52 protein-coding genes (1 of these 52 running past the window's edge) are annotated in these 57671 nt (G+C 46.8%); 19 read left to right on the plus strand and 33 right to left on the minus strand.

Annotated features, from left to right (window positions below; translation table 11 throughout):
* Positions 1-215 precede the first annotated feature (215 nt).
* The 3 genes from BMX05_RS03900 to BMX05_RS03910 all read right to left on the minus strand — a co-directional run bounded on the left by BMX05_RS03900 (position 216) and on the right by BMX05_RS03910 (position 4547).
* Positions 216-947, minus strand: coding sequence for a 3'-5' exonuclease (locus BMX05_RS03900; protein ID WP_093308667.1), 732 nt, complete (start codon positions 945-947; stop codon positions 216-218).
* A 3-nt stretch (positions 948-950) separates the two neighbouring features.
* The gene (locus BMX05_RS03905) at positions 951-2810 is read right to left on the minus strand and encodes a DUF294 nucleotidyltransferase-like domain-containing protein (RefSeq protein ID WP_093308668.1); all 1860 of its coding nucleotides are present in this window, start codon (positions 2808-2810) and stop codon (positions 951-953) included.
* 108 nt (positions 2811-2918) lie between these two features.
* Positions 2919-4547: a BCCT family transporter gene (locus BMX05_RS03910; protein ID WP_093308669.1), complete on the minus strand. Its 1629-nt coding sequence runs from the start codon at positions 4545-4547 to the stop codon at positions 2919-2921.
* A gap of 218 nt (positions 4548-4765) precedes the next feature.
* On the opposite strand from BMX05_RS03910, the gene hemW reads away from it, so the two are divergent.
* On the plus strand, positions 4766-5917 hold the full coding sequence (gene hemW, locus BMX05_RS03915) for a radical SAM family heme chaperone HemW (RefSeq protein WP_093308670.1): 1152 nt from the start codon (positions 4766-4768) through the stop codon (positions 5915-5917).
* 8 nt (positions 5918-5925) lie between these two features.
* Here the strand turns inward: hemW and BMX05_RS03920 are convergent, their stop codons facing one another.
* From BMX05_RS03920 to BMX05_RS03940, 5 genes are all read right to left on the minus strand, one after another.
* Complete coding sequence (locus BMX05_RS03920) at positions 5926-7425, minus strand: YifB family Mg chelatase-like AAA ATPase (RefSeq protein WP_093308671.1); 1500 nt, start codon at positions 7423-7425, stop codon at positions 5926-5928.
* Positions 7426-7464: 39 nt separating this feature from the next.
* A complete protein-coding gene (locus BMX05_RS03925; RefSeq protein WP_093308672.1) occupies positions 7465-7800 on the minus strand; it encodes a DUF1904 family protein in 336 nt (111 codons plus the stop codon).
* A gap of 12 nt (positions 7801-7812) precedes the next feature.
* A complete protein-coding gene (glmM, locus tag BMX05_RS03930) occupies positions 7813-9171 on the minus strand; it encodes a phosphoglucosamine mutase (RefSeq protein ID WP_093308673.1) in 1359 nt (452 codons plus the stop codon).
* 15 nt (positions 9172-9186) lie between these two features.
* A complete protein-coding gene (folP, locus tag BMX05_RS03935) occupies positions 9187-10074 on the minus strand; it encodes a dihydropteroate synthase (RefSeq protein WP_177166787.1) in 888 nt (295 codons plus the stop codon).
* An 87-nt stretch (positions 10075-10161) separates the two neighbouring features.
* Positions 10162-11025 (minus strand): SDR family oxidoreductase, encoded by an 864-nt coding sequence (locus BMX05_RS03940; protein WP_093308674.1) that lies wholly within the window; start codon positions 11023-11025, stop codon positions 10162-10164.
* A 272-nt stretch (positions 11026-11297) separates the two neighbouring features.
* Here BMX05_RS03940 and BMX05_RS03945 point away from each other — a divergent pair, with 272 nt between their 5' ends.
* Positions 11298-12380: a glycosyltransferase family 9 protein gene (locus BMX05_RS03945; RefSeq protein WP_093308877.1), complete on the plus strand. Its 1083-nt coding sequence runs from the start codon at positions 11298-11300 to the stop codon at positions 12378-12380.
* On the opposite strand, the gene BMX05_RS03950 is transcribed toward BMX05_RS03945, so the two are convergent.
* The 12 genes from BMX05_RS03950 to dnaA form a co-directional block, all read right to left on the minus strand.
* The gene (locus BMX05_RS03950; RefSeq protein WP_245710429.1) at positions 12316-13101 is read right to left on the minus strand and encodes a glycosyltransferase family 2 protein; all 786 of its coding nucleotides are present in this window, start codon (positions 13099-13101) and stop codon (positions 12316-12318) included. The two genes, BMX05_RS03945 and BMX05_RS03950, sit on opposite strands and share 65 nt — an antisense overlap.
* Positions 13102-13132: 31 nt before the next feature.
* Positions 13133-14566, minus strand: a complete 1434-nt coding sequence (locus tag BMX05_RS03955; protein WP_093308675.1) for an aminoacyl-tRNA deacylase and HDOD domain-containing protein — start codon at positions 14564-14566, stop codon at positions 13133-13135.
* 278 nt (positions 14567-14844) lie between these two features.
* Positions 14845-16983, minus strand: coding sequence for an ATP-dependent DNA helicase RecG (recG, locus tag BMX05_RS03960; protein ID WP_093308676.1), 2139 nt, complete (start codon positions 16981-16983; stop codon positions 14845-14847).
* Positions 16971-17873 (minus strand): hydrogen peroxide-inducible genes activator, encoded by a 903-nt coding sequence (locus tag BMX05_RS03965; protein WP_093308677.1) that lies wholly within the window; start codon positions 17871-17873, stop codon positions 16971-16973. The genes recG and BMX05_RS03965 overlap by 13 nt, the downstream gene beginning before the upstream one ends.
* Positions 17874-18091: 218 nt before the next feature.
* Positions 18092-19999: a biosynthetic arginine decarboxylase gene (gene speA / locus BMX05_RS03970; protein ID WP_093308678.1), complete on the minus strand. Its 1908-nt coding sequence runs from the start codon at positions 19997-19999 to the stop codon at positions 18092-18094.
* Positions 20000-20146: 147 nt separating this feature from the next.
* Complete coding sequence (locus tag BMX05_RS03975) at positions 20147-20884, minus strand: glutathione peroxidase (protein ID WP_093308679.1); 738 nt, start codon at positions 20882-20884, stop codon at positions 20147-20149.
* 172 nt (positions 20885-21056) lie between these two features.
* Complete coding sequence (locus BMX05_RS03980) at positions 21057-21740, minus strand: SPOR domain-containing protein (RefSeq protein WP_093308680.1); 684 nt, start codon at positions 21738-21740, stop codon at positions 21057-21059.
* Positions 21741-21744: 4 nt separating this feature from the next.
* Positions 21745-23511 carry an arginine--tRNA ligase gene (argS, locus tag BMX05_RS03985; protein ID WP_093308681.1) on the minus strand — a complete coding sequence of 589 codons (1767 nt, stop codon included), beginning with the start codon at positions 23509-23511 and terminating at the stop codon, positions 21745-21747.
* A 29-nt stretch (positions 23512-23540) separates the two neighbouring features.
* Entirely contained in the window at positions 23541-23900 is a 360-nt protein-coding gene (locus BMX05_RS03990; protein WP_093308682.1) for a hypothetical protein, read from the minus strand.
* Between the two features lie 41 nt (positions 23901-23941).
* Entirely contained in the window at positions 23942-24856 is a 915-nt protein-coding gene (gene lpxL, locus BMX05_RS03995; protein ID WP_093308683.1) for an LpxL/LpxP family Kdo(2)-lipid IV(A) lauroyl/palmitoleoyl acyltransferase, read from the minus strand.
* Positions 24857-24869: 13 nt separating this feature from the next.
* Entirely contained in the window at positions 24870-25979 is a 1110-nt protein-coding gene (gene dnaN / locus BMX05_RS04000; protein WP_093308684.1) for a DNA polymerase III subunit beta, read from the minus strand.
* Positions 25980-25992: 13 nt separating this feature from the next.
* Positions 25993-27948, minus strand: coding sequence for a chromosomal replication initiator protein DnaA (dnaA, locus tag BMX05_RS04005; RefSeq protein ID WP_093308685.1), 1956 nt, complete (start codon positions 27946-27948; stop codon positions 25993-25995).
* Positions 27949-28189: 241 nt separating this feature from the next.
* On the opposite strand from dnaA, the gene BMX05_RS12680 reads away from it, so the two are divergent.
* The gene (locus BMX05_RS12680) at positions 28190-28630 is read left to right on the plus strand and encodes a S16 family serine protease (RefSeq protein ID WP_245710430.1); all 441 of its coding nucleotides are present in this window, start codon (positions 28190-28192) and stop codon (positions 28628-28630) included.
* Positions 28631-28751: 121 nt separating this feature from the next.
* Here BMX05_RS12680 and BMX05_RS04015 read toward each other — a convergent pair whose 3' ends face one another.
* The 4 genes from BMX05_RS04015 to BMX05_RS04030 form a co-directional block, all read right to left on the minus strand.
* Positions 28752-30287 (minus strand): cryptochrome/photolyase family protein, encoded by a 1536-nt coding sequence (locus BMX05_RS04015; protein WP_093308686.1) that lies wholly within the window; start codon positions 30285-30287, stop codon positions 28752-28754.
* 47 nt (positions 30288-30334) lie between these two features.
* Positions 30335-31348: a MerR family transcriptional regulator gene (locus BMX05_RS04020; protein WP_093308687.1), complete on the minus strand. Its 1014-nt coding sequence runs from the start codon at positions 31346-31348 to the stop codon at positions 30335-30337.
* A 102-nt stretch (positions 31349-31450) separates the two neighbouring features.
* The gene (locus tag BMX05_RS04025) at positions 31451-31798 is read right to left on the minus strand and encodes a sirohydrochlorin chelatase (RefSeq protein WP_093308688.1); all 348 of its coding nucleotides are present in this window, start codon (positions 31796-31798) and stop codon (positions 31451-31453) included.
* Between the two features lie 2 nt (positions 31799-31800).
* Positions 31801-32895, minus strand: coding sequence for an NAD(P)/FAD-dependent oxidoreductase (locus BMX05_RS04030; RefSeq protein ID WP_177166788.1), 1095 nt, complete (start codon positions 32893-32895; stop codon positions 31801-31803).
* 185 nt (positions 32896-33080) lie between these two features.
* Between BMX05_RS04030 and BMX05_RS04035 the strand changes: the two genes are divergently transcribed.
* The 7 genes from BMX05_RS04035 to metF all read left to right on the plus strand — a co-directional run bounded on the left by BMX05_RS04035 (position 33081) and on the right by metF (position 39869).
* Positions 33081-34004 carry a TIGR01777 family oxidoreductase gene (locus BMX05_RS04035; protein WP_093308690.1) on the plus strand — a complete coding sequence of 308 codons (924 nt, stop codon included), beginning with the start codon at positions 33081-33083 and terminating at the stop codon, positions 34002-34004.
* Positions 34005-34299: 295 nt separating this feature from the next.
* Complete coding sequence (gene fabA, locus BMX05_RS04040; RefSeq protein ID WP_093308691.1) at positions 34300-34815, plus strand: 3-hydroxyacyl-[acyl-carrier-protein] dehydratase FabA; 516 nt, start codon at positions 34300-34302, stop codon at positions 34813-34815.
* A 15-nt stretch (positions 34816-34830) separates the two neighbouring features.
* On the plus strand, positions 34831-36042 hold the full coding sequence (gene fabB, locus BMX05_RS04045; protein ID WP_093308692.1) for a beta-ketoacyl-ACP synthase I: 1212 nt from the start codon (positions 34831-34833) through the stop codon (positions 36040-36042).
* Positions 36043-36207: 165 nt separating this feature from the next.
* Positions 36208-36684 (plus strand): pantetheine-phosphate adenylyltransferase, encoded by a 477-nt coding sequence (gene coaD / locus BMX05_RS04050; RefSeq protein WP_093308693.1) that lies wholly within the window; start codon positions 36208-36210, stop codon positions 36682-36684.
* An 83-nt stretch (positions 36685-36767) separates the two neighbouring features.
* The gene (locus BMX05_RS04055; RefSeq protein WP_093308694.1) at positions 36768-37019 is read left to right on the plus strand and encodes a YfhL family 4Fe-4S dicluster ferredoxin; all 252 of its coding nucleotides are present in this window, start codon (positions 36768-36770) and stop codon (positions 37017-37019) included.
* A gap of 145 nt (positions 37020-37164) precedes the next feature.
* Positions 37165-38886 carry a GGDEF domain-containing protein gene (locus BMX05_RS04060; protein WP_093308695.1) on the plus strand — a complete coding sequence of 574 codons (1722 nt, stop codon included), beginning with the start codon at positions 37165-37167 and terminating at the stop codon, positions 38884-38886.
* 134 nt (positions 38887-39020) lie between these two features.
* Positions 39021-39869 (plus strand): methylenetetrahydrofolate reductase [NAD(P)H], encoded by an 849-nt coding sequence (gene metF / locus BMX05_RS04065; protein ID WP_093308696.1) that lies wholly within the window; start codon positions 39021-39023, stop codon positions 39867-39869.
* 51 nt (positions 39870-39920) lie between these two features.
* Here metF and trpS read toward each other — a convergent pair whose 3' ends face one another.
* Positions 39921-40919, minus strand: a complete 999-nt coding sequence (gene trpS / locus BMX05_RS04070) for a tryptophan--tRNA ligase (protein ID WP_093308697.1) — start codon at positions 40917-40919, stop codon at positions 39921-39923.
* Between the two features lie 316 nt (positions 40920-41235).
* Here trpS and bamA point away from each other — a divergent pair, with 316 nt between their 5' ends.
* The 6 genes from bamA (at position 41236) to BMX05_RS04100 (ending at position 46269) form a co-directional block, all read left to right on the plus strand.
* Entirely contained in the window at positions 41236-43566 is a 2331-nt protein-coding gene (gene bamA, locus BMX05_RS04075; protein ID WP_093308698.1) for an outer membrane protein assembly factor BamA, read from the plus strand.
* Positions 43567-43575: 9 nt separating this feature from the next.
* Complete coding sequence (locus tag BMX05_RS04080) at positions 43576-44079, plus strand: OmpH/Skp family outer membrane protein (RefSeq protein WP_093308699.1); 504 nt, start codon at positions 43576-43578, stop codon at positions 44077-44079.
* The gene (locus BMX05_RS04085; RefSeq protein ID WP_093308700.1) at positions 44030-44299 is read left to right on the plus strand and encodes a zinc ribbon domain-containing protein; all 270 of its coding nucleotides are present in this window, start codon (positions 44030-44032) and stop codon (positions 44297-44299) included. The genes BMX05_RS04080 and BMX05_RS04085 overlap by 50 nt, the downstream gene beginning before the upstream one ends.
* Positions 44300-44366: 67 nt before the next feature.
* Entirely contained in the window at positions 44367-44993 is a 627-nt protein-coding gene (locus BMX05_RS04090; RefSeq protein ID WP_093308701.1) for a hypothetical protein, read from the plus strand.
* A 17-nt stretch (positions 44994-45010) separates the two neighbouring features.
* Entirely contained in the window at positions 45011-45613 is a 603-nt protein-coding gene (gene rsmD, locus BMX05_RS04095; RefSeq protein WP_093308702.1) for a 16S rRNA (guanine(966)-N(2))-methyltransferase RsmD, read from the plus strand.
* A 152-nt stretch (positions 45614-45765) separates the two neighbouring features.
* Positions 45766-46269, plus strand: a complete 504-nt coding sequence (locus tag BMX05_RS04100) for a tellurite resistance TerB family protein (protein WP_093308703.1) — start codon at positions 45766-45768, stop codon at positions 46267-46269.
* A 77-nt stretch (positions 46270-46346) separates the two neighbouring features.
* Here the strand turns inward: BMX05_RS04100 and BMX05_RS04105 are convergent, their stop codons facing one another.
* The 6 genes from BMX05_RS04105 to BMX05_RS04135 form a co-directional block, all read right to left on the minus strand.
* Entirely contained in the window at positions 46347-47144 is a 798-nt protein-coding gene (locus BMX05_RS04105) for a DUF4198 domain-containing protein (protein ID WP_093308704.1), read from the minus strand.
* Positions 47145-47146: 2 nt separating this feature from the next.
* On the minus strand, positions 47147-47671 hold the full coding sequence (locus tag BMX05_RS04110) for a DUF2271 domain-containing protein (RefSeq protein ID WP_093308878.1): 525 nt from the start codon (positions 47669-47671) through the stop codon (positions 47147-47149).
* 48 nt (positions 47672-47719) lie between these two features.
* Positions 47720-48295, minus strand: a complete 576-nt coding sequence (locus BMX05_RS04115; protein ID WP_093308705.1) for a PepSY-associated TM helix domain-containing protein — start codon at positions 48293-48295, stop codon at positions 47720-47722.
* A 66-nt stretch (positions 48296-48361) separates the two neighbouring features.
* Positions 48362-50473, minus strand: a complete 2112-nt coding sequence (locus tag BMX05_RS04120; RefSeq protein ID WP_093308706.1) for a TonB-dependent receptor domain-containing protein — start codon at positions 50471-50473, stop codon at positions 48362-48364.
* Positions 50474-50727: 254 nt separating this feature from the next.
* The gene (locus BMX05_RS04130) at positions 50728-51063 is read right to left on the minus strand and encodes a hypothetical protein (protein WP_093308708.1); all 336 of its coding nucleotides are present in this window, start codon (positions 51061-51063) and stop codon (positions 50728-50730) included.
* 104 nt (positions 51064-51167) lie between these two features.
* The gene (locus BMX05_RS04135) at positions 51168-52538 is read right to left on the minus strand and encodes an aminotransferase-like domain-containing protein (protein ID WP_093308709.1); all 1371 of its coding nucleotides are present in this window, start codon (positions 52536-52538) and stop codon (positions 51168-51170) included.
* A 284-nt stretch (positions 52539-52822) separates the two neighbouring features.
* Here BMX05_RS04135 and BMX05_RS04140 point away from each other — a divergent pair, with 284 nt between their 5' ends.
* Complete coding sequence (locus tag BMX05_RS04140) at positions 52823-53449, plus strand: LysE family translocator (protein ID WP_245710431.1); 627 nt, start codon at positions 52823-52825, stop codon at positions 53447-53449.
* Here the strand turns inward: BMX05_RS04140 and BMX05_RS04145 are convergent, their stop codons facing one another.
* Entirely contained in the window at positions 53450-54400 is a 951-nt protein-coding gene (locus BMX05_RS04145; RefSeq protein WP_093308710.1) for a LysR family transcriptional regulator, read from the minus strand. It abuts the gene before it with no gap.
* A gap of 134 nt (positions 54401-54534) precedes the next feature.
* Between BMX05_RS04145 and BMX05_RS04150 the strand changes: the two genes are divergently transcribed.
* The gene (locus tag BMX05_RS04150; RefSeq protein WP_093308711.1) at positions 54535-55479 is read left to right on the plus strand and encodes a sodium-dependent bicarbonate transport family permease; all 945 of its coding nucleotides are present in this window, start codon (positions 54535-54537) and stop codon (positions 55477-55479) included.
* Between the two features lie 56 nt (positions 55480-55535).
* On the opposite strand, the gene BMX05_RS04155 is transcribed toward BMX05_RS04150, so the two are convergent.
* Complete coding sequence (locus BMX05_RS04155) at positions 55536-56135, minus strand: CBS domain-containing protein (protein ID WP_093308712.1); 600 nt, start codon at positions 56133-56135, stop codon at positions 55536-55538.
* Between the two features lie 240 nt (positions 56136-56375).
* Between BMX05_RS04155 and BMX05_RS12865 the strand changes: the two genes are divergently transcribed.
* On the plus strand, positions 56376-57671 hold the 5' portion of the coding sequence (locus BMX05_RS12865) for a methyl-accepting chemotaxis protein (RefSeq protein WP_093308713.1). 741 nt of this gene lie beyond the right edge of the window; 1296 of the gene's 2037 nt are visible here — the first part of the coding sequence; it begins with the start codon at positions 56376-56378; its stop codon lies beyond the right edge, outside the window.

Below are 57671 nucleotides of genomic sequence, written 5' to 3' on the forward strand. Positions count from 1 at the left end.
GTTCTGGGGTTGGGTAAATTCTGATTTTCGTGGCTTTTAACATGTAAGCGCTCTCTACTGGAATCTTTTGATGATAACATCACAAGGATTTTGTACAAAATCAGGCTACGCCTGATTAGCCCTTTCATCCCCGCCCGCATTGGGCGAGGGTTTTCGGGCTATTCTGCTAAAAGAACGGGGTTTGCCAAGCTAATGGATCAATCGCAATGACAGCATTAACTCCACAAATCCCCTACAGGCACATCCGCACTAAAACGATGGGCCACTTGTGCTTGCAGCAATTCCGCAGTGGCCAGCGCATCGGTTAAGGCATGGTGTGCCGTGTAAAAGGGTAAATTGTAGCGCTGACGTGCATCCGCAAGCCGGATAGAAACCGGCTTACGTCCTAGCAAGGCATCAATCCAACGCATCCGTTTACGTCGATGAATACGTGCTTCAAGTTGCATCGTATCAATCACAGGAAACTCAATCCCCTCACCAATACGTGCTTTACACGCGGCTTGCAAAAAGGGGCGTTCAATCCCTTGATGATGCACCACCATAATATGGCCGGCCATCTGTGCGAGCACCACATCTAGAATATCTTGTAAATCTGGTGCTTTGGCTACTTCTGAATGCGTAATTTTGTGGATTACAATTGAGGATTCCGGCAAGGGTGCGCGTGGTTTGAGTAACCAATGGCGCGCTTGATGGCAATAAATCCGCTGCAAACGCATGGGCACTAACCCTATGCTTAAGATCCCGCCGGTACGCGCATCCAAGCTAGTTGTTTCGAAATCCATTGCCATTAAAGGCACTTCTGCTAAAGGCGTTTGCGCAGCCACCACCCCTTGCTGATAAAAAGCACGCAGGCTCGGATGCCGTGCTTGTCGTGCTAAGGTAGCAAAATAATGCGGCCAATCAGGGATTTGCTGATCTTGTAATTCATCCTGACTTAAATAAAACATAAGTTAGCCAATACGGTTTGGTTGATAACGATATTTCAGATACTTTTGCGCATGGCTTAAAATCTGGAAAGCATCTTTTAAGTGTTTACGCTCAAAATCAGACAAGTTTTCTGGCTCGATATTATTATCCGGTTCTCGCCCTGCAGCTAAATCTAACGCTTGATGGCGAATACGCACCATAGCAATAAACTCCAAAGCATCGCGTAAATCTTGACCTCGCCCTTTCGGAAGGATGCTCGCTTCGATAATTTCTTGCAAACGTTCAAACGAATTTAACGCTGAGCTACCGATCGCCAAGGCGTGGACTCGAATTAAATCGGCAACTGGAGCCGTGCCTCTGCGCTTCATATTAATGGAATTGGTATGGCGACCATCGGTTTCCATCACAAAATCTTTGAAAAAACCCAGCGGCGGCGTGCGTTGTAAGGCATTACGGACCATACAGGCAAGAAAGCGCGGGCTTTTGCGTGTACGTCGGAGGATGAAAGCTTGTAACTCCTGTGCCCAATGCTCTTGTCCCCAAACACCTTCTAAATCAAAAAAAATCGCGCTATTTAATAAAAATTGTGGCGTCGGCTGATCAATCCATTGGGCAAAATAGTTTTCCCAAACCCGCCTTGGTTGTCGCCATTGTGGATTGGTGGCCATAATTTTGCCGGTACAATAGGTATAACCACAAGCGGCCAGACCATCACTCACAAAAGCGGCAAGCTCAGCAAAATAAGCATCATGCACTTGAGGATCAAAACGGTTATCTAAAATCAAGGCGTTATCTTGGTCGGTGACAATCAATTGCTCATCACGCGCCATCGAGCCTAAAGCCAAGAAACAATAAGGCACAGGTGGCGGCCCTAGTTTATGCTCGGCTAGCTCCAAGAGGCGTTGTTTAAAGCTGCGCCCAATCACGGCCATCGCTTTGCCTATCATATGAGAGTTGGCATCTTCATTGACCATCCGTGTAAAACACGCTTGCACTTCAGGGCGTAACGCTTGTAATTCTTCAATGCTTTGAGCGCGGAAAATACTGGAAACCACAAACAAGCTGTTTTGTGATTCATAACGGATCACATCCGAAAGCGCCACCACGCCGATGGGCTTTTGATGCTTTAAGATGGGTAAATGATGCACATTGTGACGCAACATTAAGAGCATGGCTTCAAAAAGCATTTGGTTGGCTTCAACACAGATTAAATCCGTGGTCATAATGTCCCCGACCGGCAAATCAAAGCTCAATCCAGGAGCAACAACACGACTGCGAATATCTCTATCAGTGACTAAGCCTAACTCGGGTTGCTCGGCAGAAAACACTAACAGGGAAGAGATGCCTTCTTGAGTCATTAAATGTGCCGCTTGGCGTACACTGGCTTGCGGATCTAGGCTGATAGGTGCACGTGGAATCAGCTGGCCCACTTGGGCTGTCATCAACTCATTTGCATCCTCGCGGCGAGCCACAGCTTGACGCAAACGGGTACGATCCTCGACTTCGACAAAATCCGCAAACAATTCATGCTGATCAAACAACTCGGTAAATACAGGTTCAGGAATCAAATAGACCAGGGTATCTTCCAAGGCCACGGTAGGAAAACGTACCCGCCGATGACGCAGCAAACCAAATTCACCAAAAAAACCACCTTCACTTAAGCGGTTATATAAATCCCCATTGCGTCGGTAGACTTCTACCGCCCCACTGCGAATCACATACCAGGCATCAACTTCCTGCCCAAAGGTTAAAATTTGCGCGCCGGCTTTAAAATAGCTGACTTCCACTTGGGTCGAAGTCCACTCTAAAACAGACTCAGGCAATTGGTTAAAGGGCGGATAACGGCGCAGAAAATCAAGAATTTCTAACTGTTCGGCTTGCATAGAGCTGATTTCCTTTCTCAAATGCTATAAGCCTAGCAGTTTCTTTCTAGAAACAAAAAAGGCGCTCTCTTTAAGAGAACGCCTTGTCAGATGACCATCTAGAAATGATTAACTTCTTGGCTCACTTGCCAATCCTTTAATCACAGATACACAGGCCACCAAAAGTACCAGTGTAAAGGGCAAGCCTGTAGAAACTGCCATCGCTTGTAACGCGACAAGGCCGCCGCCCAAAATCAAGGAAATAGCCACTAAGCCTTCGAAAGTACACCAGAATACACGTTGCGCTGTTGGTGCATCGACCTTACCACCGGCAGAAATAACATCGATCACTAAGGAACCAGAATCTGAGGAGGTGACAAAAAACACCACTACCAAAATAATGGCAATAAAGGAAGTGATTTGCGCTAAAGGCAGGGTATCTAACATGGCAAAGAGTTTGAGTGGCAAATCTGCCTCTGCAATGGCTTGGTGACCATAGTCAACCACCTGACTGATAGCCGTCCCACCAAAAACACTCATCCATAACACACACGCGAGTGAAGGTACTAAGAGCACAGAGATCATAAACTCACGTACAGTACGCCCACGAGAGACACGCGCGATAAACATACCAACGAAAGGCGACCAAGAAATCCACCATGCCCAGTAGAAGGCGGTCCAACCTTGGGAGAAGTTCTCATCTTCACGCCCGATCGGGTTGGCTAGCTGGGGTAAGTATTCTAGGTAAGCCCCGAGGTTGCTAAAAAATCCTGTTAATAAGGCAATTGTTGGGCCAACAAGAATCACAAACAGCATCAGCAACACGGCCAAGGCCATATTAATTTCAGAAAGACGCTTCACCCCTGCATCCAAACCTGCCACAACAGATGCTAGTGCGAGCCCAGTGATGCCAATCACCAAGATAATTTGTGTGGTATCTCCTAAAGGGACGCCAAACAAATAGTTCAACCCAGAAGCAGCTTGTGAGGCACCTATCCCCAAGGAACTTGCTAGACCAAATAAGGTAGCTAACACAGCTAAAATATCAATCACATGCCCAGGCCAGCCCCAGACGCGCTCCCCCAGTAAAGGATAAAATACCGAACGCATAGTCAAAGGCAAACCCTTGTTAAAGGAAAACAAGGCCAAACCCAGCGCCAAAATGGCATAAATCGCCCAAGGGTGTAACCCCCAGTGATAAATGGTGGCTGCCATCCCTAAACGCATTGCCTCTGCACTATCCCCTGCGGCAGCCCCTAAAGGTGCCCAGTCGGTGCGCACACCTTCTTCAACACTGATACCGCCCATCGCACTGGTATAGTGAGATAAAGGCTCAGAGACACCAAAAAACATCAAGCCTATACCCATGCCGGCCGCAAAAAGCATCGAGAACCAGCCCGCATAGGTATAGTCTGGAGTCGCTTCCGTACCACCCAAACGCACACGGCCTAAAGGTGAAAAAGCAAGACCTAAGCACACTAAGACAAAAATATTACCTGAACTTAAGAAAAACCAATCAAGGTTAGAGGTTAACCAAGCACGTAAACCTTGAAATAAAGGTTCTGCTTGCGCATGGAAGACCAAAGTCAAGGCCACAAAGACAATCACCGCCAGCCCAGAAATTGCAAACACGCGGTTGTGAATATCCAAACCAAAAGGACCGACCTTAACAATAATATTGTCTTGGCCGACTTGATAGTCTGTATCTATAGGGTTAACCTCACCCTCAGGAATCATAGGATCTTTGGTATCTGCCATCTGCAAATGCCCTCTGTAATCAATCAAAGAGATGCTGCTCTTAGGCCATCTTCACGATGGCAAAAGACTTTAAAGTCTAGCAATTCTCTGCTTATCAAGTACAATAAGGGCTCTTTTTGCTAGCTTCCCCGAGGTGTGTCTACACCATCAACCTAGTCATTGATTGGGATAAAATCCCCTCATTTGCTTGATTCAAGCCGCTCATTTGCATAAAAGAGATGTATCCTTTGCTCAAGTTACCGCCTTTATCCCTATATGTGCATGTGCCTTGGTGTGTACGTAAATGTCCTTACTGTGATTTTAACTCGCACCAGTTGACTGGAGATGCCCCCGAACTCGCTTATTTAGATGCTTTGCTTGCTGATCTCCAGCAAGATTTACCCCAAATCCAAGGACGGCCTCTGACCTCAATTTTTATCGGTGGCGGCACCCCAAGTCTTTTATCTGCCCACTTCTATCAAGCATTATTCACCCGCTTACAAGCAGTGCTCAAACTGAGCCCAGAATGTGAAATCACCTTAGAGGCTAATCCAAGTAGCTTTGAATATGCCCGCTTTGCCGCTTACCGCCAGTTAGGCATCAATCGCTTATCCTTAGGTGTACAAAGCTTTGCCCCCGAGCACCTACACATTTTGGGGCGTGTACATGATAGAGCCCAAGCATTAGCCGCCATTGAACAAGCACAAAAAGCGGGTTTTGATCGTATTAACGTCGATTTAATGCATGGGCTACCCCAACAAACGCCACAACAAGCCTTAGCGGATTTACGCATTCCTTTATCTTTTGGGATTCGCCATATTTCTTGGTATCAGTTGACACTAGAACCTAACACCCATTTTTATCATCAGCCGCCACGCTTACCGGATGAAGATACCTTGGCGGATATTCAAGAGGCGGGACAAGCCTTATTGCAAGAATGCGGCTTGCATCAATATGAGGTATCTGCCTTTGCCTATCCAGGACAAGAAGCACGTCATAATCTGAATTATTGGCAATTTGGCGACTATTTAGGGATAGGTGCTGGCGCACATAGTAAGTGTACTTATCCGGATGGACATATCGTGCGCCGCTGGAAAACGCGCCAACCGCAAGCGTATTTGCAGCATCAAGCAGATGGGCGTTTTTGTGCCGGCGAACAAAGCATTACGACAGAAGAACGGCCTTTTGAGTTCTTGATGAATGCCTTACGTTTAACCCAAGGAGTGCCTAGTCAGTATTTTGCCCAGCGTACCGGCATCCCACTGAGCCAAATACAGCCTGTGCTTGATCAGTTAGCAGGCCAAGGATTGATGCGTACCGATCCTGAGATATTGGCAACCACACCTTTAGGATTAAGGTACCTGAACCAAGTGCTAGAGCATTTTTTATAATCAATTGATTAAGCAGAAAAATACTTATCTAGTTGACGGTATCCCAAAGCTTCTAATAAATGTTTGCGTTCGATGGTGTCACTCGCTTCTAAATCCGCTAAGGTGCGGGCCAGTTTAATTAATCGATGATAAGCCCGCGCAGATAGCCCCAAACGCTGCATCGCACTTTCTAACAGATCCATTAAAGCTGGTGTTAGAGGGGCATGCGTGGATAATGCTTGGATGCCAAGGGCCGCATTTGCACATCCCTGACGCCTTAATTGGCGTTGATAGGCGGCCTGCACACGTGCACTCACTTGTGCACTGCTTTCTGGGGGCTGTGCTTGTGGTCTTAAGGCTTGTGCAGGTAACGCAGGCACCTCAATATGTAAATCAATTCGATCTAATAAAGGTGCCGATAGGCGACTATGATATTGGCGGATTTGTCGCGGACTACAACGGCAGCGCTTTTGTGGATGCCCCAAGTAACCGCAGGGACAAGGATTCATCGCAGCCACCAGTAAAAAATTGGCTGGATAGGACACTTGGCGCGCCGCGCGTGCAATATGCATCACCCCAGATTCTAAGGGCTCTCGTAAAACTTCTAGTGTTTTACGATCAAACTCCGCCAACTCGTCTAAAAATAAGACACCCTGATGCGCCAGAGAAATTTCCCCCGGCCTTGGATTAGAGCCACCACCTGCAAGCGCCGCTGCAGAACTGGTGTGATGCGGTGCGCGGAAAGGTCGTTGTTGCCAAGTCTGCGCATCAAAGCGCCCACTAATCGACGCTAAAGCTGCCACTTCTAAAGCTTGCGCTTGGGTTAACGGTGGCAACAATCCGGGTAAGCGCGCGGCAAGTAAGGTTTTCCCTGTCCCTGGTGGTCCACACAATAACAAGTTGTGCTGACCGGCTGCCGCAACTTCAAGGGCGCGTCTGGCTTGATGTTGCCCGTACACATCCTGTAAATCTGGATAAGCTAGTGTCTCTGGTTGAGGTGCTGGCGGCGCAGGTGGTAAAGCTTGCCCAGAAAAATACGCCGCTAATTGGCTCAGATGTTGTGCTGGTGCCAGTTCGCAGGTGCTTAAATGCGCTTCTGCAAAGTTATCCACAGGCAAACACAGGGTTTTTTGGGCTTGTTGACAGGCCAGGGCTGCAGGCAAAATTCCTAAAACAGGGCGAATTTCTCCGGTGAGGGCTAACTCGCCGAGAATTTCATGCCGATCGAATGCAGTGGCCGGAATTTGTTCAGAAGCGGCTAAAATACCTAGCGCGATAGGGAGATCATAACGCCCCCCTTCTTTAGGCAGATCGGCGGGGGACAAATTGACTGTGATCCGGTAGAGGGGAAACTCAAAACCCGCATTAATCAGGGCGCTGCGCACCCTGTCTTTACTTTCTCGCACCGCAACTGCAGGCATTCCCACCAGAGTTAAACCGGGTAACCCTTTGGAAAGATGAACTTCTACACGCACCAAAGGCGCTTGAATTCCTAAACTTGCACGCGTATGAACCACCGCCAGTGTCATCCTTGACCCTCCCTCAGTTGTTGATGAGGTTGTGCTCAATTAAGTATTTGCAAAATGCTTGCCTTGATAATAATAGGCCGCTTCACTCAGTGGTAGAAAAAAGACCTCAACTTCTGCATAACCCTGTTGTTGCAAGGCGTGGGTAATCACCTGAGCACTCGCATCTTGGATGGCTTGTCCGCGTGCAAACCAACGGACCTCAACAAAAGGGTAAGGTGTGACGAGTTCGCCTGCTTGCACCTGCACACTCGGATTCACCTCCAAGATAAAGTTATCTTCTGTAGTATCCATAGCGTCAGCTAAAGTGGCCACAAGAGCACTACTGATTGCCTGTACATCTTCAAAACGCACCCCATGAAAGCTTAATTGCGGCATCTTTTTATCCTCTTATGATCTTTGACTTTGATGCGTCAGTGTCTCAGCAATTTGCTCTGCCAGCGCTTGCACTTGCTGCGCCTTTTGCCCTTCAACCATTACCCGAATTACAGGCTCAGTACCTGAGGCACGCAAAAGCACGCGCCCTTGGTGGCCAAGTTCTGCTTCCACTTGCGCAACTTGTGCTTGAACTTGTGCATCTTGCAAAATCTGTGCGTGCGCTTTGACATTAATTAAGACTTGCGGCAGCTTGCGCATCGGCTGGAGTAGTTGGCTAATATCTTGTGTTTGCGCCGCCAGCAAAGCCGCCAAGACTTGTAAAGCCGCCACAATGCCATCCCCTGTCGTTTGTACATGGCGACAGACAAGGTGCCCAGAACTTTCCCCTCCTAAACGCCATTGCTGTGCAACCAATTCCGCCATCACATAACGATCCCCGACAGGTGCACGGATAAAGTCAATCCCTTGGGCTTGCAACGCCAATTCTAGTCCTAAATTACTCATCAAAGTACCAACCACGCCCCCTTGCAAGTTATTTTCTTGCTGCATATAGGTCGCCAGAATATATAAGAGGTCATCCCCATCCAGTAAGCGTCCTTGGGCATCCACCATCACCACACGGTCACCATCGCCATCAAAAGCAATGCCTAAATCTGCACTTTCTGCTTGCACCCGAGCTTGCAAAGCTTGTGGGTGCGTGGAGCCAACCTGGGCATTAATATTAAAGCCATCCGGCTGGGCGGCCATCACAGTGACTTGCGCGCCAAGCTCCTTAAGGACTGCAGGTGCAATATGATAGGTGGCACCATGAGCACAATCGACCACTAGATGCAAACCGGCAAGGCTAGTACCGTAAGGCAAGGTACTTTTGCAATATTCGATATAGCGCCCTGCAGCATCATTCACACGCACTGCTTTACCAAGGGCTTCCGGCGCTACGGTTTGCATGGGTTGCTCAAGTTCAGCTTCGATTTCATCTTCCCACGCGTCCGGTAACTTGCTGCCATCAGCATTGAAAAATTTAATGCCGTTATCTGCAAAAGGATTATGGGAGGCACTAATCACGATTCCTGCAGCGGCATGAAAAGTACGTGTCAAATACGCAATCGCTGGGGTTGGCATGGGCCCTAGTAAATAGATATCGACACCAGCGGCAGATAAGCCGGCTTCTAATGCAGACTCAAACATATAGCCAGAAATCCGCGTATCTTTACCTATCAAAATACGGGGTTTACTCGATTTGGCTGCTTGTTGATGACGTGCCAAAACTCGCCCCGCTGCCCAGCCAAGTTTGAGGACAAACTCTGGGGTAATAGGAAATTCTCCTACACGTCCACGAATACCATCAGTACCAAAATAACGCCGTCCCATCTTCTTCATCCTAGCTTATTTATCAGTTGAGGCTGCTAATGTGGCCCAGGCCATCTTGAGTACATCGACCGTAGCAGCCACATCATGCACACGCAGAATATGGCTGCCTTGTAACCCAGCGATTAAAGCAAGGCTTAAACTCCCTGCTAGGCGCTGTTCAACTGGACGGTCCAAAACTTGGCCGATCATACTTTTGCGCGACATGCCCACCAACAAGGGATAACCTAAGGCGTGTAATTGCGTCATTTGCCGTAATAGATAGAGATTATGTTGGCAGGTTTTGCCAAAACCAAACCCGGGATCAAGTATCAGCTGGTGCGCTGGGATCCCTGCAGCCTGTGCCGCTTGGACACGTGCTTGTAAAAAGGCACTCACCTCTTGCACGATATTTTGATATTGGGGTGCAGCCTGCATGGTTTGTGGCTCACCTTGCATATGCATTAAACAAACGGGGAGGCCGGTTGCTGCTGCAGCTTCTAAGGCGCCGGGGCGTTGCAAGGCACGCACGTCATTAATTAAAAAAGCACCCGCTTGTGCGGATGCTTGTATCACTTCCGGCGTACTCGTATCGACAGATACTTTCGCATCTAATTTTTGCACTAAGGCTTCTACAATCGGTACCACCCGATCAACTTCTTCTTGCGTACTCACAGGGGCAGCCCCTGGGCGCGTTGATTCTCCCCCAACATCGATGAGGTCTGCGCCCGCTGCTAACATGGCTTGTGCATGTCGTAGTGCTTGGTCTTGGTGCTGATAACAGCCCCCATCGGAAAACGAATCTGGGGTGACATTTAAAATCCCCATGACCCGTGGACGGTCTAGCACAAGGCTTTTTCCTGCACCCGTTAAGACAGGCGCTTGCGCAAAATGCGCACTAAGATTCGGCAGACATTCGGCCAGCATGGCTTTGGCCACTCCTTCGATCATCGAACAGAAATAAGTTTGCCTAGCTTAACGGAAACCACCACAAAAACCCAAGCTAGCGGTGATTTAGTGTATCTTTTGCGCCTTCCATGCGGCAATCATAGGCGCATAACCTTCGCGATAACTCGGATAGATCAGCTGGTAACCACTGGCGGTTAATGCTTGGTTGCGACAACGCTTACTGGCATTGCGTCGTAAAGGGGCTTGCACTTGGGTGGACGTTGGCACGGCTAATTGTGTTGCGATCCATTGCATGACTTCATATAAAGGGGCTGGATCTTGATCTGTGAGCAAGTACACAGGTTGTAGCGGGAGATTTTGCTGTACTTGCTGCAATAAATGGACACAAGCACCCACGCAATCATCACGATGGATACGGTTAGAATATTGCACCGGATGTGCAGGGGCACTTTTACCCGCAGCAACTTCACGCAACAAACGTTGGCGTCCAGCGCCATAAATCCCTGAACAACGCAGCACAACACTTTGGCTTGGATAAGCCTGCACAAGCGCCTCACCTGCTAGTAGGGTTTCACCGGCAAAACCTGTTGGCTCGGTCGGGCTCGTTTCATCAATCCATTCACCTTGTGTCTGTCCATACACACTGGTACTGGAAATCATAAAAATGGCTTTAGGAGCGACCCTTAAATTCGCCAATAAATGACGCACACTGGCAACATAAGCCGCCTGATAAGCTTCTGGTGTATAGGTATCCGCGGCCACACTGATCAGCACATAATCCACTTGAGGCAAGGGCTGGGGCGCTTGCGCTTCTTGTGCCATATCCCAAGCAATGCCTTGGATAGGCGCGGGTAAGGATTCTGGATGACGGCGGATACCGTATAAAGTCCAAGCGTGTTGCTGAAGTTGTTGCGCAATAGCGGTACCTAAATCCCCGCAACCAGCGATTAGTAAAGAAGGTGAAGGCATCTTGATTACCCTGAGTAAGGATTGATAGTGACAACCCCCCGCCCAAGTGGACAGAGTTTCTCATGACGAATGCGAACAAGTATTGTGCTTGATCCAATTCAAGTTCCTAGCGAATATCAAAGTCACAATACCAGCTTCTTTCAAGTTGATTAGCCTTTCATCCTGATTCGATTTTACGCGACTTTGCTAAAATGAAGACTCACACAAGCCTTTGCGCTTAGCTAAGTGTTTGATATATTGGACGCTTGAGCGATGAAATGGGGGCAAGTGTGATGCCAACGGCCAAGCAAAAAATTCTCGTGGTACGTAATGATAAAATAGGCGATTTTATGCTTGCTTGGCCTGCATTAAAGTTATTGCGCCACCAATTGCCTGAAGCAGAAATCCATGTCCTTGTTCCGACCTACACACATCCGCTAGCACAAGCTTGTCCTTGGGTGGATCAGAGTATTCTCGACCCCGGACCTAAAGCACATAAAAAACAGCAAAAAGCTTTAATCGCAAACTTAAAATCTCAAGGTTATGATGCCGCATTAACCTTGTTTTCTACTTGGCGTACAGGACGTTTGCTCGCGCGTGCCAAAGTTCCTTTGCGGGTGGCCCCTGCAACTAAACTCGCACAGCTATGGTATACCCATACGCTTAAACAAAGACGCTCACGTTCAGAAAAGCCCGAATGGCGTTACAACCTTGAGCTTGCGCATTTTATGTTAGAAGCCATGGGTGAGTTAGTCTTACCTGTGAATCCGCCTTTTTGGCCTTTAAGCCGCGAACAAAGAACCCAACAAAAAGATTGGCTACAACGCCAATATGCCCTGCCTAAAGCCCGTCCTTGGTTTTTCTTACATACTGGATCTGGTGGCTCTGCGGTTAATTTGGATGCCTATCAATATTTAGAGCTCGCCACAGCACTCAGCCAACGTTTGCAAGGCCAACCTTGGTGGATTTTGACCGCAGGCCCAGATGAAGAGGCGCAAGCTTTATGGTTACAAGATCAATTATTAGAACGTGATATAGAAGCGAGTGTTTACCCTTCCAAACATGGGCTTTCCAGCTTCGCCCTGAGTTTAAGTGCGGCAGACTTGTTTATTTCTGGCTCGACAGGCCTTTTGCATATCGCTGGTGCTTTGGATGTGCCAACCGTCGGTTTTTATCCAGGACACAAATCAGCCACGAGTCTCCGTTGGCAAACCTGTAATAGTGAAAGACGCACTTGGGCAATATCACCACCAGAAGGTGGTGATACCAGTGATATGCACCGTATTCGTCCGCAAGATGCTGCTTTAGAGATTACCCGTTATTGGGAAGCTTTGGCTGCTGCAATGCCCAAAGACTGGCATACTTCACAAAAGTAGAATGCGCCGATAATAGGGCTAACAGTAAGCCTTGGCGACCATCTAAAAAACCTGCTTTCACAAGGTACATGCGCATAAAACAAGCCAGCCCATGTAGGATGCCTTGGCTTAAAGAAGCGCTTTTGCCTTGCTGATGTCTTTGCTGTGCCCATGCTTGTGCATAATGCGCGGACTTTTCCAAATAATGGCGTATATCTTGATAAGTAAAGTGCAACAAATCACCGTTTAACGTTGCTACCGGTAATTGCTGGGGGTTCTCTAATTTCTCATGCACCAAGGCCGCATTATAACCTGCGGATTGACGCGGATATAAACGTGCCACCTGATCCGGATACCAACCTGAATGGCGAATAAAACGCCCAAAACACCAGCTCAGGCGTTTTAATTGATAAATTTTTTGTGCCGGTTGTTGGATGATCTGTTGGATCTCCTGCGCTAGTTCTGGTGTGATGCGCTCGTCAGCATCTAGCATGAGCACCCAAGCACCCTGTGCATAAGCTTGCGCTTTTTGTCGCTGTACACCAAAGCCTTGCCAATGCGTATCCACATAAATTTTATCGGTAAATTGAGCGGCAATCTCTAAACTAGCATCCGTGCTCCCACTATCGAGAATAATAATCTCATCTGCCCAAGCAACGCTTGATAAACAGGCGTTGAGATGCTGGGCTTCGTTTTTAATAATCAGGACGACACTTAAACGCACTTGCATCAGGGAATCCATAAAACGCCCCTTATTGGGGGCTTTGCAGCCATTAATGATGTTTTTCCAACATATGCACTAGGGTATCGAGTTCCCCTTCCAAATTCTGTAGGTGGGCAAGCACTTCCTTCGCCTCGACAGCTTGGAGATGCAAACGCTCATACAAGGCCAAAGGTAAACGCTCAAATTGGTGCTCCATATAAGGATGCAGTAATTGATGTGCCAAGTATAAGAGGTTGGCATATTTATGATGTTTACCCACATAGGCAGGGTTGTATTGCTGGCGTACCGCAATACAAACTTCCTCCGGTAACCCCCAAGCTTGGAATAAATGGCTCGCGATTTGCTCACGGGTAATTCCAAACAAAAAGCGCTCCAAATACATAGGAGGCACATGCGGATTGGCTTCTTGATAGCGGCAATATAAAGAGAAATAAGGTGGAAAAACTTCTGCCAAGACTAAATAACCAAAGTTATGCAATAAACCCGCCAAATAACTCAAACCTGTATAAGGGCGATGTACAGGCTGAATTTTTTTCACCAGGGTTTCGACCAATAAGGCACGACGCACCGCATCACGCCAATAACTTTGGTAACCATGAACGCCATCACTGGGCATTTGTAAATGTCGACCCATAGCTAAGCCTAAGGCAAGATTCATGGTCAAATCATAACCAAGCACACGAATCACAGCATCATGGATGGAGCGAATCGAGCCGGGAACGCCATAATAGGGCGAGTTTGCCCAGCTAATCACTTGTGAGGCTAAACTTGGGTCAGACTCAATCACACTAGCTAATTCAGCGTTACTGGCTTCTTCTTGGGTATGTAGCTCTAGAATACTTTGCGCACTCACAGGTAAAGGCGCAATTTCGATACTCTCTTCTAAACGCGCACGGATGCGTCTTGAGGTAATGGTTTCAATCGCTTGGCGGATTTCTTCTTCATCATTATGCGGTGCGTTTAAATTTGGGCGCGTTTCTGCCAAAGGTACTGCAAAAATGGCATGTTCGATTTGTGGACTCGTTTCCAAAAGATGCGCATATTCGCTGGGGCTAAATTCCAGCAGCTGACGCGGATCACCGGATTCAATAAAAATTTTATCTGCCTTAAGTACACGCTCATCAATCCATAAAGGCATCTCCAGCAACTCAGGCAAAGCCGGCAAGGATTGCAGATGATACTTATCTAAAATACTTTGACGCTGCTGCGGACTAATCGCCCGCCACTGGGGGCCATCTTCACGCAGACGCTGCAAATCTAATAATGTATTTGCGGGAAAAACTGCTTGCACACGCAAGCCCTGTTCATCTTCTAATACAGTCGAGCGCATCAATTGATGGGGCTGCGCATAACGTCTTGGTACTTGATGCGCAGCAAGCCCTTGTAGCCGGTCAGAGGTGGCACCCTGCTCAGGGGACGATGGCTGCGCTTGTTGCGTGTCTGCACAAGAAGAAGTTACGAGCGGATCACTGGCATTGGCCATAGAGCACACCTAATCAAAAATGAAATGGTATCGGGCATGACCTTTTACTAAAGATCAACAACTGGCAGGAAGCGAGCAGAAATCGATTCCCGAATACATCTAGAGTACCAGATGCTCAAGCTGCATGGATAGCCTATCAGGCGGTTGCACTTATTTTCTTTCCCCATTATAGCCAGCTTTTTCTGGTAGGTATCCGCGGAAATTTGTGATTTTTACGTCAAACCCTTACGCATTTATCTTACAAAACACAGCTATTTGTATCTTTGTAAGAACTTCTGTTAAACCTCGCCATAGTGAGTCGCCTCTTGTAGCCAAGTTTCTACCACCAGATTCAGCTGGGATTGTGGTAACTGGGAAGCCATTTGATGAATCCAAGGAATCAGATGTGCGTGTTGATTCAGATCCGCAGCACGCATATGAGCTAGCCCCGTTTGCCGTGTTCCCAAAACCTCACCAGGGCCACGTAATTCCAGATCTTTTTGTGCCAACCAAAAACCATCTTGCGAGGTACGCATCGCTTGCAGCCGCGCTTTGCTGGCGTCACTTAAGGGAGTGCCATATAAAAGGACACAAAAGCTTTGCTGCGAACCACGACCTACACGCCCACGCAATTGATGCAGTTGCGCTAGCCCTAAACGTTCTGGATTTTCAATCACCATCACACTGGCATTAGGAACATCAACACCCACTTCAATCACAGTCGTAGCCACCAAAACATCTAAATCCCCCGCTTTAAATGCCTGCATCACCGCCTGTTTTTGCTTAGCTTGTAAACGTCCATGCACTAAACCAACCCGTAAATCCGTTAAGGCTTCAGTCAATTCTAGATACGTTTTCTCTGCAGCCTGCGCACTTAAAACATCAGATTCTTCAATCAGGGTACATACCCAATACACTTGGCGTTGCGCTTGACAAGCCGCCGCTACACGGGCAATCACTTCTTTTCTGCGCGCATCGGCAAGGGTCACTGTTTGGATGCCTTGGCGTCCTGGAGGCAGTTCATCAATAATGGAAACATCCAAATCTGCATAAGCACACATGGCCAAGGTACGTGGAATGGGGGTGGCGGTCATAATCAATTGGTGCGCTGTGTGCTGTCGGGACTTATTACGGAGTGCTAGCCTTTGATGCACACCAAATCTATGCTGTTCGTCAATAATCACCAGGCCTAGGTTGTCAAATTCAACATCCGCTTGAAAAAGTGCATGGGTTCCTATCGCAATTTGAATGTCCCCAACAGCGAGCTTAGCTAAAGTGGCTTGCCGCGCTTTGTTACGGCCTTTTCCTGTGAGCAACTCAACATGGATATTTAAAGGCGTACACCATTGACCAAAATTCTCTGCGTGTTGCTCCGCCAGCAATTCTGTGGGGGCCATGAGAGCCACTTGATAGCCGCTAGCGACGGCCGCTAACGCGGCCATTGCAGCTACCAAGGTTTTCCCCGAACCCACATCCCCTTGTAATAACCGCAACATGGGACGTGCTTGTTGTAGATCTTGGCGGATTTCCGCCACCACTTTTTGTTGCGCCCGAGTCGGTTGGAAATGCAGTTGCGCTAAAAAAGCCGCATCTTGTTGCGGATCTGCATGTAATACGGGCGCACCTAAACTTTGTAAACGACGTCTTAATCCTTGCAAAGCCCCTTGATGCGCTAGCAACTCATCGACAGCTAAACGAATTTGTGCTGGGTGCTGTTGGTTGGCAAGTAATTCTGCTTGATAGTACATAGGTGGCATTTGGTGCAACATACAAAGTGCTTGCCAAGTGCTTAAATCCCGTACGCTTAACCCTGTGTGTGTACAAGGGCTTGCTAGCTCAGCTGGCCAAAGATAGGAAATGCTAGGCCAAGCTTGCGCAGGTACTTGTTGCAACAAAGTGACCAATAAACGCCGTAATCTTCCTTGGTGCAAGCCCTCAGTACTGGCATAAATCGGGGTGAGATAGGTATCTGCCACTAAAGGAGCATCCGCTTCTAAGCACTGATAATCCGGATGTGCCATTTCCCAGCCGATCCCTTGGTAAGCTAAACGTACCTCACCAAAACACAGCACCCTTTGCTGGAGTTTAAAATGATGTTGCAAATAAGCCGCTTGATGAAAAAAGCGTACTTGCAAAGGTGGTGTCTGCGGATCTTGCTGCGAACTGGCATCTTGCAAATACGCAATAAAAGAAGGTCGCCGGCCAGAGATCTTTTGTGTACGTACCACATAAGCATCGACCACCGCTTGTTGGCCAAGGATTAGCGCTTGAATCGGCGTAATTTGGGTACGATCTTGATAACGGTTGGGCAAGTGCAATAAAGCATCTTGTACTGAGATTAAACCAAGGCGTTTAAGTTGGGCTGCAAGGCGTGCGTTGACCCCTGAGCAAGCACTCAGAGGTGTATCCAGGGATAGAGAGTCGCTTACAGCTTGCATTGACCTATCGCCTGCGAAAGCGCATCAATCGCTTTGGGACGCGTAAAACTCGCCCGCCATGCTAAACCGACGGTCCGCATAGGTGCAGGCGCGACAAAAGGGCGCGTACATAATACGGAAGGTGCGTATAAGCTTGCACCTGCCGCAGAGTGCGGTAACACTGTGATTCCTAAACCAGAAGCCACCATATGGCGTAAGGTTTCTAGCGATCCGCCTTCTGCAATTAGGGTATTTTCAGGATTATTTAAATTTGCATTCAGTGCAGGACAAGCTTCTAAAAGTTGATCACGAAAGCAATGCCCTTGCCCCAATAAAAGTAATTTCTCTTTCACTAGCCAATCTTTCGGGATTTTTTGATGTTGCGCCCAAGGATGCTGGCATGGCATCAGAACTTCAAAAGGCTCATCATATAAAGGCAAGGTCACCACATCTGATTCGGTAAAAGGCAAGGCAACAATCACTGCATCCAGCTCCCCTGCACGCAGGCGCTGCCTCAATACAGAGGTGAAATTTTCCTCGATATACAAGGGCATTTGTGGGCTGGTATCTTGTAGTTGGGGCACTAAATGTGGAAATAAATAAGGACCTATAGTGTAAATCGCACCCACACGCAAAGGCACACTCAGTTGATCTTGGCCCTCTTTGGCTAGGTTTTTCAGCACATCGACCTGTTCAAGTACACGTTGGGCTTGCTGCAAAATACGCTCACCCATAGGGGTAATATGCACGGCACTTTTACTGCGCTCAAACAGATTGATACCCAGTTCATCCTCTAGCTTTTTCACTGCAACTGAGAGAGTCGGTTGACTGACAAAACAACGTTGTGCGGCACGGCCAAAGTGGCGTTCACGCGCAAGAGTGACAATGTAGCGGAGTTCCGTTAATGTCATAGGAGCCACCTCGAAGAAGTTGGGCTGTCGTCCGCATCAGCGCTCGAAAACAAACCTTTATACTGGCAAGGCTTGCCATGAGAACTAATAGTTTTATAAAAACTAATAGCTTTCCTTAATCAAAGGAGTGTAGCAGAAATTTTTATCCGTCCGCAGACTTTCAGTTACACCACCTCGCCCTAGGCAGCGAGGCGGCATTTGAAATATCCCTGAAGTTTTCAGGTTTCCAAATAGGTATACCCAGTCAAGCCTTCTGTCAAAGTACGCAAGTACTGGCTTTTTTCTTCCTCTTGTAAATGGCTGGCGGCTAGCTGGCGTTCAAAGGCATTGAGCAAGTCTTGCGCATCAAAATTCACATATTCCAATACCCGCGCGACCGTATCCCCTTTGATAATATGCTCTAAACGGGCTTGTCCGGCCTCATCCAAGGTGACATCAACTGAATCTGTATCTCCAAAGAGATTATGCAAATCACCCAGAATTTCTTGATAAGCCCCGACCATAAAAAAGCCTAACAAAGGCATTTGCTCACTCGGCCATGCAGGCAAAGGCAAGGTGGATTCTAAACCCTGACCATCCACGTATTGGTCTATACGCCCATCACTATCACAGGTGATATCTTGAATCACCCCACGACGTGTTGGCGGTTGATCTAATCCGGATAAAGGCAAAATAGGGAAAATTTGTTCGATCCCCCAAACATCCGGCATGGATTGGAATAAAGAAAAATTCACAAATAATTTGTCAGCAAGCTTTTCGTTCAACTCATCAATAATCTCTCGCTGCGCACGATTGCGCGGGTTGAGTTGACGCCTGAGTTGACTACAAGCCGCGAGATAAATCTGTTCTGCTTGGGCGCGTTGGGTTAATGAGAACAAACCATGCAAGTACATCTCTTGCGCATCGCTAAAGCCTTGCACCAAATCGTGATAATGCTCCACCAATAAGCGCGTATCCGCGCCTTGGGCCACCTCTTGATAGGTTTGCCATAGTTCCTCAAGTACCGTAGGTAAGACTTCCTGTGTCGGTTCTGGCGCATGGGTTGGCGCAGTTTCTATATCTGTGACATTGGTAATCAAAACCGCGTGATGCGCAGTGAGCGCACGTCCTGATTCACTAATAATATGCGGATAAGGTAAGGTATATTGGCGACACACCTCGTTAAAGGCATGCACGACATTATTCGCGTATTCATCCATGGAATAGTTAATCGAGCAAAAACTACGCGAACGTGTCCCTTCATAATCAACGCCTAACCCCCCACCAACATCGACATAAGCCACCTGAGCACCTAGTGCATGTAGCTCGCGGTAGAAACGCCCACATTCACGCAGTCCCCGTTGAATGTCACGAATATTGGCAATTTGCGAACCTAGGTGAAAATGTAATAACTGGAGCGCATTGAGTTGATTAGCTGTGCGCAAACGGGCGACCATGCTGAGAATTTGTGCTGAAGACAGACCAAATTTAGATTTCTCACCCCCGGTATTTTGCCAATTCCCCTTACCAATCGAAGCAAGACGCGCACGCACGCCCAAGCGTGGGGCAACTTGTAGGGCTTTCGCTTCTTCAAGCACTAGGTCTAACTCGGACATTTTCTCGATCACAATAAAGACTTTATGACCGAGCTTTTCCCCCATAAGCGCAAGACGGATATACTCACGATCTTTATAGCCATTGCAAATAATAGTCGAGCGGGTTGGCGTGGAAAGGGCGAGCACTGCCAAAAGTTCTGGCTTGCTACCGGCTTCTAAACCGACACGCGCCCGCGCATGGGCCTCACTGTTAAGCAGCTCCTCCACCACCCGGCGTTGCTGATTCACCTTAATCGGATAAACCGCTGTGTAATGGCCTTGATATCTCAATTCATGCATCGCGCGATCAAAAGCGGCACATAAGCGATTGACTCTATCATGCAAAATATCCGAAAAACGCACCAGCACAGGCAAGGTTAAGCCGGCTTCTTGTAGTGTCTGCGCTAAGTTTTGCATATCCAAATTGAGCTGGGGACGCTGAGAATCAGGATACACGACCACACGCCCTTGTGGATTCACACCAAAATAACCATTCCCCCATTGATCAATGTTATAGGTACGGTAGGCGTCTTCGATACTCCAATCTGTCATCATTTTATCCCCACACAATCAATAAATAATCCCAACTATTTACCATAAGTTGCCTTGCTCTGTATGGCTTTTTGGTGAACACATACAAAAACCCCTGCTTTGATCACCAAGCAGGGGTTGATAAAAGAGCTGCGAGTGCTGCAGCAATTAGCAGTTAGCACACCAAGTAGCTAGCGCTTCAGAGTCACCAATAAATTCACCTTCAATCCAAACCTGTGGCACTTTACCACTTTTGGCCATCGCTCTTAAGGTACGACTAGTGACCCCTTTATTGCTGACTTGGATTTCCTCAAAAGGAATCCCTTTTTCTTGCAACAGCTGCTTGGCTTTCACACAGAAAGGACAACCAGGACGCGTGAGTAAGGTCGCAAATTTAGGTTTTTCTGCTGTTGGGTTGAGGTAATCCAGCATGGTATCTGCATCAGAGACTTTAAAAGGATCGCCTGGTTCTTGCGGTTCGATAAACATCTTTTCCACAATGCCATCGCGCACCAGCATAGAATAACGCCAGCTGCGTTGACCAAAGCCTAGATCACTTTTATCTACCAACATCCCCATGCCTTGGGTAAATTCGCCGTTGCCATCAGCAATAAGCGTTAATTTGTCAGCGTCCTGATCTTTGCCCCAAGCATCCATCACAAAAGGATCATTGACGGACATACAAATAATCTCATCCACACCATGCGTTTTAAATACGGGGGCCAACTCGTTAAAACGTGGTAGATGAGAGGAAGAGCAAGTTGGCGTGTAAGCACCCGGCAAGGAGAATACAATCACAGTACGCCCTTTAAATAAAGCATCACTGCTGATGTCAACCAGCTTGCCACCTTGTAAGCTTTTAAAGATAACACTAGGAACGGCTTGACCTTCGCGCGCTTCCAACATAACAGGCATCCTCTCGTGGTTTAGGTTGTTCGTGGAACTTGGTTTCTAGTATGGCCGATGTTTTTAATAATGCAAAATTTATTTAAATTTTGATAATGATTAATTATTCCTATTAAAAAATTTACCAGCGCACATAAAAAAGGCAGATATTCATATCTGCCTTTGGTTTGTCTCACTGAGGTGTCGCAGCCTCTTTATCTTTATCCGCTGATGCTTTTTCATCATCGGTTTTGGCTTCCGGCTCCTCTTTTAACTTTAACAACAAGCTATCTAAACCAGCGCGTGCTAACAAATCTTGTGCACGGCTGAGTTTACGTCGATCTCGATAAGGGCCAACTTGGACTCGATACCATTGATCCCCATTCGTGGAGGTGACATCCGAGATTTTAACTTCCAGCTTCATTTCCTTTAAACGCGTTTCCAACTGCTTCGCGTCTGCCTGACTACGAAAAGAGGCCACTTGCAGCATGTATTGCGGCAAACTGGCATCATCCCGTGGCGTTGACTTGTACTCAGCGACCTTAGGTGCAATCACCTCGCTTTCCGGCAACAAAGTATAAAAATCAAACTTCGGCAAAGGATGCCCAGGATCTGCATTGGCATTTGGATGTGCAATCACTTCAGCATTTTGTATCGCGTTAGCAACAGCAGGCGTTTGTGGCGGTGGCGTATCAGAGATCAAAAGACTGGCGCTGATTAGGCCAGCAACCCAGCCAAGTACCAGCCACCCCCAAGCAGGGAGCTTATCCCACAAGCTATCCGGCGCAGTACTTTTCTGTGTTCGCTGTGCTCCGCGCGCCCCTGCAGTGAGGGGAGCCGCATGCGGGTCTGCGCGTCGGGCGTAATCGCGCGCCATGAGCTTACATCTCCTCCGGTGCTTCCACACCGATTAAACTTAAGCCATTGGCCAATACTTGACGCACAGCCAAACTTAAACACAAACGTGCATTACGCACTTGCGCATCCTCGTCCAATACCTTGACCGCGTTGTAATAGGTGTGGAAATCACTGGCTAATTCTTGCAAGTAATTGGCAATCTGATGCGGCTCATAAGCAAAGGCGGCGCGCGTTAATACTTCAGGGTAATGATTAAGCGCACTAAAGAGGTTCTTCTCATACTCACTCTCTAAGGCGGTTAAATGCGCTAACCCCTGCTGAGTATCTAAAGCACTCAAGCGCTCGCTCGCTTCTAGTTTACGCAACACACTGCAAACACGCGCATGGGCATATTGAATGTAGTACACAGGGTTGTCTTTTGATTGGCTTTTCGCAAGTTCCAGATCAAAATCCATATGCTGATCTGCTTTACGCATGACATAGTAATAACGCGCGGCATCTGTGCCTACATCGTCACGCAGTTCACGCAAGGTCACAAAGGAGCCAGAACGCGTCGACATCTGCACTCTTTCTTGACCACGATATAAGATCGCAAATTGTACTAAACGGAAGTCTAAACGTGCCAGATCATGCCCTAATGCCTGACAAGCTGCTTGTAAGCGAGGAATGTAACCGTGGTGATCGGCACCAAATACATACAGCACCTTAGCAAAACCCCGCTGTAACTTATGATCTAAATAAGCCACATCCGAGGCAAAATACGTGCTGATGCCATTATCACGTACTAAACATCTGTCTTTATCATCACCAAAGGCCGTCGAGCGGAACCAAAGTGCACCCTCGGCTTGATACGTGTGCCCACCAGAAGTCAACTTATCCAAAGCGGTTTGAATCGCGCCGGAAGTACTCAAACTCAGTTCAGAGAACCAGTTTTCATAAGTCACACGGAATTCGCTGAGATCTTGCTGGATGTCTTGCAAGATGGCGTTTAAACCCAAATTAAAAATTTCTTGATAAGCCTCTGCACCCAAGAGCGTTTGAGCACGTGCGATTAACGCATCAATGTGGGCTTCTTTATCGCCACCTTGCGGCTCATCCGCAGGAATCTCTTTAAAAACAGCAGCACTGGCATGCCGATATTGATCACCCACACGTGCATGCAGAGATTGCGCATAGGTTTGCACGTAATCGCCCTTATAGGCATTGCTAGGAAATACCAGGGTTTCGCCGCACGCCTGCAAATAACGTAGCCATAAGCTCGCCGCTAAAATGTTCATTTGCCGGCCAGCATCGTTGACATAATATTCACGTTCGATATCGAAGCCAACGGCATCTAACAAGGCCGCCACCGAGGCACCATAAGCAGCCCCGCGACCATGACCAACATGCAAAGGCCCAGTAGGATTGGCAGAGACAAATTCCACCTGCATTTTTTGCCCAGCGCCTAGATCACTGCGGCCAAAAGCGGCACCTTGCTGCAAAATACGGCCGACAACTTCTGTCAAAGCACTGTCACTGATAAAAAAGTTAATGAATCCTGGACCAGCGATTTCTACTTTGGTGACTTGTGGATGCGCTGGCAAAGCTTGCACGATAGCTTGTGCGACTTCACGCGGATTGCGTTTTGCCACTTTGGCACTGAGCATGGCTAAATTTGAGGCAAAATCGCCATGTGCAGGATCACGTGTTCGTTCGAGTACCAGCTGAGGCTGAAAATCTTCAGGGAGCATTCCCTCTTGTTGTAACTGGGTCAGTGCTTGCTGTAACAAAGTGAGTAAGGTGTCTTTCATTGAAAAAACTCAGGTCAAATCGTGAAAATTCAAATACGCATATATTTCAATAAGCCTTGCAACCACTGCAAATGCTGCATATCACCTTCAAAGCGAATATCACCAGCTTGCACATGCTGAGCAAAAGCTTGCGGGGCCTTACTGGTCAAAATTTTATAAGCAGCTTTGGCTGATTCAAACCGGATACCAATTTGGCTATCCGGATGTCGCCCGGCACCACTGCGTACTTGTTGTTGCGCAAAAATAAAATGACGTGCAACCGCCTCGTCTTGGGTATAGACCTGAAATATTAAAGATTTCTGCCCGAGATACTCTTTAAACTCAGGGTTTGATTTGGCGTTATGTTTGAGCACCCAGCCCAAGGCCCATAATAGTAATTTAAAGCGCATGGAGGTACATCCTAAAAGGTCATAGATCCCTTACAGGATCATCAATATACAGAGGCTTCCCCAGGTGGTCGTGTTTTAAAACGTCGATGCAACCATAAATACTGCTCAGGATGGCGGCGAATGGCTTGCTCAATAAAGGCATTGACTTGCGTTGCATCTGCCACTTCATCCCCTGTTGGGAAAGGGTCTAAAGGCGGTCGATATTCCAAAGTATAAGTCTCATCATCTGGATTCCGATGAAACATCAAGGGTAACACAGGCGCCCCTGTCATTTTGGCTAAACGTGACGTCATTTTAATACTTGCTGCCGTTTGCCCAAAAAAGGGGGCAAACACACTCACATCCGCACCAAAATCTTGATCTGGCGAATACCAAACCCCGCGCCCACTTTTGATGCGTTTAATCGCCGTACGTAAATCCCGTCGATCTAAAGCAGCACCAAAAATACGTTCGCGGCTACGGGTCATAAAAGCTTCAAATACAGGATTATCATGACGGCGATAGATGACGTCCACATCAAAAAGTAACCCATGTAACGCACCACCTAAATCCAAGGTGGAAAAATGAATCCCGATAATGATGGCGCCTTTCCCTTCCGCTAAAGCTTTTTCTAAATGTTCTGTCCCCGTAAACTGCATACGTTGACGCATAGATTCAACTGAACGGCACCAAGCTGTCGCCGTCTCCAACAAACCAATGCCATTGGCAATAAAAGTACGCTTTACCAAATCGGCCTGTTGGTGTGCATTAAGCTCTGGAAAACACAAGCGGATATTGGTTTCGGTAATATGGCGGCGGCGTTTGGCAAAACGCCATGCTAACAAACCCAAACCACGCCCCAAAGCTAACTTGAAAGACCAAGGTAGCCAAGCGGCTAGATACATCAAAGCAATGGCACCCCAAGTCGGCCAGTAGCTTGGATGCGCCCACGAAGAAGGATAATTTTTTTTGGCCATGCTCTGCCTCTTACTAGCTTAAGCGCATCGGCATCACCACATACTGGGCCGCGCCGCCGCCAGCATCTTGAATTAAGGCGCTACTGTTGGAATCACTAAGAGCGATTTCAACATGCTCACTATCTAGCGCATTGAGAATATCCAGTAGATAACTGACATTAAAACAAATTTCTAAAGCACTGCCGTGATAATCGACACTCACTTGTTCTTCCGCTTCTTCTTGCTCTGGATTATTGGCGAGCACTTGCAAATGATTGCTTGAGAGAATCAAGCGTACGCCACGATATTTTTCATTCGATAAAATGGCTGTGCGGTTAAAAACCTGCTTTAACGCTTGACGCTCACCCTGCATGACATTTTGCCCATTACGTGGAATCACACGCTCGTAGTCTGGGAATTTGCCATCAACTAATTTGGAAGTGAATAAATAGTCATTCAATTGCGCGCGCATATGGGTACGTCCTAACGCGAGGGTGACAGGTGTTTCTGTCTCTTCTAATAAACGCGATAGTTCAATCACGCCTTTACGCGGAATAATGACGCCAGAGCGCTCTTCTTGTACCTGAGTGTCTAAAGGTTGAGCACACAAAGCCAAGCGGTGGCCATCTGTGGTGACCGTACGCAAAGTATTGCCATCGAGCTCTAAAAACATCCCATTGAGATAATAACGCACATCTTGCTGAGCCATCGCAAAGGCGGTGTGCTCAATCAAGTATTTTAAGCGGGCCTGTGGCAAACCGAAGCTGGAGTCAAAATCTGCATCTTTAACCTTGGGGAAGTCTTCTGCCGGCAAGGTCGTTAAAGTAAAGCGGCTGCGTCCTGAGCGAATCAATAAACGTTGCTCTTCTAACTCCAAGGTCAACTCAGCTTGTTCCGGTAAAGATTTACAAATATCCAAAAGTTTTTTTGCTGGCACCGTCACATTGCCGGTCTTGATGACTTGCAAAGGCGTCACTTCGGCTTGTAACTCAACTTCTAGATCACTCCCTGTTAATTTAAGGCTAGTCTCACTGACCTCGAATAAAAGGTTATTCAGCACAGGTAAAGAGCCACGACGCTCCACCACACCCGCCACTAAAGTCAAAGGGCGCAGCAAATGTTCTCTTTGTAAGCTCAGTTTCATAAAATCATTTTCCTTATGCAGTTAATAAACGCAATAAATACTGCCAATCTTCACGAATTTCAGGGAGTTCTTGCTGGAGCGCACGAATTTTACGACATGCATGTAATACGGTCGTGTGATCTCGGCCACCAAAAGCAGTGCCGATTTCTGGTAAGGAATGGCTGGTTAACTCCTTTGCTAGCGCCATAGCCAGTTGACGCGGGCGAGCAATCGCGCGTGTACGACGTTTTGATAATAAATCGGCTACTTTAATCTTGTAATGGTCTGCCACCATACGTTGGATATTATCAATCCCGATTTGTTTTTCTTGTACTGCAAACAGATCCTTGAGCGAATCACGAATCAAATCCGTATCAATGGGATGGCGCTTAAAGTGTGCATCAGCAATCACTCGGTTTAAAGCACCTTCTAAATCACGCACGTGAGAGCGGATTTTTTGCGCAATAAACAACGCAGATTCTGCAGGTAAATGCACCTTGGCGAGGTCTGCTTTTTTCATCAAAATAGCAACCCGAGTTTCTAACTCAGGTGGATCAATCGCAACCGTTAACCCCCAACCAAAACGCGATTTTAAACGCTCATCCACTGCGATTTCTTTTGGATAACGATCCGAAGTGAGAATAATCTGCTTATTTTCTTCCAGTAGGGCATTTAGGGTATAAAAAAATTCTTCCTGCGAACGCTCCTTGCTGACGAAAAACTGGATATCATCCACCAATAAGGCATCTAGGCTGCGATAAAAACGTTTAAACTCATTAATGGTGCCCAGTTGCAAGGCTTTTACCATATCAGCAACAAAACGCTCCGAGTTGACATACATCACACGCGCTTGTGGATTTTGTTGCTGAATAAAGTTTCCCACCGCGTGCATCAGATGCGTTTTACCCAAACCAACACCCCCATGAATAAACAAGGGGTTGTAAATACCACCAGGTTTTTCAGCGACTTGACGTGCATTCGCTCGGGCAAGCTGATTGGACTTTCCCTCCACAAAGGTATCAAAGGTATGCTGCAAGTTCAGCTGAGAGTTTGCCTTAGGTAAGGCTGCTGCCTTCTTTGATGAATTCTTTGTTGATGTATTGGCTTTGCCAGTATAAGGGCTTCTTTGTTGACGTTGGCGCTCCTCATGCTCACGGACTGAGCGCGTATAAGCTTGAATCCGTTCTGCAGCGGTACGTCCTTTATTTGCCTCAGCCGTTTGCGTCTTGGCTTGATGCTTGGGATCAGCTTGCGCTTCCTGAATCACTTCAGGGCAAGGTGCAAGCAGAGGGACTTGATGCTCGGCCTGTGATGCCTTGTCCTGCTTTTTCGTACTCGTTAAAAGATGCGCTTGTGCACTTTTGCTTTTTTTAGTCGTTTTGGTTTTTGTAGGCACCTGATCAAGTGAAGGCGTTGTTGCTGATTTGCTCGTCAAAGAGGTATTCGATTTCTGGGCACGGCTTTTTTTCGCTGTTTTTTTAGGTGCCGCAAGTGGTTTTTCGTCAATAGGCGCATCTTGAGCTTCTTCTATGACTTGCGAAGGCTCAGCAGCTGCTGGTGTACTCGGTTTTGTTTGGCGCGTTTGTACACGTCCAACCGGCGGCTTAGGGTAACGCGCCGCCGCCGCTTGTGCTGAGGTGCTAAACCCTGAGGTTTGTACCAAGTTATCTTGTACTAGGCTGTCAGGGGCAGGTGCACTGGCTTTGCTGCGTGGATTAGAAACCGTGCGACGGCTGCCTATGCCAAGCTTAAGATGTGGTGGCTGCAAATCACATAAATCTGTTAATAACTCACGAATACGATGCTGGTATTTATCGGCAACCCATTGCATCACAAAGCGGTTCGGTGCAAGCAAGCGTAACTCATGCTCGTCACCTTCTGCTTGTAGTGGGCGAATCCAAGTATTGAAATGCTGTGAGGTGAGTTCATCTTGCAAATAACCTAAACATTGCTGCCAAAGTGCTTGTGCTTGCATGCGCATCAGCCCCATCAAGGATCCCTAAATTTAACTTGATTAATCCCCGCAGAGATTAATAAAGGACAGGCATTCTACCTAAGCCGAAACAAGTTATCCACAGCTTTATCCACAGGCACACAATGAAAAATCGTTTTGGGAATGAGCAAACTTATCCACAGGTCATGAATGAATTGATCAGTCAATTATGTTGGATTGCCGTTAGCAACCCAGCCTAGGCTACTGTGAAATACAGCCACAAAACAGGCATAATAATTTGTTTAATCAAGGGTTTCAGACAAGCCTTGCAGGCTTTTCGACAAGAGAGCAAAACGTGCCGCAAACAGCAATCAAAGAGTATTTCGGTGATCTTAACGCCGGAAGTGGTAAACACTCGGTTTCCGGTCTGGGTTCAAACACGGCGGCAAAAGAGTCGATTCGGGTGGGTTTTGATTACTTTAAAGGCAATCTGAACCGTATCAGTGCTTCAGCCAAGTTCTCTGGCCATGAATATCATCTGCACGTTGTTGAGCTGCATAATACCGGGCCCAGCACTAAAGCGTCTCTGGCGGCTTTAATCGCCTTCTGTTCCATTCTGATGGCTCGCCCGACTCAGGAGCAAATGGTGGTTTTGGGGGAGATGACGTTAGGCGGTGTGGTCAGCTCTCCATCTTATTCAAGTGTGAACATACTTTGTCGTTGCTGCCGTCATCGATAAGAGAAGTGGACAGCCTCCAATGCGATGCAGACCATAACTGCAACATCAACCTAGGTAACTCATCTTGGATAAGTCTGTGACTGCTCCCCGCCCGATTGGGCGAGGGTTTACGCGGTTTTTGCTAAGCTGATAAGGCCTTAAAAGCTTCTAAAGCACGTTGGCGCGCTTGCGCATGTTCCACACAGGCGGTGGCATAACCGACACGTGCGCGTGTGGTGTCCTTAGGTTGGTGGATCTCATTTCCTGTCACTTGAGCCAACTCAGGAACCCAAGTACGAATAAAGTGCCCTTGTGCATCAAAGCGCTGACTTTGGGTACTTGGATTGAAAATACGAAAATAAGGCACCGCATCTGTCCCTGTCGAAGCAGCCCACTGCCAACCCCCATTGTTAGATGCCAGATCCGCATCAACCAAATGACGCATAAAAAAAGCCTCCCCTAAACGCCAATCAAGCAACAAATGCTTACTTAAAAACATCGCAGTCAGCATACGTAAGCGATTATGCATCCAGCCAGTGGCGACTAACTGACGCATCCCCGCATCCACCAAGGGATACCCTGTGCGCCCTTGGCACCAAGCAGCAAACGCGGCTTGGTCGTGTCGCCAAGCGAGCTTATGCGTTTCCAGCTTAAAAGCTTGGTTGCGGCTGACTCTTGGGAAGGCATAAAGGATATGGCGGTAAAACTCACGCCATACAAGTTCCGCAACCCAGCGGCTAGCACCTGCATCCTTATGGGCTGCGCTTGGGTTTAACGCCTCGGCATCTACCGCTTGAATCCGAGTTAAGGCTTGGCGTATCGACAAAGCACCCACTGCCAAAGCACCAGAAAGCCCACTGGTTGCTTGCAAACTGGGATAATCACGTGCTTGCGTGTAATCAAGCAAGCCCGCACGATAAGGAGCAACCGCTTGTTGTGCCTCAATAAAAGCCTCGAATTGCTGGCAAGCGGCCTCACTGCCTACCACCCCATGAGCTTGTACACTAGGGTAATAAAGCGCCCGCGTATAGGCACTAAGATCCCAAGGATAATCGGGCCAGATCGCTTGGATTTGCTGAGTATCTTGTGTTTGCCAGTGGAGGCAGATCCGAAAAGGTGTTGCTTGGGGGAATTCAGGTAATTTGGGCCACTTTTGGGCTTGCGGTGGCGGGCAGGTATAAAGACTTTGTTGTGCAAGACTAGCACACCATTTTTTATAAAAAGGGGTAAAGACCGTATAAACCTTGCCTTGTCCTGTCAGTAAGCTACCTGGCGTAAAAATGACCTGATCATCATAACTAACCACCTGGTAGTTGGCAGCTTGCAGCGTTTGAGTCACGTGCTGATCACGTTGGCGCTCGTTCCACTCGTATTCACGATTAAAATACACAGCAGACACTTTCAATTGGCTTGCCAGCCAATGTAAGCCTTGGCTGACTTGGCTAAAATCATTAACCCACAAAAGATAAAGGGGAATCCCTAAAGTCTGTAGCTCTTTTTGTAGTGCTTGCACGTGTGCAAGCCACCAAGTCACTGCTGGTGCGCCCAAGCCATGCATTTGCCATTGTTGAGGCGTCACCACATACACGCCATAAACACAAGTGCTTTGTGCAGCCTGATATAAAGCTGGGTTATCTTGGGTACGTAAATCTCTACGAAACCATACTAAAGCGGACATAACATCAGATTCCTCACACAATACACAGGCACAACTTGCAGTCTTCTTTATGACAAATGGGGAAACCAAGCAGGCAAAGCACCCAAAGAGAACGCTTGCAAAGGCAGATAATGCAGACCCTCTTTCGCGACCCAAGCTTGATTAATTTCAATACCTGAAGTACCACAGAGTGCAAAAGCTAGGGGTGTTTGCTGTTTTAGACGCACCAGTTGGCGTTTGACATGTTGGGTCAAATGGTGATCTGTATGAATCAAGACCAAATGGACGCCCAAAGTTTGTCCAATAAAACCGACTTCATTGATGTCAATTGCTTGATCTAGCCAATGGACCTCACAGCCTAAATGGGCTGCTTGTAAGCAGAAAAAGCCATATTCAAACCAAGCGGTACTCCCAGGTGCACGTACAAGTAACAGCTTGAGACGTTGACTTTCTGTTTGCCAAACACTTGTCTGGCTGGCATACAAGGTTTGATTGATCCGCACCCGCAAAAAGGTCTCTAAGACTTGTAATTGTGCTTGCGCGGTGAATTCTTGTGCGCGTTCTGCTTGTAATTGTTTCAGGCAAGGTTCCCAGATTTGCTGCCAAGCAGATAAAACACCGTATTCAGTTAAGGTTTGCCAATACACGGATTCAAGTTGTGCCAACTTTAAATAACGAATGGCTTGCGTTAAACGCTGCCGCCAAGTTTTTAAACGCTCTTGTGGTGATTCTAAAGTCAGATCTGTCGTACAAGGGACCACTTCTGCGGTGGGGGTTTCTTGTGGATGTTGCAAAAGTTCGCCCACTTGGCTAATGGGCACACCTCGGTTAACCCATTCTAAAATAAGCAAAATTTTATCAATATCCTGTTGGGAATAAAGACGATGTCCTTTGGGAGTACGATGGGGACAAATCAAGCCGTAACGGCGTTCCCATGCGCGCAAGGTGACAGTGTGAATACCTGTCAGCCGAGAAACTTCACGAATGGGAAACAAAGGTTCATCTTCTGCCGGGGTGTTTAAGTGCACCCGTTTGGCGTTAGAGGCTTGATCTTCAGATGACAGGGGCGTCGGCAGACTCATGCAACACAAACTCCTAAGAAGTAAACAGCATCAAATTGAGATCCTTACCATATCGACCCTACAAATCGTGTGACCAGCCCAAAATAGGTGAAGCTCGCAACCTCAAGCGCTAGCAATCACTTGCGCTAATGCGTTTTGCATCACAGGATGCTGGCCGACAGGCGCTAACAATTCTAGCGAAATGTGTGGATACTGGATTTGTAGGCGTTGGATCTCAAGTGGGACATCTTCACGCAAGTGGCGCCCTGCCGCAAAAAATAAGGGTAAAATGCGCAGATGTCGAATATTAAGCGCGACAAGCCTCTCCACCGCTTCACTTAAGGAAGGGCTAGCAAGCTCCATAAAGGCCAAACTGACATCTTCACGCTGCAAATGGGCCACTAAATCAACAAAGGGTTGGCACCATTGCGGATCTCGGCTGCCATGCGCTAATAATAAAGTATGGGACATGTTTAAACGTCTCCTGTGCATACATCAAAGCCACGTGCACGCAGTAAATGCCCTGCTAACTGATACCCACTTTGCCAAGCATCCTCTACTTGGGTACCTAAACACCAATCACCACATAAACTAATCCCTGTAGCGCTACGCAAAAAACCTCGGTTCAGTGGATTTTCGGCCTGTGCATACAGCCAGCGGTGCGCCTCTAATAGTTCAGGTTCAGCTTGTAAGCTGGTATTGGGTAAACAAGTGCGCGCTGCCTCTAATAGCACAGCGGCAACATCCTGCGCTGAGGTTTGTAAATGATGTGCACTCCATTGGGGATCACTGAGCAACACCCAAGCACTCGCTTGCGCTTGCGCCTGTTCGGTGGCACGTTCCGGCTTAGTGCTTTGGCAGCTAATCCAACGCAAAGGCCCGCTATTAACCGCACAGGCGATTTCTTGGGTTTCCCCCTGTGGAAGATACACATAAGCGGCCCAAACCGCTTGCATCTGTACTTGAGCGACTGTTTGTGCAAGCTGGCTATCATGCGCTTGCAATAAAGGCACGGCTTGGGGTGCTGGTGTTGCTAGTACCACTTGTTGAAAGGGACCATATTGGCGGGCCTGTTCATCGGTGAGATACCAAAGATGATCACGACACGCAAGAGATTCAATACGTACTTGGGTTTGTATCTGTAAATCTTGCGCAAGATGCCGACTTAAAGCCGTCATACGTGGTTGAGCCACCCAAGCCGATGGCCAAGTTTCCTCTGCTGTCTCTACCTCAGTGCCTAAACTTGCAAAATGTGCAGGGCTGTTAGCTGGATAAGTCCACATTTGTTGAGGCCAAGGCGCAAGTATTCCTTGTGCATACCAAGTATCAACTTGATGTGCAAAGTCTGCATGTTGTGCACGAAAAAATTGTGCTCCTAGATCAAAAGTGCCCAAGGCGGTGCGTCGGCTTGATAAACGTCCACCAGGTCCACGGCTTTTTTCAAAGAGTACAACAGGCACACCAGCATCCTGTAAACGACGTGCACAAGTCAAACCCGCAATCCCTGCACCAATCACAGCTAAAGGGTATTTCGAGGTATCGGGAGGGGATAAAGAAGAGGAAGTCACCGGGAAACTCCTGTAGCGAATAAGGGTTTGTGAATCAATCAAACAGGCAAATTAGCAAGAGACTCACTAGACTTAGAATGCATAATTTATTATACGGAATACACTAAGCTGGAAAAAATGTATAGTCATTGTATAAATATTTTATTGTCTATCCAAGTTTAGGCATCACTCAAGAGGAAGTCGCTATGCATATTTTAATTACAGGAGGCACAGGGTTTGTCGGTCGTGCCCTTTGCCAAACCCTAGTCAACCAAGGTCATACTCTGTATTTATGGACCCGCAACCCAGCCAAAGCACACCGGCACATCACACACACCTATGATCAGGCACAACAAGCCAATATCCATTTAAGTGATCAATTAGAAACTTGGGCTAAACGTCCTATAGAAGCGGTAATTAATCTGGCGGGTGAACCGATTGCTGATCAGCGCTGGACGCCTGCACGGAAAGCCTTGTTAGTGGAAAGTCGTGTACAAAGCACACAACAGCTTGTCGCCTTTATGCACACGCTCAACCCTGCGCCTAAGGTACTTTTAAGTGCTTCTGCGGTTGGTTTTTATGGCGCACAAGGTGCAACAGAGGTCAAGGAAGAGAGTCCAACACATGCTGGGTTTACCCATGAGCTGTGCGCGCAATGGGAAGAAGCAGCCCAAGCTGCGGAAGCCTTAGGCACGCGTGTGTGTCGAGTTCGTATTGGGTTAGTGCTGGAACAAGAGGGTGGCTCTTTAGCGAAAATGTTACCCGCGTTTAAACTCGGTTTGGGTGGACGCTTGGGATCAGGGGAACAATACATGCCTTGGATTCATCGCCAAGATTTGCTGAATATCTTGTTATTTTTGCTGGAACGCCCGCATTTATCAGGGGCTTTTAATGCCAGTGCGCCTACCCCTGTGACCAATGCAGTTTTTACACGTCAGCTAGGTCAGGCGTTAGGACGTCCGGCATGTTTGCCTATGCCTGCACCTGTGCTGAAGTTAATCTTTGGGGAAATGGCGCAAGATTTGCTCTTAACAGGCACACGCATGCTACCTGCGCGTTTGTTGTCTGAAGGTTTCTCGTTCCAGTATCCTACGTTAGATCAAGCGCTTAGTGCGATTTTTACCAAGTGAATCCAAGCCCAGATTGTTGCAAAAAACTAGGATATGCATCAGCAAAATATGAAAATCCCTTTGGTAAACGTGCATTCGCTCGCCGCTCGAATTAGACTATGGCGGAGTTAAACCAATGCAGAGTCCCTAATGACTCTGTAAAACCTTCTGTCAGGGACTCAATTTCTTGGTCTTTAGACAGCATTCGTAGCGAAAAGCGATGAGTCTGCGCCCTTAAGTTCGTGCTTGAGTACGCCTCAAACGGGCGACTTTCGGGGACGGTCAATCGCACTAACACCATTCAGGATTCGACTCAGTGACCAGACAAAACACCTATACTCGGGATGAACTGCTGGCATGCAGCCGTGGTGAGCTTTTTGGCCCTGGCAATGCGCAACTTCCTGCGCCTAATATGCTGATGCTTGATCGCATCGTTAATATCAGTGAACAAGGCGGTGCTTATAATAAAGGCGAGCTGATTGCCGAGCTAGATATTACCCCTGACCTTTGGTTCTTTGATTGCCATTTTCCAGGTGACCCTGTGATGCCAGGCTGTTTAGGTTTAGATGCCATGTGGCAGCTGGTGGGCTTTTATTTAGGTTGGCTAGGATGCCCTGGCCGTGGGCGTGCGCTTGGGTGCGGTGAGGTGAAATTTACCGGCCAAGTACTCCCAGAAGCACGCAAGCTTACCTATCATATTCACATGAAGCGTACCATTACACGCAAATTAGTTTTAGGCATTGGTGATGGTACTGTGGCGGTGGACGGGCGCGAGATCTATCAGGCTAAAGATCTACGTGTTGGCCTCTTTACCTCCACGACTGGTTTCTAACGTGAGGAGGCAGCCATGAAACGAGTCGTAGTGACCGGAATGGGCATCATTTCTTGTTTAGGCAAGGATGTAGAAGAAGTAACCCAATCTCTGCGTGAAGGACGCTCAGGGATTAGCTTTCAACCCGAATACGAAGCCTTAGGTTTTCGTAGTCAGGTGGCTGGTAGCCCTAAAGTTGACTTAGACGCTATGATCGACCGTAAAGTCAAACGCTTTATGGGCGATGCCGCCGCTTATGCTTACTTATCCATGCAACAAGCGATTGCTGATGCAGGTTTAACCCCCGAGCAGGTTTCACATGTACGTACTGGCTTGATTGCCGGTTCAGGTGGTGCCAGCTCTGCTAACCAGGTTGAAGCCGCTGATGTGATGCGTGATAAGGGCTTACGTCGTGTGGGGCCTTATCGGGTCACCCGTACAATGGGAAGTACCGTCTCTGCTTGTTTAGCCACACCTTTTAAAATTAAAGGGGTGAACTATTCCATTTCTTCTGCTTGTGCAACCTCTGCACACTGTATTGGTAATGCAGTGGAAATGATCCAACTGGGCAAGCAAGATGTGGTCTTTGCTGGCGGTGGCGAGGAAGAACACTGGAGTCTTTCTTGTTTGTTCGATGCTATGGGCGCGCTATCGACTAGCTATAACGATACGCCTGAAAAAGCTTCACGCCCTTACGATCGTACACGTGATGGTTTTGTTATCGCAGGCGGCGGTGGCATGTTAGTGCTAGAGTCCCTCGAGCATGCGCAAGCACGCGGCGCAAAAATCTATGCTGAAGTCGTTGGTTATGGTGCCACTTCTGACGGTTACGATATGGTGGCCCCTTCTGGTGAGGGTGCGGTGCGTTGTATGCAACAAGCCATGGCGCAAGTGGATGGCCCGATTGATTATATCAATACTCATGGTACTTCCACACCTGTGGGTGATGTCGCTGAGTTAAAAGCGATTCGTGAAGTCTTTGCTGAGCAATGCCCTGCAATGAGCTCCACTAAATCCCTCACAGGACACTCGTTAGGGGCTACAGGAGTACAAGAAGCCATTTACTCTTTGCTGATGATGCAACATAACTTTATTGCAGCATCTGCGAATGTCGAACAGCTAGATGATGCTGCTGCAGGCTTGGATATTGTCACTGAACGCCGTGATCAAGTACAGCTACAGCGTGTGCTTTCAAATAGCTTTGGCTTTGGTGGTACCAATGCGTGCTTGGTGTTCCAGCGCTATTAATCTGGCTGGTAAGTCTTGACCGCTTAGTACGTAACACCTCGCCCAATAGGGCGTGGAATCATCAGCAGTCTAGAAATAAATGCGCATGCCGTCTCCTGATGAGGTATTGGAGACGGCTGAGCTTGTTGGTGCATCCAAAGATTATCCCGAGGAGGCCTTGGATTTATGTCCCCGATTGCGGTGTACGCAGGTAGCTTCGATCCTATCACTTATGGACATCTTGATATTGCACAGCGTGCAGCACGCATGTTTAGCAAAGTTTTGATTGTGGTAGCACACAATACCAGCAAGCAACCTAGATTTGATCTGGCAACCCGTATCCAACTTTGCCAACAGGCTTGTGCTCACATTCATAATATCCAAGTGATAGGTTGCGAAGGCTTGTTGATGGATTTGATGCGCGAACAAGGCGCACAAGTGTTGGTACGTGGGGTACGTAATGTGGCCGATTTTGAATATGAAGCCCAAATTGCCCAAGTCAATGCCATGCTCTTGCCTGAGGCCGATACTTTATTTCTCACACCTAAGGCAGAACATGCGTTTATTTCATCCAGCATTGTCCGTGAAGTCGCACGCTTTGGTGGCAACTTACAGCCTTTAGTCCCTGCTTGTGTTATCCAAGCTTTTGCACAAGCCGATTAATCCCTGACCTCAATCTAGAGACCTCTTTTATCTGGATTGAATCCTGTGAAACTCTACCCTTTAGAGTCCTGAGGTGAACCAAAATGGCCTTATATATTACTGATGAATGCATTAACTGTGATGTATGTGAACCTGAGTGCCCGAATGGTGCCATTTCACAAGGTGAAGAAATCTACGAAATCGATCCTAATTTGTGTACTGAGTGCGTAGGCCACTACGACGAACCCCAGTGCCAGCAAGTCTGCCCTGTAGAATGTATTCCACAAGATCCAAATCATGTGGAAAGCAAAGACGAATTAATGGAAAAATACAATATTATTACTGCCGCGATGTAAGCCTTTGTAAGGCATGTTTAGGCCCCTTGCGCAAGCGCAAGCGGGCTTTTTTTGTGAAAGGCTGTTTTTTGCTTTGCAGTATTTCATTGTCAGCTTACACTATCCAAGCTACAAATTGTAACATAAGCAGCTCAAGGAGAAGGGAGTGCAACAACGGCTGTTCAAAATTTTATTGAGCATTGGCTTATTATTAATTACTAGCCTAGGGTTAGGGTTTGGCTATCTTATTCATCTGCATACCCAAGAGTTCTTAGATGCAGAAGTGGCAAGTTTGCATCAAGGCATTCAAGAAAGAGTCACTTTTTTAGATGAGATTACCCAGCGTGAAGATACTTATCTTGATCAAAGATTACAGGTGCTTTTGCCCAATATTTATCGCTTATTAACTGCAGATCAAACACCTTTAGCACAGGTTTCTTTAGATAGACTCTTTTTAATTAAAAATATGTATGCTGAGTATGGCCAACTCGATATTTATATTTTAGATCCTCATTCTAATATTATTCAAACCACTAACCCCAAAGAACTAGGCGTCCATTTAGCAAGTTATGGTACCTTCCGTGAGCGTATTTTTGACCGCTTGCAAACGCAAACTTTATATATTGACCGTTTTAGCACTTCAGCCGTAGAAGGCAGTTTACGCAAGTTTGCTTTTTATCGACCTAAAACCAGTAGTGATTATACACTAGAAATTTCTATTGATTTTTATTCGTATTTGGAAAAAAGATACTCCAAAGAATATACGGAGCTTTTTAAACCCAGTGCTTTTAATACTTTTGTACAAACCAATCCGTTTGCTTATTATATTGATCTTTATTTAGTCAAAGCACACTCTGCTTTTTCTTTAATTCACCAGAATCATCAAATGAGCCAAGAAAATATTCGTAAAGTCCAAGCCTTAGGCTATCTAGAAAAGCAAGAAGGTAATTTTTTAAAGGTTTACCAATTGCTTAAAGAAGCCAATCCAGACGAAATCCTTGGCCATACCTTGATCTTAGAGACAGAATTTAATTTACAAAACTTGAATCGTTTACGCAATGCATTGATCTTAGGAAGTGTTTTATTAAGTCTTGCCTTGCTGGTGATGATGTTATTTATCTTACGTGCGCGCTTGCATAAAGATTTTATTGAACCTCTCACACAATTAAAATCAAACTTAGAGCAGCTTAGCCAAGGCCATTATTTATTAAGCTTGCCTGAATTCAAGTATGAATTTAAAGATATTGCAGCCGCTTTTGTACAAATGAGTCATGCAGTGCAAGCCCGCGAGCTTGCTTTATTGGAAGCACGTCAAGTCTTAGAACAAAGGGTACAAGAACGCACTCTTGCTTTGCAGGAAGCAAAGTCCTATGCGGAAAGCTTAGCGCGTACGGATATGTTAACCCAGTTACCTAATCGTCGTTATTTAGAAGAACATTTTGAATATTTAATCCGTGATCAAAACACCTATCCACTAACGTTAGTTATTTTTGATTTAGACTTTTTCAAAAAAGTTAATGACACTTATGGGCACCATCTAGGCGATCAAGTGTTAATTCATGTTGGCAATTTAGGTTCTTCTTTAATACAAGCGCCGGCTATGTTAGGGCGTTTAGGTGGCGAAGAGTTTGTCATTTTATTACCCAATATGCACAAACAAGCTGCTTGGATATTAATGGATGAATTAAGGATTCATGTTAGCCAAACACCGGTTTATGTGTCAGGCCAGCCCCCAATTTATGTCACCTTAAGTGCTGGTGTGGTCACGGTGACGCAAAAGGAAAAAACGCAAGCAAGCTTCAAGCATTTATTACGTTGTGCAGACGAAGCCCTTTATCAAGCTAAAGCCAGTGGGCGTAACTGTGTACGCTTGTACACCCCCAATTAGAATATGAATTTTATTCATATAAAAGTAGGAAAGATTTCACTGGTCAACCACAAAATAAGTAGGCGACAATGGCGGACAAAGCAGTGTTTTTGTCCAAATAATGAATTTTTTGCAAGTCTCTAGGGTGGCAGCCAATGCAGCAAGTAGCCGTGAGTTTCGAATTTTTCCCTCCTAAAACACCTGCGGGTGAAACCAAATTGATCCAAGTACGTGATGCACTGGCACAAGCGCAACCTGAATTTTTTTCCGTAACCTATGGTGCCGGCGGTTCTACACGTGAGCGGACGTTAAGCACGGTCGCAAGCATGCGCCAAGCAGGGGTTAATACCGCACCGCATTTATCTTGTATTGGTTCGAGTCGTGAAGAACTGGCCTCTTTATTAGATTTGTACAAGGCACAAGGTATCAATCGTTTAGTTGCCTTACGTGGTGATTTGCCTTCAGGCATGGGGGATCCAGGCGAGCTAAGATATGCCAATGAGTTAGTGCAGTTTATTCGCGAACACAGTGGTGATCATTTTCATATCGAGGTGGCAGCCTATCCAGAAACCCATCCACAAGCGGTGAGTTTCGAGAAAGATTTACAAAACTTTTGCCGCAAGGTAGAAGCGGGGGCCAATTCCGCAATCACCCAATACTTTTTCAGTGCGGATGCTTATTTTTATTTTGTAGAACGTTGTCAAGAAGAAGGGGTACAAGTCCCTATTATCCCAGGGATTATGCCGATGACCAATTACAGCAAGTTAGCGCGTTTTTCGGATGCTTGCGGCGCAGAAATCCCACGCTGGATTCGTAAACAATTAGAAGCCTATGCGGATGATAGTGATAGTATCCGTGCATTCGGTGAAGAAGTGATCACACGTTTGTGTGAAACCCTCATTGCCAATGGTGTCCCTGCGATTCACTTTTATACGCTCAATCAAGCAGAGCCTAGCCTTGCACTGGTGCGTAATCTCGGTTTAATGCCTAATAAAAGCCAATAACATTTTTTAACCCCGTACCAGCAAGTACGGGGCTGATCACTTTCTTAATAATCAGATAAATTTCCCTAAACCAACTGCCTGACGCACCTCATCCATCAAAGGTGCCGCATAAAAGCGGGCTTTTTCTGCACCTTTTTGCAACACCTGCTCAATATAATCTGGGGCTTCTAGTAACCTTTGATACTCTTCACGGGCAGGTGCAAGCTGACGATTGATCTGTTCAAAGAGCACATTTTTCATTTCCCCCCAACCAATACCCTCGGCATAACGGGTCGCCATCGCCTCGATTTCTGCTTGAGTCGAAAAGGCACTATAGAGCTGAAATAAGGTGCAATCTTCCGTGGTTTTCGGTTCGCCTGGTTCTAGGGAGTTGGTTTTAATTTTGCGTATTAGCTTCAGCAGTTGTTTCTCACTGGCAAACAAGGGAATGGTATTGTTATAGCTTTTACTCATTTTGCGCCCATCTAATCCGTTGAGGATTTCCACTTGCGCATCCACTTGCGCATTAGGCAACACAAAATAATCGCCTTGATATAAGTGATTAAAACGTCCAGCAATGTCTCTGGCCATTTCGATATGCTGAATTTGATCTCGACCGACAGGTACTTGATCTGCCTTAAAGAGTAAAATATCCGCTGCCATCAAAATAGGGTAACTATAAAGCCCCATGGTGACGCCTTTATCTGGATCTTGTGCTTGTTGATTCTCTTGCACGGCCGCTTTATAAGCATGGGCACGATTCATTAATCCCTTAGCACACACGCAAGTGAGCATCCAAGTCAACTCTGGGATTTCTGGAATGTCAGATTGACGGTAAAACACCGCCTGATCTGTATCCAAACCTAAAGCGAGCCAAGTGGCGGCAATTTCCCGACGCGATTGCATAATGCGGCTGGCATCTTGGCATTTAATCAGTGCGTGCAGATCGGCTAAAAAATAAAAGGCTTGTCCCTCAGCTTGGATTGCAGGACGAATAGCGCCGATATAGTTACCCAGGTGGGGCGTGCCTGTTGTGGTAATCCCTGTTAGGATGCGGGGTTTGCTGGTCATAACTAAAAGTTTCCTTGGGGGATAGGTGCAATCATCTTGTTCGCATCTTTCAATAGCGACAAATAAAGCAGAAAATTTGCGTTAGTTTAACGATAATTCGCCGTATTTTTATCTTTTTCGGTGCGTATTATATTGGAGATTTGCCTATACATTCTAGGAAGCAAGCGCACATCCTAGATAAGTTGTGCGAAAGTTGAGCCTAATAGGCGTGTTCGTTGCAGAAGACTTTCCAAGGCATAAATATTTATCTTATTGATTAACTAAAGAAAAATGCCTTAATAGGTTTTTTAAACCCGCTGTTAAACAGGTACACTCGATGAAAAAAACACCCTTGTATCTCGCATGGGCCCTGCTTGGTGCCGCACCTGTGATGGCGCAAACACCCGACCGCTTTGTGGTGGAAGATATCCGTGTGCAGGGCCTGCAACGGGTCTCTGCGGGTACCGTGTTTGCACAATTCCCAGTCAGCGTGCAACAAGAAGTTGATGCGGAACAACTGGCACGCGCGGCCAAATTCTTATTCAAAAGCGGTCTTTTTGACGATGTGCGCCTTGCACGTGATGGCCAAGTGTTAGTCCTGCAAGTCCGTGAGCGGCCGACAATTGCTAAAATCGAATTGGAAGGTAACGATCAGCTTGATTCTGAGGAGCTTTTAGCTGGCTTAACCCGTGCTGGTTTACAAGAAGGCCAAGTTTTTCAGCGTGCAACCTTAGCAGATATTCAGCAAGAGCTAGAGCGTCTTTATCATGCGCAAGGGCGTTATAGTGCGCGGATTCAAGCCAAAGAGGAAGCGCTTGATGGCAATCGTGTACGCATTGAAATTGATATCAATGAAGGCAGTGTCGCACGTATCAAACATATCAATCTACTAGGTAATCAGGTCTTTGATGATGACACCTTGTTAGATTTGTTTGAGCTGGAAGCTGGCCCAAGCTGGCACTGGTTTTACACGGCAGATCAATACTCACGCGAGCGCTTAAAAGGGGATTTAGAGACCCTTAGATCCTATTATTTTGATCGTGGTTATTTGCAATTTAAAATTGAATCGACTCAAGTGGCCTTAAGCCCCACCAAAGATGCGATTTACTTAAATATTGCTATGCAGGAAGGGCCACAATATCAAGTCGACACCATAGAGCTGGCCGGAGATTTGGTACTGACAGAAGCGGAATTACGAGCCTTAATTCAATTAACGCCGGGGCAAACTTTCTCGCGTTCTTTGATGACCGCCAGCACAGAAGCCTTGCGTCAACGTTTAGGGAATGAAGGCTACACCTTTGCCAATGTCAATGCGCTGCCACAACTTGATGAAGCAACGCAAAGCGTCAAACTAGTCTTTTTCGTTGATCCAGGCCGTCGCAACTATGTACGCCGGATTCGCTTTAGTGGCAATACAGGCACTATGGATGAGGTCTTGCGGCGCGAGCTGATCCAAATGGAAGGCGGTTGGGCATCCACGGAGCAAATTCAACAATCACGGGTACGCTTGGAACGTTTGGGCTTTTTTAAACAAGTCGAGGTGGAAACCTTACCGGTTGCAGGACGACCGGATCAAGTGGATGTACATTATCGGGTTGAAGAACAAGCTGCCGGCAGTATTTCTGCCAGTGTGGGCTATTCGCAAAGTAGTGGCATTGTTTACGGTTTGCAGATCTCACAACGCAACTTTTTGGGCACGGGAAACCGAGTCACCATAGCCGCACAGCGCAGTGATTACCGTGATAGTTACACCTTCTCCTATTATGATCCTTACTACACTCAAGCCGGTGTTAGCCGTGGTTTTAGCCTCTTTTATCGTGCCACCGATTACGAAGAAGGGGATGTTTCTAACTTCACCACGGATACTTACGGTGCCAGCCTCACCTATGGTTATCCCTTATCAGAAGATAGCCGCTTAAGTTTTAGCTTGGGTTTTGATCAAACGGAAGTGAAACCCGCGGTGGATGTGGTCCAGGAAGTCAGTTACTTCCTCGAACAAGAAGGGGATAGCCATTTTGCTTACAAGCTCACGGGGCGCTGGATTCAAAACCGCTTAAACCGCGGCATTTTGGCCACTGCTGGTAGCTATCAAAGTGTTAGCTTGGAAGTGGCAACTCCAGGGAGTGATCTCACTTTTTATAAGCTGAACTATCGTGGGCAAAAATACTTTCCCTTGGGAGATGATTGGTCGATACGCGTGCGCACAGATTTAGGCTATGGCGATGCTTACGGCTCTCAAGAATGGATGCCTTTTTATGAGCACTATTACTCTGGTGGCCTAGGTTCTGTGCGTGGTTATAAATCCAACAGCATAGGTCCACGCACCACACCCAGTTTAGTCGGTGGAGATACAGATCCTTTCGGTGGTAATTTCTTGGTTGAGGCCAGTTTAGAACTCATTTACCCCTTGCCTTTTGTACAAGATCAACGCTCGCTACAAACCTCAGCGTTTATTGATGCAGGCGGTGTATATAACAGTGCGTGTTATCCCGTATCAGATGCCTGTGAATCCGGTTTCCATACACAAGGTTTACGCTACTCTGCAGGTGTTGGTTTAACTTGGCTTACGGGCATTGGCCCTTTGACCTTTAGTATTGCCAAAGCCTTAAATGCTGAGGCTGACGATGATACTGAAGTTTTCCAATTCTCTTTAGGACAAACTTTTTAGGAGTTTTTTATGAAAATCAAATCCTTAATGCTCGCTGCTTTGATCAGTCTCAGCCCTATGGTGCAAGCAGCGCCGGAAATGGCTGTGCTGGATTGGCAAGCTGCCTTGTTAGCCTCTGATAAGGTAAAAAGTGCCTTTGAGCGTATCGAACAAGAGCTGGCAGGTGATAAAACCAAGGTGCGCCAACTTGCAGAAGAAGCTAAAGCACTGCAAGAACGGATGCAAAAAGATGGCGCGATTATGGGTGATGCGGAAAAGCGTAAACTGAACCAACAAATTCAAGAAAAAGCCCAAGAATATCAATTTCTTGTCAGTCGTTTACAACAAGCACAGCGTGAGCGTCGTCAAGAAGTGATGCGTCAAGCCAAGCCTCACCTTGATGAAGCCATTCAGCGCTTAATTAAAGAACGCAAGCTGGATTTATTACTTGATCGCCAAGCGGCAACTTTCGTGGTACCTCAGTATGATATTACTCAGGAAGTTGTCGACCAACTTAACAAGCTTGCAAAGTAACAAATCAGTCACCTGTTCTTGCTGCGGACACAAGATGGAGTCCCTGCCCTTGTCGGTGCGCAAGTGGACGTGCCCTGTTTGTTCAGCAGGGCTTGACCGCGACGTTAATGCCGCGATCAATTTTCGACAACAAGGTATGATCAAACTCAGGGCCGAAGGACTGTCGGTTCCTGCCAATGGCGGCTTGCGTCAATCCGGTCACAAACCGGTTGCAGCCTGAGACGTTGGAAGCATCGCCTGACAGGGCGGTGAGCAGTCACATTCAGCATTGCCAAGAGGATAGACGGATGCGTATTTGGGGTATGGGCGTTTTAGGGCTGAGTCTTCTTTGGAGCGCCTCGGTACAAGCACAAACTGATCTTGTCGAACATCAAAGCCAGTTTGGTTTTCGTTATCAGCTACCTACTTATTGGAAAGTGCTCAATGCACAGGAATTAGATGCTGTGCTTGGGCGCTTTGATCGTGACACGTTAAACCAAGCACAAGTCGATGCTGAAATTGTGCAGTCGTTAGAACGTCAGGTGCGCCAAGATTCTTGGGAGATGATTTACAACACCCAGAGTGTGGAAGGTGATTTTACCGACAACATTAATATTAACCGAGTGACCTCAACAGAACTAATTCCTGAAAGCCAAGCACAAATTACCAGCTTATGTACAGATTTACAGCAGATATTAACGCAAAATTTGCAACATCCTATTCAGCTGGAAACCTGCTCTTATCATCAAGTCGATGATCGCCCTGGGGTACGCCTTGCGTTTGAACTACCCAATGGCAACTGGCAACAGCAATATATGTTTCAAAGCGACAATATGCGCTCTGTGGTACTCGTAGCAACCTATGCCTCACGCGATAGTACAGAAAGCCAAAAAGATGTCGCGGCTATGATAGGTAGCCTGAAGTTTACTCAATAATTTGCTAGGTGGTTGCTATGGGAAAATCAGGCCCAAAAGCGGCGGCAAAAAAAACTTCGTCTTTACGGATCATCAGCGGTGATTGGCGCGGACGGCGTTTACAATTTACCCCGACATCTGGCTTGCGCCCGACAGGGGATAGAATGCGTGAAACCTTATTTAACTGGTTGCAATTTTCTATTGCTGGGCGGCGTTGCCTTGATTTATTTGCAGGCAGTGGTGCGCTTGGCTTGGAAGCTTTATCTCGGGGTGCAGCTTGTTGTGATTTTATCGAGTTACAGCCCCAAGCGGCCCGCCAAATTCAAATGCATCTAAACACTTTAAAGGTGCCATCCAGCCGTGCCCAAGTGCATCAGAAAAATGCGCTCGCTTGGTTACAACAAGTGCCCGTATCTTCTGTCGATGTTGTTTTTCTTGATCCACCTTTTCATCAAGATTTGCTGGCACCCAGTCTCCAAGGCTTAATACAAGCCGCTTGCTTAGCACCTCAGGCATGGATTTACATCGAGCAGGAAGCGCAAGCACCGCTTCCTCAAGTACCTAGCCATTGGCGTTTATTAAAGCAAGCTCGGTCTCAGGAGGTGCAGGCGCTTTTATATCAAGTGGTCGATACACTATAAAAAATCTTCTCGCCTGCGTGGAACTTTTTGCCCTGCTAGAGGGACTATCTTGTGTGCCTAAGCTTGGAATCTTGCATTAAAGCCGCAATATACAAGTCAGCAACCTCAATAAAATAAGCATTTTTGTGATGGGATTATAAAGGAGCAGTACTATGGGTCTATTTGATATGTTTAAAGGCGATAGCGGCGACGCTATGACTCCACATTTAGCCTTTGCAACCTCTTTGCTCTACATGATTGCTGCAGATGGTGAGTTTGATAACGAAGAAATTGGCCAACTGCTTGCCGTTTTAGGTGGTGAGAAAAGCGGTGGTACCATAGGTGTTGGTGCCAATAACCGTGCTTTGCTTGATTCTGCACAGCGTTATATCCGCAGCCATAGTTTGGAAGAGTTTTTACAAGAGGCGACCCCACTGCTCACAGATGCGCAGAAAATGTGCATTCTTACCAACTTGGTCGATTCTTCCTTAGCAGATGGCGAAGCTGAGCCAGAAGAACAAGTTATGTTTGGTAAGTTCTTGGAAGCCTTCGGTATTCCTGAAGAGCGTTTCCGTCCTTTCTTTGAGGTGATTGTGCTGAAAAATGATCGTGCGGTGTTCACTCAAGAAGATCACCCTAAAAATGCACCAGGTTTCCAAGTGACTCTGTCTCAGTAACCTGTATTTTGCTTATACAAAAAAGAGCCTACCTTTACGGTAGGCTTTTTTATTGGTGCCTTTGCAAACACGCACTGCTAAGGCAAAACCTCTAACGTTGCTGAGTAACTCGCTCTTAATTGGGCTTCTTTTAACCAAGGGCTGGGCACTTGGTGTTCTATTTCTAACCAATACCAACCGGCTTGCGGCCAAGTCACCTTAAACTCACCGGCTTGATTGGTGGTGGTTTCTACCTGCACCACTTGATCTTGATATCTTTGCCCACCAGCAACCACAGTCACAGCCGCATTTGCCAAACGTTCACCATTAAAATACACACTAAAGTGTGCGCTTTCGCCCACAACCAAATCATTCGGGTGTGTACTCGGCACCATGCTTAATCCTTGTGCTTGCGGGGTTAAATGGGTAAAGGTCGGCGCTCCCAAGGTGATAAAGGTTTGGATACGGCTATCGGTTTGCATCAGCTCGATCTGGGTGGCATCGGCAGGCAACTCATTTAAACGTGCTAAAGAACCACGCCAGCGGTGCGTTTTACCTGCATGTTGATAACGTGCAAACACACCTTGACGATGTTTCTCTACAACGTAAGTCCCTTGCTCTTGCAATAAAAGATCAAAGCTAGTGCGCAATTGACCTTGAGCACTATGTTCTGGCGTGAGTTGGCGACCACTTGGGCTGGTGATGGTTAAATCTTCAATCCCGAGTGCATGATGCTCAAAATAAAACAAACCGTTTGAAATGGCAGCATCCACACTGACCCAAGAAGAGGTTCCAGAAAGCTGTGAAGCAGAAGGTAAAATCCACGCACGGTGTGCATGGCTGACACCGGCTAATAATAATAGGCCGGCTGTCAGGCCAATACGTAGTAACGACATAATTAATTTCCTTGTGTAGACTGGCTAGGCATCAAGCTGAGGTGGCTAATCTCGTGTGTTCCTTGGACTTTCAAAGGGGCGTGCAAAGGCCATTGAAAAGGCAGGCTGACATGCTCACGGCCACCAACCTCACGCGCGACTTCAAGATGTAAAATGTATTCACCTGCAGGCAAATCACGCCAAGGTGCTTGCGTTAAGGGCCAACGTAAGGTATGCACACCTGAGGCGCGCGTCGCACCGGTAAAAGCATCGAGAGTTTGCAAAGTACGCCCTGTACGTCGCCACCATAGACGTAAATCCTTCAGCCAGGTCATGCCTTCCTTGTCAGGCATTTTGGCGTCATACCAAAGGTTTAAGGTCGCTAGAGCCTGTTGTTGCGGATCACTGAGCCATAAGGCCACATAGGGTTTGTGATATTCAGCAACCTCCAAGGTTGGCAAGGCAATTTCTACTTGTACTTGTTGCGTTTGCGCCCATGAGATCGGCGCGATCAGCAAAAGTATCCCGAACAGATACCGTGTGAACATAAAAAAGGTCTCCCAATGACCCAAGGCCACCGACAGGCAGCCTTTGATTTATCCTAAAAAAATGAGTACCAAAATGGGCAGCACACTACCCCAATAAAAGTATTGGCGGGCTTGTGGCCTGTGCTTCCATAACAGATACATGCCAGACAAAGCACTAAACACACACAGCAAGGCGCTTATGTCCATAACCCAATGCCAGAGGGCGCTTGTATGGCGACCTTTGTGCACATCATTGAAATATGCAATCCAACCACGAAAGCGTGATTCGTAGACGAGTTCTTGCATTTGCCAATCCAAAGACAACCAAGCCTGCGCTCCTGGGGTATCACGCACGTAGTACCATTCTTGTGCCTCTAGCTGACGGCTAAAATCGGCTAAAGCAATTTGGTGTTGCGCTTGCAACCAAGCTTCAAATGCAGCAGGCCCTTCAAGACGCCAAGCCTGCATTTGTTCTGAAGATAAAGACAGATTCAAGCTGACTAGGTGTGCTGAAGCAGGAAACCAAGCCGACCGATTAAGGGTAATCCCTGTGAGACTAAAAAAAATCAATAGGGTCAGTACCCAAGCGGAGCTGACCCAGTGCCATTGGCGCAGCCGGTAACTCCAACTTTTTGGCTTAGCCATTTTGTTAACATCCTTTAGGTGCGAATTACGCCCAAGCCTTCGTTCACCTCACTTGGCTGGCCATCATTAAAAATCGACGTTCAAAGATAACCAGAGGCGGCGCGCATCTTCATGGTTGGGATAATTGGAGGTGTAGGCAGCATTGCCAGAAGCATCCAGATAGCGTGAGTACTCGACAAAGTCTTTATCCAACAAGTTATAAAGAGCCGCTTGGATACGCACACTTGGAGTAATCGCAAAACTCGTCCCTAGGTGGACCAGGGTATAAGCGCGATAATCGCCGAGTTGATCTTTCGCTTCCTGTGGGAAACCTCGACCGACTGCGCGGTAACGCTCACTGCGGTATTCGGCTTTTAACCAGGTCGCGAAACTTGGGGTGACTTGCCATTGTAATTTGGCATTCAGCATATGTTCTGGGGTATCTGTGAGCGGTTGTCCGGCTTGTGCGCCACTTTTTTGCTCGCTATCTGTGTAGGTGTAATTCATTTGCAGCTGCCATGCAGGCGCAAACTGCCAACGACTACTCAGTTCGAGTCCACGTGTGACGGCCTCATCAACATTAATGCTATTGCCATAGGTATCTAAATCAGGCCAATGACCATAATCGACACAACCGGCACGATTGGGCGCATTAGCATAGCTACAATTCAGCAAGCCGGCGCCTGAGGCAATTTTGTCTTCAAACTCATTATTGAACAGGGTAACGCTTGCACTCAGATCGGCGTCTGGCTGGTAATATAGGCCTAACTCAGAGCTAATACTGGTTTCAGGTTCTAAATCAGGGCTACCTATCAGAGGAATCGTTCCCTGGCCACCAAAGCCCACGATGCCATCAGCCAGTTGATCTAAACGCGGCGTTTTATAGCCACCACTGACGCCCCCTTTTAACGTCCATGCAGGCGCTAACGTCCATACCCCGTAGACCCTTGGGCTGGTGTGGCCGCCAAAGGTACTATGATCGTCATAGCGTAAGCCCAGAGTCAGATTGAAATCATCGTGCAGATGCCATTCATCTTCTACAAAGATAGATCCTTGCTGATGATCAAAGGCGTTAGGCGCGACCCCATCTTGCATTTGTGCATCCCAATACTGGCCGCCTAAAGTAATCCAGTGTGCTCCTCGACTACCGACCCACTGTATATCGGCAATGCGGTTTTCCGTTTCCAAAGTGCGCGCTTGCCCTTTATTGAGACCACTTGGCACAATGCGCCCTAAAGTTTCGGTTTGATTGTAAGTAAAACGGGTTTCCAGTTGACCTTGTGCAAGCGGCATTTGATGCGCAAGCAAATATTGATCACGATTGAATTTAAGCTCGTCAGCATAGCCACGCACACCCAGGGTACCGAGCTGTCCCTCTGAGTTGTCATAAGTTTGGCGTGCGCTTTCTACATCCAACCAGAGCTTTTGTTGGGGATTGAGCTTGAAGGTTAAACGTCCGCCAACAGAGTAGGTCTCAGCTTCTACAGGGCTGGGGCCGCGTTTGCTCACTTCCACCTGCTCGCCTGCTTCCGAGGGATAACGCAAATCACTGGCTTGGCGTTGATCTGTTTGTCCGCGTAGCGTTAGCCCAAGTTTATCTTTAATTAAAGGGCCACTGAGGTAAGCTTGGGTGCGGTATTCATTACCAAAATCTTCATCAAACTGATAGGTACTACTGAACCCCAAGGTACCACGCCATTCATTGCTTACCGGACGGGTAATAATATTGATGATACCGCCCATCGCATCCGAACCATATAAGGTCGACATAGGGCCGCGAATCACTTCAATACGTTCAATGGCGGCTAAAGGTGGCATAAAACGGGTTGCTGTTTCCCCAAATCCGTTAGGAGTTACATTACCAGCAGGGTTTTGCCTTTGACCATCAATCAAAATCAGGGTGTATTCGCTGGGCATACCGCGCAAACTAATATTAAGACCGCCGGTTTTACCCGCACTTGCACCCACATCGACCCCTTCAACATCCGCAAGCGCATCGGCCAAACTCGAATACTGGCTTTGTTCCAATTGATCGCGCGTCACTACATGAATACTGGCAGGCGCTTCCCGCATGGACTGTTCATAACCTGTGGCACTGACCACAAGGGTATCCAAGTGTGTCGTTGGTGTGCTTGCATAGCTCCAACCTGTAGGCAGAGCCAAAGCAAGCGCTAAGGGGGTGAGTTTAAAGGGGGACATGGGCCTAATTCCTTATCAGCAAAGATAATGAGCAAAGAAACCTATTCGGTTAGGCCACACAAAATACAATTATTATCATTTGCAATCAAGATGCATAAAGATTGTTTTTTAGATATGCATTACCCAAACATCACCTGCCAACACATCATGGATGCCATTCAGGGTGACCATCAGGAACATGGTTATCATACAAAGAGAGGCATTGAGAGACTGGAACAGATGGAGGGAGGGGAGCTCAATCCCCTATAAAATGCTTATTGCTGGGCTTTCAGTTGGCGGATTTTCAGTAAGGCTTTACGGTTTAAATTTTGTAATGCCTGCTTATCGGCTTCGAGTTGCTCAATACGGGTTAGCAAACTGCTTTGTTGTGTCTGTTGGTTTTCTAGGGCTTGTTGTATTTGCTGTGCTAATTGCTGTTCTAGCAGACTGATTCTTTCTAACAAGCGCGCTTGGCTTGCTTCAAGTGTTTGCAAAATTTGATTTTGCTGCGCAACCAGATGGTGCAGTTGCAAGCGTTCTTCTTTTGCTGCATAAGCTTTTAATTGTGCCAAATCTTGTTTCAGGCTTTCGCTTAGTTCGTCCATCGACATGCATTTTGCTCTCAATGAAAAAAGAATAAGCCCTCCCCCAGAGGAGAAGGCATTTTGGTCTTTGTGTACTCAAACCGCCACCCAAGGCATGAGCGTAGACAAGGTTATAAAGTTTGCACATGAGGAAGACAGCCTTGTTCAAGCAGGTGCACAAGAATTTCTAGTCCTTGTTCTACTTGTTCGCGTTGTGCAGGGGCACTAATACAAAAACGGATACTTTGTGGAGCAGGATAACTTCCGACCGCAAAAGGCTCAGCACTTTTCACTTCTAACCCTGCGCGACGACAGCTATCGACAAACTGGCTCGCACGCCAAGGCTCTGGCAAGGGTAACCAAACATTAAAACCCCACGGCTGGGCACGCACCTGCCAACGGCCTAGATAGTTTTGCACTAACACTTGGCGTGCTTGGATTTCCTGTCTTTGCTGCTCAATCAAAGGAAGTAAACTCGCATCTGCTAAGCCTTGGCAAATCAGGGCGGGGGCTAATGGAGACACCATCCAGCATTGGGCTTTCAAGTTCGCGCGTGCATGAGGCAACAAGGATTCTGGCACTTGCAACATGCCCACTCTTAAACCACCCGCCACCAATTTAGAAAAACTGCTGATATGTAATGTTCGTTCTGGTGCTAATTCCAACAAGCTAGGTAAACGCTGTTCGCTTGGGTTTAGTTGCACATCATCTTCAAGCAACCACACTTGATATTCACGTGCAATTTGGACAATGGCCTCACGTCTTTCTAGCGGCAAGCAAGTACAGGTTGGATTGTCTTGATTAGGAATCAGATAAAGAGCCCTTGGTCTTTGGTGTTGGCATTGGCGCTCGAAAGCTTGCGGGATAAGCCCCTGCTGATCAAAAGCGAGTCCTTGATGCTTTAATCCCAATTGACGCGCGGCAGCGATCATCCCCGGATACGTCAAAGCACTGGAACAAATCACATCACCTGCATGCGCCACACTTTGTAAAGCCAAAGCAATCGCATGTTGGCCCCCTTGGCAAATCAAAAGCCTTTCAGCCTGAATAGGTAACCCCCAAGCTTGTAAGCTGTGGCTAATTTGTTGGCGATGGGCAAGCAAGCCTTGCTCGTTTTGGTACTCCAGTAAATTTTGTACCCCTTGTTGACTCAATTTAAGCAAACTTTGCTGTAACCAGAGCGCACTTTGCGGATTAGGAATTGGCAAACTTAAGCTGAAATCCAAGGGGCTTGGCGTTTGGCTCAAGTGTTGGAAACTTGTCTGAGTGTCTAGCACATAGGTGCCTCTACCGACTTGTGCACTAATCAAACCTCGGCGCTCTGCCTCTGCATAAGCACGGGTGACTGTGCCTACAGTCAACTTTAAGGCATGTGCTAAGGCTCGATGCGTGGGTAGACGTGTGCCTGGGACGAGTTCTTGCCGTTCTATCGCTTCGGACAAAGCATCGGCAAGCGCTTGGTATAAAGGCTTTTTTAACGGGTCGAGTTTAGGTATCCACATTGTTAGGTGACAATAAAAAAGTTGACGCTCAAAAAAGAGCAATTATAGTGACAATTAAGCAATACAAAGCGCGCATTGTGCGTAAAATTGCGTTGATTGTATGGGCTTAATCTACTCAAGCTATCACACATAGCAAACTAGGTGATCCACGCTAGCCCAAACTAGAAGCTAACATGATTAGCAAAACAGAAGTGCTTAAATGTAAGCATACAATATTTTTAAGCATACAAGGTTTTGTCCATACAGCCATGCTTTTTTCTTATCTTTTGCTTAAGGAGGATCCTGTGTTGAATTTAGAGTTGCCTTTATATACATGGCAAGATTTCTATTTACCGTTAATTTTGTTCGCTTTTAGCATGTCTGCGACCCCTGGCCCCAATAATTTAATGCTGACTGCCTCTGGGGCCAATTATGGTTTTAAGCGTACCGTACCGCATATGTTAGGGATTTCGGTTGGCTTTTTTCTATTATTAGCCAGTGTGGCTTTAGGTTTAGGCGCAATTTTTACCCAATGGCCGCAAGCACATACAGGGTTAAAAATCCTTGGCAGTGTGTACCTTTTATGGCTGGCATGGAAGATTGCCAACGCGCCTGCACCAGATCCTCAAGGTGTACCAGTAGGGCGTCCTTTTAATTTTATGCAAGCGGCTGCCTTCCAGTTTGCCAACCCGAAAGCTTGGTTAATGGCCATTGCTGCGGTGACCGGATTTACCGCGGTAGGGGATGCGTATTTAGTTTCTGCACTTTGGGTCGGTTTAATTTGTAGTTTAGTGAATTTACCGTCTATTTCGATTTGGGCAGGTTTTGGAGTAGCCATTGGACGCATTTTGAAAAGCGCACGCCATTGGCAATGCTTTAACTGGAGTATGGGCGCATTAACCGCCTCTTGTGTGCTGATGATTTTAGCTTAATCAAGGCATGGCCTTTTGCCATAACTGATTTAAACCAGTACCTAATTGGGGATCTGCATGGGTTTGAATCCAAGTTGCTATAAATTGCAAAAAACCACTGGCAGCATAAGGCAAACGTCGATCACGACGAATCACAAAATGCCAATGACTTTGAATCGGTAACCCCTGTACATCCAAGACTTGAATATCTGGATGTACAGGTGGCAAGACATGCCGAGAGACAACCGCAATCCCTAAACCTGCAGCCACACCAACCCGAATGGCTTCATTGCTGGCCATTTGTAAGACTTGCGCAATTTGTACCCCTTGGCCATGCAACCAGCTATCAAAGAGCATCCGCGTTGCTGAGCCAGGTTCCCTCAGTAAAAAATTTTCGTTTAACAACGCACGAATGCCAATCTGGCTGTCCTGCGCGCGTGCATGAGTACTGGGGGCAATCATCACTAGAGGATTATTAAGAAAAGGGGCACTTTCAATTTGAGGTACATTTGGCGGATGGCTAAACACATAAATATCATCTAGTTGTTTTTCTAAGCGCTGCATAATTTGCTGGCGATTGGCAATATGCAGTGTGAAGTCCACCTCAGGATACGCCTGCCGAAAAGGCCCCAACAAGCGTGGTAATACATACTGAGCAGTATTCACCAAAGCCAGACTAAAGCGTCCTTTTAACCCACCTCTTAACTCACCTAAATATTCTTGGAAATCTTCAAAACGCCCAAGGACATCCAAAGCGGTACGGTAAAGTTCTGCACCTGCTTGTGTTGGTTGTAAACGTCCTTGTTGCTGCACCAATAAGGGTTCCCCAACACTTTCTGTCAGGCGTTTTAGTTGTTGGGATACCGTCGGTTGTGTTAAGTGCAACTGACGCGCAGCCCCTGTCACTGAGCCTTGGCGCACCAAGGCAATATAGACTTCTAATAAACGAAAGGTGAGATGACGAACCTGCATACAAGTTACTTTAATTTTTACTTATATAGAAAATGATCTATAGCTTAAGCCATAAGATTTAATTAGTCACTTAGATAATGCAGGCGCACAATGCTCACACTTGATCGAAGTCAGCTGAGAGGAGGTAGGCCAAAATGCCTGATATTGTGGTGATGTTTTTTGTGTTGGGCTTGGTGGCAGGATTATTAAAATCCGATTTAAGCATCCCCAAAGCCGCTTATGACACCTTAAGTCTTTTACTCATGCTCACCATCGGGCTAAAAGGCGGTATGGGCTTACATGGTAATTTAACCTGGAGCCTAGTCCCCGAATTGCTATTAGTCGCGGCTTTGGGTGCAGTGATTCCTTTATTAATTTTTCCGTTAGCCAAATCGATCTTGCGGCTTTCGATTGCCGATAGCGCGAGTATTTGTGCTCATTATGGTTCTGTCAGTGCAGGCACTTTTGCTGTTGCTTTAGCTTATGCACATACGCAAAATTTAGTATTAGGACCAGAAACGACCTTGTATCTTGTCCTGCTGGAGTTACCTGCCATTATGGTTGGCTTAGCGCTTTATCGACGTTATGCCGCGCCAACACAAACGCAAGTGACCAAACTGGATTTATTGCACGAGACCTTCACTAATCGTGGGGTGGTTTTGCTCGCCGGCGGTGTCATCATTGGCTATATGTATGGGCCCTTACAGGGATCAGAAGTGACCACCTTATTTATTGGCGCTTTTAAAGCCATATTAGCGATCTTTTTATTAGAAATGGGCTTAACAGCAGCAGAAACCTTACGTCCATTACCGAAAGCGCATTGGCGTTTATTCATCTTTGCGGTATTGGCGCCTTTAGCCTTGGCAAGCTTAGGGATGCTGGCGGCGGCGGTACTCGCTTTACCTGCAGGCAGCGCTTTAATTTTAGCAACCTTAACTGCAAGTGCTTCTTATATTGCAGCCCCTGCAGCGATTCGTGCCGCGATTCCAGAAGCAGACATAGGTTTAGCCATGCTGGCCTCGCTTGGTTTCACCTTTCCTTTTAACGTGATGATTGGCATCCCTTTATATGATGCTTGGATTCACGCGTGGATGCTTTAATTAATAATTAAGCATGAATCGGTTGGGTTGCGGCTGGGCAACCCAATTTAAGAGAATTAAATCGCTTGTTTATTAAGAATGAGAGTACAGATAGAAGCAAAAGAACGTGCTTCAGGCGCAATGGGTAAATCAAAGCCCAAAGCACGAGAGACATCCGCTGCAGAAATAATCCCTCGAATAACCAACTCACCTTCAGGATTGCGATCCACGACTAAAGTATGCTGATCCCCTGATTCCTTCAAGGTTTCGACAACGTCGCCCACACTGGCTTGCTGCAAACGTGCATGTCCCAAACCATGCAAATCATGCTTAGGCGCCATCACTTGCTTGACGGTGATTTCCTGACGTGTCACACCTTGGTGATGCACGATTTGTGTGACCTTATTACTTCCTAAATCAAGCGCACTGACCACACCACTAAATTCCCCCTGTGTATTCAGTACCAGCAAAAGGCGTACACCACTTTGCTTCATAATATTGAGGGCATCATCAATGGAGGCAGTTTCTGGCAAGGTTTGTGGACGAATCTGGGTAAAATCAGTGACCACATCCATTGCGGGACTGGCTAAAGTCAGAGTGTGGGAGCGCACTGCGGGTAATTGTAAGCGTGCAATATCAGCAAGATGAATGCTATTGAGGGCATGATACGAGCTCATGTGGATATCTCCTAAAAAGGATTATTTTTATTATTTGTGCCTTCACAGCACGGCCAACAAGGAGTCCATTAGGTTTGAGAATACGTCCAAAGATGTTTTTTGGATAGCACTTTTTACAAAAATTTCTTATGGTGTTTAACAAGCTTTTGTATAAGCTTAAACACCTTAAACAAGCAGACTTTGATGGCCTTCTTGTTCTTTGCCTTTATTTAAATAAGTTTTCATATAGGTATATGCCTTATGGGTTGGAATTTCTGGAATAAAAATGCGGTCAAGCATCAGGCGCAGGAGGCCGCCTGCATCACCTTTAGTGCCAATTTACAGACACTAACTCAAGTACTTACAGAAGCGTTAGCCCCTTATATCACCGACTCATCAGCCAAATCACGTCAACTATTATTGGGTTTTGTAGAACCTCAAATTGATATGCAAGCAGCAAGCCGAATTTGTGAGTCTCAACTCGGACAATATGCACAGATTGTATTAATTTCTAGTGCAGGTAACTTGTATCATCAAGGACAGACCAGTACATCCTTATATTGTAAAGAAGCTGAAAAACCTTTGGTTTTTCAATTTTATTCACAAGCCATGTTAGCGGGTTTATCTATCCAGACTATGGGCCTAAAAAATGAGGATATTTTACGTGGACAACCAGAAGTTTTTCATGAAGCACGGGTACAAGCATTAAGCCAAAGTTTGCAGCACAGCATACGCCCTCCTTTTGCTCTCGATGCCACAGATTCAGTCGCATTGACCTTTATTGATGGTTTATCTCATAGTGAAAATTTTGTGATGGAGGCCGTGTATCGCAGCAAAGTATTTCCTTGTTTACTGATTGGTGGTTCTGCAGGTGGCTCGCTTAATTTTGATAAAACCCAAATGTATTATCAGGGAAAAATCTTCAGCCAAAGTGCGCTTTTTGTGCTAATCAAGCTCAAACCTGGCTACCGAATGGGGGTATTAAAAACCGAAAATTTTCGTCCAACCTCATTAAAAATGCATGTGGTTGAGGCCAGCCCAGCACGACGGCGTGTTTCCCAAGTGATATTAACAGGGCAAAAAGAGCCACAAAATATTATTGATGCTGTGTGTCATTTATTGGGCTGTCGCGCACAGGAGCTAGCGCAAAAACTGCAAAATTACACTTTTGGTATTCAGATTGAGCAGCAAGTGTATGCACGCTCAGTTGCACAAATTAATCTTGAAGAAGGCGCCCTTTATTTTTATTGTGATTTAAGCTTTGGTGATGAGCTATTCTTACTGGAGCGAACAAGCATGGCACAAAGTACCCAACAAGCCCTCCAGCATTTTTTACGTGATAAAGGTGAAGCACAAGCAATTGCTGGAATTTTAAATGATTGTATTTTAAGACGTTTAAATAATGCGACCAGCTTAAATCAGATCACAGAAATGGCTAATATCCCTGTCATAGGTTATAGCTCTTTCGGTGAATTATTAGGCATTAATATTAACGAAACTCTGTCTGCTTTATTTTTCTTTTCTGTACCAGAAAATACCCAATTCCATGATGAATTT

The sequence above is a fragment of the Allopseudospirillum japonicum genome (assembly GCF_900108915.1).
GTDB classification, from domain to species: Bacteria; Pseudomonadota; Gammaproteobacteria; order Pseudomonadales; family Halomonadaceae; genus Pseudospirillum; species Pseudospirillum japonicum.

Bases quoted from the DNA above. Each gene is read 5' to 3' on its own strand.
- BMX05_RS04015 (WP_093308686.1), bottom strand. From the start codon at position 30,287: ATGTCCGCTTTAGTATGGTTTCGTAGAGATTTACGTACCCAAGATAAC.
- BMX05_RS03950 (WP_245710429.1), bottom strand. From the start codon at position 13,101: ATGGATTCCCTGATGCAAGTGCGTTTAAGTGTCGTCCTGATTATTAAA.
- BMX05_RS04035 (WP_093308690.1), top strand. From the start codon at position 33,081: ATGCATATTTTAATTACAGGAGGCACAGGGTTTGTCGGTCGTGCCCTT.
- metF (WP_093308696.1), top strand. From the start codon at position 39,021: ATGCAGCAAGTAGCCGTGAGTTTCGAATTTTTCCCTCCTAAAACACCT.
- BMX05_RS04080 (WP_093308699.1), top strand. From the start codon at position 43,576: ATGAAAATCAAATCCTTAATGCTCGCTGCTTTGATCAGTCTCAGCCCT.
- hemW (WP_093308670.1), top strand. From the start codon at position 4,766: ATGTATCCTTTGCTCAAGTTACCGCCTTTATCCCTATATGTGCATGTG.
- BMX05_RS04120 (WP_093308706.1), bottom strand. From the start codon at position 50,473: ATGTCCCCCTTTAAACTCACCCCCTTAGCGCTTGCTTTGGCTCTGCCT.
- trpS (WP_093308697.1), bottom strand. From the start codon at position 40,919: ATGACCAGCAAACCCCGCATCCTAACAGGGATTACCACAACAGGCACG.
- dnaA (WP_093308685.1), bottom strand. From the start codon at position 27,948: ATGGGGCTGATGCGCATGCAAGCACAAGCACTTTGGCAGCAATGTTTA.
- BMX05_RS04155 (WP_093308712.1), bottom strand. From the start codon at position 56,135: ATGAGCTCGTATCATGCCCTCAATAGCATTCATCTTGCTGATATTGCA.
- rsmD (WP_093308702.1), top strand. From the start codon at position 45,011: ATGGGAAAATCAGGCCCAAAAGCGGCGGCAAAAAAAACTTCGTCTTTA.
- BMX05_RS03965 (WP_093308677.1), bottom strand. From the start codon at position 17,873: ATGACATTAACGGAACTCCGCTACATTGTCACTCTTGCGCGTGAACGC.
- argS (WP_093308681.1), bottom strand. From the start codon at position 23,511: ATGAAAGACACCTTACTCACTTTGTTACAGCAAGCACTGACCCAGTTA.
- glmM (WP_093308673.1), bottom strand. From the start codon at position 9,171: ATGGGACGGCGTTATTTTGGTACTGATGGTATTCGTGGACGTGTAGGA.
- BMX05_RS03990 (WP_093308682.1), bottom strand. From the start codon at position 23,900: ATGCGCTTTAAATTACTATTATGGGCCTTGGGCTGGGTGCTCAAACAT.
- BMX05_RS03940 (WP_093308674.1), bottom strand. From the start codon at position 11,025: ATGCCTTCACCTTCTTTACTAATCGCTGGTTGCGGGGATTTAGGTACC.
- BMX05_RS04150 (WP_093308711.1), top strand. From the start codon at position 54,535: ATGCCTGATATTGTGGTGATGTTTTTTGTGTTGGGCTTGGTGGCAGGA.
- BMX05_RS04115 (WP_093308705.1), bottom strand. From the start codon at position 48,295: ATGGCTAAGCCAAAAAGTTGGAGTTACCGGCTGCGCCAATGGCACTGG.
- BMX05_RS04090 (WP_093308701.1), top strand. From the start codon at position 44,367: ATGCGTATTTGGGGTATGGGCGTTTTAGGGCTGAGTCTTCTTTGGAGC.
- BMX05_RS03900 (WP_093308667.1), bottom strand. From the start codon at position 947: ATGTTTTATTTAAGTCAGGATGAATTACAAGATCAGCAAATCCCTGAT.
- BMX05_RS03955 (WP_093308675.1), bottom strand. From the start codon at position 14,566: ATGGCCAATGCCAGTGATCCGCTCGTAACTTCTTCTTGTGCAGACACG.
- BMX05_RS03920 (WP_093308671.1), bottom strand. From the start codon at position 7,425: ATGACACTGGCGGTGGTTCATACGCGTGCAAGTTTAGGAATTCAAGCG.
- BMX05_RS04130 (WP_093308708.1), bottom strand. From the start codon at position 51,063: ATGTCGATGGACGAACTAAGCGAAAGCCTGAAACAAGATTTGGCACAA.
- BMX05_RS03980 (WP_093308680.1), bottom strand. From the start codon at position 21,740: ATGGCGCGCGATTACGCCCGACGCGCAGACCCGCATGCGGCTCCCCTC.
- BMX05_RS04105 (WP_093308704.1), bottom strand. From the start codon at position 47,144: ATGTCGTTACTACGTATTGGCCTGACAGCCGGCCTATTATTATTAGCC.
- fabB (WP_093308692.1), top strand. From the start codon at position 34,831: ATGAAACGAGTCGTAGTGACCGGAATGGGCATCATTTCTTGTTTAGGC.
- dnaN (WP_093308684.1), bottom strand. From the start codon at position 25,979: ATGAAACTGAGCTTACAAAGAGAACATTTGCTGCGCCCTTTGACTTTA.
- BMX05_RS03925 (WP_093308672.1), bottom strand. From the start codon at position 7,800: ATGCCGCAATTAAGCTTTCATGGGGTGCGTTTTGAAGATGTACAGGCA.
- BMX05_RS04085 (WP_093308700.1), top strand. From the start codon at position 44,030: ATGATATTACTCAGGAAGTTGTCGACCAACTTAACAAGCTTGCAAAGT.
- folP (WP_177166787.1), bottom strand. From the start codon at position 10,074: ATGCTGGCCGAATGTCTGCCGAATCTTAGTGCGCATTTTGCGCAAGCG.
- BMX05_RS04100 (WP_093308703.1), top strand. From the start codon at position 45,766: ATGGGTCTATTTGATATGTTTAAAGGCGATAGCGGCGACGCTATGACT.
- BMX05_RS04025 (WP_093308688.1), bottom strand. From the start codon at position 31,798: ATGTCCCATACTTTATTATTAGCGCATGGCAGCCGAGATCCGCAATGG.
- BMX05_RS03910 (WP_093308669.1), bottom strand. From the start codon at position 4,547: ATGGCAGATACCAAAGATCCTATGATTCCTGAGGGTGAGGTTAACCCT.
- BMX05_RS03975 (WP_093308679.1), bottom strand. From the start codon at position 20,884: ATGTTGGAAGCGCGCGAAGGTCAAGCCGTTCCTAGTGTTATCTTTAAA.
- lpxL (WP_093308683.1), bottom strand. From the start codon at position 24,856: ATGGCCAAAAAAAATTATCCTTCTTCGTGGGCGCATCCAAGCTACTGG.
- BMX05_RS04110 (WP_093308878.1), bottom strand. From the start codon at position 47,671: ATGTTCACACGGTATCTGTTCGGGATACTTTTGCTGATCGCGCCGATC.
- recG (WP_093308676.1), bottom strand. From the start codon at position 16,983: ATGCAAGCTGTAAGCGACTCTCTATCCCTGGATACACCTCTGAGTGCT.
- coaD (WP_093308693.1), top strand. From the start codon at position 36,208: ATGTCCCCGATTGCGGTGTACGCAGGTAGCTTCGATCCTATCACTTAT.
- speA (WP_093308678.1), bottom strand. From the start codon at position 19,999: ATGACAGATTGGAGTATCGAAGACGCCTACCGTACCTATAACATTGAT.
- BMX05_RS03905 (WP_093308668.1), bottom strand. From the start codon at position 2,810: ATGCAAGCCGAACAGTTAGAAATTCTTGATTTTCTGCGCCGTTATCCG.
- BMX05_RS04020 (WP_093308687.1), bottom strand. From the start codon at position 31,348: ATGAGTCTGCCGACGCCCCTGTCATCTGAAGATCAAGCCTCTAACGCC.
- BMX05_RS04055 (WP_093308694.1), top strand. From the start codon at position 36,768: ATGGCCTTATATATTACTGATGAATGCATTAACTGTGATGTATGTGAA.
- BMX05_RS04145 (WP_093308710.1), bottom strand. From the start codon at position 54,400: ATGCAGGTTCGTCATCTCACCTTTCGTTTATTAGAAGTCTATATTGCC.
- BMX05_RS04135 (WP_093308709.1), bottom strand. From the start codon at position 52,538: ATGTGGATACCTAAACTCGACCCGTTAAAAAAGCCTTTATACCAAGCG.
- BMX05_RS03945 (WP_093308877.1), top strand. From the start codon at position 11,298: ATGCCAACGGCCAAGCAAAAAATTCTCGTGGTACGTAATGATAAAATA.
- bamA (WP_093308698.1), top strand. From the start codon at position 41,236: ATGAAAAAAACACCCTTGTATCTCGCATGGGCCCTGCTTGGTGCCGCA.